A 57,671-nucleotide genomic window follows, 5' to 3' on the forward strand; every position below is an offset into this window, starting at 1 on the left:
AGCGACGTTTAATAATATACCATGCCTATGATTCAGCGTCAACACTTTTTTTGAAAGAATATCCTCGATGATATACTTCCTGCCCTTTGGTCTCTATTTGAGATACTTCAACAAAGCCTTTTTCCGTCAGGTAATCAAGCATGACACCAAGATCTTGGGTGAAGTGCACCAGTTCAGGGTGCTGAAGCAATTCTCCAAACTGCCACATTTCTTTTTCTTTCATCACTTGAAAAAGGTGCGCAGAACCGATTTCAGCTTTTGAATGGATGAGAAAATCATTTGCTAAGAATAATAATTCGAGTCTTTTCTCCAAACTTTCGTGACTCTCGACAAGTTCGGAATATAGCTTATATACCTGCGGCTCAATGTGACGGACCTGGTTCCAGACTGTCGTTTCGGGATAAAACCCCCGGTCAATCACTTCTATGCGGGCCAAGTGGTGAAGAGCATGCACTACCGCATAATATGCATCCAGAAAATGATCAGCTTCAAAAAACGCTTTTCCTTCTACAAATCTTCTGATCAGCTTGCCGTATTCCATTCCGATCTTTAATTTCCGCTCGGCGAAAGGAAAAGTGCTGAGCCGGTCATTGAGTTCAGATATATATTCATTGCGGTCAAACAGCACTTTGCCGTTGATGATCCAATCTATGACTCTTCTATTGGTCCCAAGCAGAATCCATTCCTGAAGCAGAGCATCCGTTACAATATGTAAAGAAGCGGTTTTTTGTTCGAATTCATAATGCTTTATAAAAAGAGGTTCATCAGCCTGTTTGACAATGACAAGCATGACCGCATCAAAGTTATCCGTGATGGATGATGCTTTACTCCTTCTCTCAATCATAAGGACGGCCAGCGTATCGGGATGACTTGCTCTTTCTTGGTAAATTGGACGGAGAAGATTGTCCATTACGATTCCTCCAATGCGATTGTTTCACTAGCTATTGTTTCTACATTTCTATGATAAAACATGAAAGTCCTTTTTTCTAAACACATTGCACTATTATAACAAATTTCCTTTCAGGTTCCATATTTATTCTTCCCTTTTCTTACGAAAACATGAAGAATATGCCATCTGTTTTGTGCTATAGTTAAACGAGAGGGGGATGGACATGGCGAAATACTCAAGCAAAATTAATAAGATCAGAACGTTTGCGTTAAGTTTGGTTTTCGTTGGGTTTATCATTATGTACATCGGGCTGTTCTTTAAGCAGTCTGTTTTGCTTGCCAGCTTGTTTATGATTCTCGGCCTGCTGTCGATCGGGCTCAGCACCGCCGTTTATTTTTGGATCGGCATGCTGTCCACAAAAGCGGTCCGGGTGATGTGCCCCGCTTGCGAGAAAGAAACGAAGATTCTGGGCAGAGTGGATATGTGCATGCATTGCAGAGAGCCGCTTACATTGGATAAAGGATTGGAAGGCAAAGCGTTCGATGAGTCTTATAACAGAAAAAACAGTGTAAAATAAACGAAGCTGACCGTATCAAAGCGGTCAGCTTCGTTTAGTGGTTTTCTTTTTTGGAACATTCTTGGCAGACGCCGTAAATCTCCAAACGGTGGTGGCTTACCTTAAACCCCGTGACGTGAGCCGCAAGCTGTTCCACTTCGTCAAGCCCGGGATAATGGAAGTCTACGATTTTTCCGCAGCTTTCACAAATGGCGTGATAATGGTCAGAGGTGACAAAGTCAAATCTGCTGGACGCATCTCCGTACGTCAGTTCCTTTACAAGCCCCGCTTCCCGGAATACACGCAAATTGTTATACACTGTCGCAACACTCATATTAGGGAATTTCCCTTCCAAGGCTTTATATATATCGTCCGCTGTCGGATGTGCCATAGAATCCACGAGATATTCCAGAATGGCATGACGTTGAGGAGTAATCCGGACTCCCGTATCCTTCAACGTGTCTAAGGCTTCTTTTAATTCATGTGCAGCCATCCGTCATGCACCTCTCTTCTAAAAAAGATTCTTACTTTATAATGTTTATAATTAGTGTACATCTTTTTCCGGTCTCCTGTCAAATGTAATCTGAAGAAAACCCCGTGAGTTCAGCATTTGTCCATTAATTAGACGCAATTTGTTCCAATTCTCGAAGCGCCTCGGCAACGTGATCTTTCACTTTTACCTTTCTCCACTCCTTCACAAGACGGCCTTCTTTATCTAACAAAAAAGTGGATCGCTCGATACCCATATATTCTTTCCCAAAATTCTTTTTCAGCTTCCACACATCAAAAGCTTCCGCCAATTTGTGCTCATCATCAACGAGGAGCTGGAAAGGAAGATCGTGTTTTTGCTTAAATTTTTCATGTTTATCACGGCTGTCAGGGCTTACTCCGATAATAACCGCATCAAGTCCCGCGAAACTTTCGTGCTGATCACGGAAATCACATGCTTCCGTCGTGCATCCGGGTGTCATGTCTTTCGGATAAAAATAGAGAACGACGTACTTCCCTTTAAAATCCGTCAATGCTACTTCTTCCCCGCTGTCATTCACTAATTTCATATCCGGTGCTGTTTGTCCGATTTCAATCGTCATTTCTTATACCTCCGGGTTTTTTATTAAGCGTATCCAATTCACGTTAAGATTACAACCGTTATCCTTCCGCTCTTTTCTGGAAGCATGAACCGTTGTGCTCGCAATGAAGCATGCTACAATAGAACATGATGTAAGGAGATATTAGGAGGGTCATTTTTTGTATACAAAATCAGTTGAACTTCATAAGGAAGCGTTAGAGCATATCGTCGGAGGCGTGAACAGCCCGTCCAGATCCTATAAAGCGGTAGGCGGCGGTTCACCCGTTGCGATGGAAAAAGCGAACGGCGCTTATTTCTGGGATGTAGACGGGAATCAGTATATCGATTATTTAGCGGCTTACGGCCCGATTATTACCGGACATGCCCATCCGCATATTACTGAAGCGATTAAAACAGCGGCTGAAAACGGCGTGCTGTACGGGACGCCGACCAAACATGAGGTCACTTTCGCCAAAATGCTGAAGGAGGCCATTCCTTCACTTGATAAAGTACGATTCGTAAACTCAGGCACTGAAGCGGTAATGACAACGATCCGGGTTGCACGCGCTTATACAGGCCGGACAAAAATCATTAAATTCGCCGGCTGCTATCACGGCCATTCTGATCTCGTACTTGTCGCTGCGGGTTCCGGTCCGTCTACGCTCGGCACTCCTGATTCCGCCGGCGTGCCGAAAAGCATCGCCAATGAGGTGATTACCGTTCCTTTCAATGATATTGAAAGCTACAAAGCCGCGCTGGATAAGTGGGGTTCAGAAATTGCAGCGGTTCTCGTCGAGCCGATCGTCGGCAACTTCGGCATCGTTGAACCTGAAGAAGGATTTTTAGAACAGGTAAATGAATTGACCCATAAAGCGGGCGCGCTCGTCATTTATGATGAAGTGATCACGGCGTTCCGTTTTATGTACGGAGGCGCGCAGGATCTTCTTCAAGTGAAGCCTGATTTAACGGCGCTCGGTAAAATTATCGGGGGCGGCTTGCCGATCGGCGCTTACGGAGGCAAAAAAGAGATCATGGAGCAGGTTGCTCCGCTCGGCCCGGCATATCAAGCCGGCACAATGGCCGGAAACCCGGCATCTATCCTATCAGGCATCGCCTGCCTGGAAGTGCTGAAGGAAGAAGGCGTTTATGAGCGGCTTGATGAGCTCGGCGCCAGACTTGAGCACGGCATTCTCGCCCATGCGGAGACACACGGCATTACCATCACCGTCAACCGTTTAAAAGGCGCGCTCACGGTTTACTTCACTGATGAAAAGATCGTCAATTACGAGCAGGCGGAAAATACGGACGGAGAAGCATTCGCCAAGTTCTTCAAGCTGATGCTTGAGCGCGGCATCAATCTCGCTCCATCGAAGTATGAAGCTTGGTTTATCACAACCGCACATACTGAAGAGGATATCGACGCCACTTTACAAGCCGTTGAAGATGCGTTCAGACATATGAAAAAATAACTGCTGAAACAAGCGGGAGCCCGGGGCTTCCGCTTTTTCTTTTTGTCCGATTTGTGAGATAATGGTTTTTTCAAAAAAAGACCTTGAATAATCGGTATGATCCCTGTATATTACTTTATTGTTTAGCAAATCAGCCGACAGGGAAATGTAAGTGTCAGCCGTTCGTTCGGCACATAATTTATTAGAGAAAGGAATGCACGCACAAACCAATGAAACTTGGTGCCCGCATTTTTAAAACAGGGATTGCGATTACGCTCGCGCTCTACTTAGCATCATGGATCGGACTTCCGTCGCCGATCTTTGCCGGGATTGCAGCCATATTTGCCATACAGCCCTCTATTTACAGGTCTTTTCTTATCATTATTGATCAGGTTCAGGCAAATATCATCGGCGCTGTCATTGCTACGGCATTCGGACTGATTTTCGGACCGAGTCCGATTATGATCGGATTGACCGCAGTGATTGTCATCACGATCATGTTAAAACTGAAAATTGAACACACCATTTCGATTGCGCTCGTGACGGTTATCGCAATTTTAGAAACACCGGGAAACAGCTTCCTGACGTTCGCTCTGATACGAACAAGCACCGTTATTTTAGGCGTGCTGTCTTCTTTTATTGTGAACCTTGTGTTTCTTCCGCCGAAATACGAAACGAAGCTGACTCATCATACGGTTGAATATACCGATGAGATCATGAAATGGATCAGGCTGACGATGCGTCAGTCCACGGAACACTCGATATTGAAAGAGGATATTGAGAAGCTGAAGGAAAAGATGATGAAGCTTGATCATACGTACCTTCTTTATAAAGAGGAGAGAAGCTACTTTAAGAAAACGACGTATGTAAAGTCGCGCAAGCTTGTATTGTTCAGACAGGCGATTATTACGGCGAATCGGGCGCTTGATACGCTGAAAAAGCTGCACCGCTATGAAAACGAAATTTATCATATGCCGGAGGAATTTCAGGAGACGCTGACAGAAGAAATTGATTATCTGCTTCATTGGCATGAAAGGATTCTGATGCGGACGGTCGGCAAGATCAAACCGCATGATGACGATGCTGAAGAAAGCATAAGATATAAACAGCTTTTGACGAAGTCTTTCTTGAAAAATCAGCAGAACTGCGAGGATGAACTGCTTGATTACAATATGCTCAGCATTATGGCTGCGGTTGCGGAATACCGCGAGCAGCTGGAGCATCTCGATACATTAATTACGAGTTTTCAGACATACCACCCGAAAGACAGCGAATTAGAAACAGACGATGATGAGTAACCCGGTGCTCTAGATAACCGGGTTTTTTTGCATTAAAAAAAACGTATGCCGCCCATTCGGACGGCATACGTTTTTGTATCAGTTCAAATTCTGAATCGTAAATAAGTGTCTGTACTGGCCGCCTTGGGCCATTAATTCCTCGTGCGTGCCGGTTTCGACGACAGCGCCGTTTTCCATGACGACAATTTTATCCGCGTGCGTAATCGTGGACAGCCTGTGGGCGACGATAAATGTCGTCCGGTTTTTCGCAAGCTTTTCCATCGCTTCCTGAATGTAGTGTTCACTTTCCAGATCAAGAGCCGATGTCGCTTCATCCAAGATTAACAGCGGCGGATTTTTTAAGAATACACGCGCGATGGAAATCCGCTGTTTCTGCCCGCCTGACAATTTGACGCCCCGTTCGCCGACTTTGGTTTCATAGCCTTCGGGGAAATTCATAATAAATTCATGGGCATTTGCCGCTTTCGCAGCCGCAACCACCTCATCCAGAGACGCTCCCGGTTTACCGATGGCGATATTTTCACGAATCGTCTCACTGAACAGAAACGTATCCTGAAGCACCATTCCGACTTGATTGCGGAGGCTTCTCGCTTCATAATCGCGAATATCTGTGCCGTCAATCAGCAGGCTGCCGCCGGATACATCATAAAAACGCGGTATGAGGCTGACAAGCGTCGATTTACCGCCGCCGCTCATCCCGACGAGCGCGACGGTTTCCCCTTTTGTCACCTTTAAGGAAACGTCCTGCAAAATCGTTTCTTTTCCTTCCTCATAACGGAACGAGACATTTCGGAATTCAACTTCGCCCTTAATGCCGTCAGCTTTTACTGCATTCGGTTTATCAGTCAGTTCATACGGCTCGTCGATAAATTCAAATATGCGGTCCATTGAAGCGATCGACTGGGTCAGCGTCGTCGATGAGTTGATCAATCTTCTGACCGGATTGTACATTCTGTCAATATAGCCGACGAACGCAACCATCGTCCCTACCGTCAGCGGACCGTTTATGACAAAATAACCCGCAAACGCGATAACGAGCAGCGGCGCCAAATCCGTAATGGTATTCACGACTGCAAACGTTTTTGCGTTCCAATTCGTATGACGGATCGCTCTGTCCAGAAAATGTCCGTTTTTTTCATCAAAATTGGCTTGTTCATAATCTTCAATGGCAAAACTTCTGATGACGGGCATCCCCTGAACTCGTTCGTGCAAATGTCCCTGAACTTGGGCGAGTGCCTGAGAACGCTCCCGTGTCAGTTTTCGGAGACGGCCGTAAAAGTATTTCACTGAAATTCCGTATAACGGAAACAAAATGACAGATATCAATGTCAGCTTGACATCGAGTGTAAACATAATGCAGATGACGATCAGCACCGTCATCATATCAAGCCAGATATTCATCAGTCCCGTTATGACAAAGTCTTTTGTCTGTTCGACATCATTTATCACCCGGGAAATGACTTCGCCCGTTCTCGTGTTGGCATAAAACCTCAGGCTCAATTTTTGAATATGATCAAACAATACTCCCCTGATATCATAGAGCACCCGGCTGCCCGTCCATTGCGCGAAGTATTGCCGATAGTACTCTACCGGGGGACGCAGAATTAAAAACAGCACGAACATGATGCCCATTATCGTGAATAGCGATGATGTTTTAGCGCTTGCCGTTCCGCTCCCTTGAATAATGTCATCGACCACGTATTTTAACAGAAGCGGGAGAGCCAGCGGGATGGAGAATTTTATGATGCCGATTAACACTGTGATTAAAATTTGTTTTTTATAAGGTTTTACAAATTGCATATAGCGTCTGATTACGCCCACACTTTATCCCCCTCTCTCTTTAAGGCGTGTGAGCCCATGTGAAAAACCTGTTGACACCCCAACAGGTTTTTTATTGTATTCTTTATTTTGTATAGCGCAGATACCGTTCATACCACATATCAACAAATTCCGGAGCAAACGGTCCTTTCCGCTGATGAATCCAGTGCAGCAGCGTATTCAGATACTCCTTCAGAATGCTGTCGATCTCTTTAGGGTAATTCATTGATTTGCGGTGGTCATCGTATTCATCCTCGTCAAGAATGTTATACGTCATATCCGGAAACACCTTGACATCCAAATCGTAATCAATATATTTGATGGCCTCTCCGTCATAAGCGAACGGCGAGCTGATGTTGCAATAATAGTGTACCCCGTCATCTCTCAGCATTCCGATGACGTTAAACCACTGACGGGCATGAAAGTAGCAGATCGCCGGTTCTCTCGTCACCCACGTCCGTCCGTCGGATTCCGTCACCATTGTCCGGTCGTTGGCTCCGATGATACACAATTCCGTACTTTTTAAAATCGTCGTTTCATTCCAAATTCGATGAAGCAGCCCGTTATGCTTATAGCTGTGAATTTGAATGGTTTCTCCTTCCTTGGGATATCCCATATTTCTCCCCTACTTTCTGTAAAGCCCTGCAGTCAATGCAGCCGCAATTGCTTTCCGACAAGTCTTTTCACTATTATAACGTTACGAATTAAAAAATGAAAATAAAAGAACCACTCCGCTTCCGGAATGGCACATTCATTTCTGCACATAGGAAGACGGCTTTTCCGTGCTGCGATAAGACTGGATGACTTGCTCTGTCTGCCTTTGGAATAACTCCTGTATGCCGGCCAGGTCTTTTCGCTTTGTCGCAATTTCGTCCTGTACATTGTCCAGCTTTGCATCTCTTTCCAGACTGATGAGTTCCGCTTCCACCTGCCGGCAGCGGTCAAGTTCTGACTGCAACTCGAGAAGCTGATCCATGATTTTCATCTGTTCACTTACAAGCTTTTCAAACTCTGACATCGGGTTCCTCCTTAGGCTTTTAGGTTGATACTCCTTACCATTTCGATTTTACGCCGGAAAACCCTTTGACTCATTCTGTAGAGGAATCACAAGTTTTGTCGTTTTGGCAACAGAAAAAAGCACTTCCATCCGAAGATGAAGTGCTTTTTCGTTTCAGTGATTAGCTGTTTTGCTGTTTGTTTTGTTCAGCAGATTGGTTTTGCTTTCTAACCTGCTGCGCATCAGTTTCACTGCCGAATTCAGTGCCGTATTGACCCTGACCGGAAGCTGATTGCTGGTTTTGTCTTTTCACCTGCTGAACGTCTGTTTTGCTGTATTTTGAGTTTGCCATTGTTATCACCTCCACGCACTTTAGAATGCGCAGGAGACGATAAGGCTATTCATCTTTTTTTAAAACTTATACGAGCAGAGAACGTCCGCCGTCAATAATGATGGTCTGGCCGCGGATCATGTCCGCTTTTGAAGAAACTAAAAACTCCACCGTATCGATCATATCTTTAATTTCGACCATTCTGCCGGCCGGCGTATTTTGGCGGGCATCTTCCAGCAGTTCATCTCTGTTAGGGAAATGCTTCAGCGCGTCCGTATCAATCGCTCCGCCTGACACCGCGTTTACGATGATATTTTTCGAAGACAGCTCAACCGCCAGATAACGGGTTAACGATTCTAAAGCGGCTTTTGAGACTCCGACCGTCGTATAGTTTTCAAGATAGCGGATGCTGCCGAGCGAGCTGATGCTGACGATGTGGCCGCCTCCGTTTTTCTCCATCATCTTTGCCGCTTCCTGGGCGCAGAAAAGCAATGCTTTCGCATTGATATTCATCGTCCAGTCCCAGTGTGTTTCTTCGAGTTCCATGACCGGTCTCAGCACGCCTGAAGCCGCATTATTGACGAACACGTCCAGTCTGCCGAATGTTTCGTCAATCTGGCGGAACATGTCTTTGATTTTTGCCGGCTGGCCGACATTGGCTTTAATGACGAGCGTTTTAACGCCGAGTTTTTCAATTTCTTCGGCGGTTTCTAATGCCGCTTTTTTACTGCGGGCGTAATTGATGACGATGTTGTATCCTTTTTCCGCGAGTCTGATGGCGGCTGCTTTCCCGACGCCTCGGCTGCTTCCCGTGATCAGTGCGCATTTATTTTGTTCCATTTTTCCTCAGCTCCTTGCTGTGTATAGTTCTTTTCATTCAACAAACAATAAAAGCAATATGTGTTGAAAGGGGTCTTTTATATGTATGTCGGACGTGATATGGGCGAATTGGCCATGATGCCCAAAAAAGATTGGAGAGATTCAGAGCTCGCCTATTTCCATCATGCCTTCCAGCAAATTATGCCGTATTTAAACGAAGAAGGCCAGTCCAAATACCGGGAACTGATTCAGGAAATCGAAGCCCGCGGCGGACTGAAACGGAATGAAGCGGATTACGGCCACGGCACTCGCGTCAGCTATGACTGACGCTTTTTACAGGCGGCCGCTTTCTTCCGCCATTTTCCATATCTTTTGATGGGAAACGGGAAATGCGTATTCCTCGAGCTCCTCTTTTGTGACCCGTATGAATTCCGTTGTATCCGACACTTGTTTTACTTTACCGAAAAAGACCGAAATATTCCAGACGAGATGGGTGAAAACATGTTCTACGATACCTTCCAGCTCCCCGATTTCAGCGGTTGTTCCCATCTCTTTTTCTAAATAGGCTTCAAGCTGCTCTCTTTCGGTTTTGATTCCTTTCTGGGTTTCGGTATTCGGAAACTCCCACAAGTTGGCGAGCAAGCCTTTTGGCGGCCGTTTATGAATATAGACATCGTCTTGATCGTCTGTCAGCACAACGGCTGCCATTGTTTTTATTCCGGGCTTTTTCTTTTTGCTTTTAACGGGCAGCTCCCGCTCTGTCCCTTCCGCAAATGCCGAGCAGTGCTTTTGTACGGGGCAAAGCAGGCAGGACGGCGATTTCGGGGTGCAGATGATCGCGCCGAGCTCCATTAAACCCTGATTGAATTCAGATGGTTTTTCATGAGAAATGAAAGCGGATACCGCCTGTTCGAAAATGGTTCTGGTTTTAGGTTTTGCGATATCGTCCCATATGGAAAGAATTCTCGACATGACACGCATCACATTGCCGTCTACGGCGGGGATCGGTTTGTTGTATGCGATGCTGAGCACGGCGCCTTTTGTATAAGGGCCGACGCCTTTCAGTCCGCCAAATTCCTTTTCCTCGGCAGGGACGACTCCCCCGTACCGCTCATGCACTTCTTTTACGGCACTTTGCAGATTTCTTACACGGGAGTAATAACCCAGCCCTTCCCAGGCTTTGAGCACTTTTTCCTCATCGGCTTCAGCGAGCGCCGAAACGGTCGGAAATTGCTCAACAAACCGCCGGAAATAAGGGATAACGGTTTCTACGCGCGTCTGCTGCAGCATCACCTCTGACACCCACACCCGATACGGGTCCTGATTTTCTCTCCACGGCAGAATTCTCTGTTCTCTTTCGAACCATGTAATTAAGTCCTCGCGAAATTTGTCTATATCTTTTTGTTTCATTTTTTCTTCAAGTGCGTTCATATCTTCTCCTCAGATGTTTCGGGTTCCGCTTTTCTTGACACCGTATTTTGGTGTAAACTTAGGGCACGTTACGATAATATGTTACATTAAATAGTGATAAAGAAAAAGCGGAAACATATGAGAACGGCGGATAAACGCCATGATTGGGCAAACAGAAAATGGGGAATATCTTATAATGCGAAATATGCGGGCGACTGATTGTTAACGCCTGCTAGGAGGTCAACAATGGATACTGGCACTCACGTTGTCATGGGTATCGCGCTTGGCGGAATCGCAACTCTTGATCCTGCCGTCGGCATGCACACCCCCATGTCTCAGGCAGTTATGATCGCCGCTCTTGCCGGCTCTCAGGCACCTGATATTGATACCATATTGAAGCTGAAAAATAATGCCGTTTATATTCGAAATCATAGAGGGTTCACGCACTCCATTCCCGCCGTTTTATTTTGGTCCGTTCTGATTCCGGGTATTTTGTTTATGTTTTATCCGGAAGCGAACTTTTTGCACCTGTGGCTGTGGACGCTTCTCGCTGTCGTTTTGCATGTGTTTGTTGACATTTTTAACGCGTACGGCACGCAGGCCATCCGCCCGTTTTCGAGAAAATGGATCGCTCTCGGTTTAATCAATACCTTTGATCCGTTTATTTTCGTCAGCCATTTGGCCGCGATTGCCGTGTGGTATATCGGAGGTCATCCGGGCGTGACATTTCTGATGCTTTATATCATCCTCACAGGATATTACGCCGTCCGGTTTTTGATGCAGCTGCGGATAAAGCGAAGGCTGCGCGAAATGATTGAAGAGGAGATTGAAACCATCATTATTTCGCCGACGATGAAATTCAGGCAGTGGCGTATCGCCGTGACGACGGCGCATGCCTTTTATGTCGGCAGAAGCCTTGACGGCCATGTCGTGATATTGGATACATTCAACCGCGTGCCCGTTCCTGAAACCGATGTAATGAAGGCCGCAAAACAGGACGAAAATATTGCAGCCTTTCTTTCATTTTCCCCCGTTTACAGGTGGGAGGTCGATACCTTTAAAGATCATTATGAGGTGCGTTTTATTGATTTACGCTACCGGAGCAAAGGCCACTATCCTTTTGTCGCCATCGTCCACCTCAGTCATGATTTAGAGCTTCTCTCTTCTTACACGGGCTGGATTTTCAGCGAGGAAAAATTGCAGAAAAAATTAAAACTCGGCTCTGTTTAAGAGCCGGGCTTTTTTTGTCTTCTCACATATATAGCCGCAAACACGAGGCTGATCACCGATAGAGCGGCCGCGGGTTTAAAAAACGGCGGGTAATACGTTAATTGAATATCGTTTTTTCCTTTTTGCGCTTTAAATCCGATGAAGGAATAATCCGCTTTTTTAATCTGCTCTTTCCTGCCGTTTATCTTCAGCTCCCAGCCTTTTTCATATGGAATCGGAAGCATGATATACGGCGCGCGGGTTTTGTTATCATACGAGATATGAAGCGTATTTCCGCGCCAGCTGAGATCGGCCCGCAGTTCTTTTTCCGCTTTTCGGTATGCGCTTTTCAGCGTATCGTATTGTTCTTCATAAAGCGCCAGTCTGTCAAGCTGATACGATCCTTTCGGCAGACGGATTTGGATGTTTTTTGTTTTCGGCACTCTGACAGTAAGATCGTTGACACCTGTTTTGTAAATGGATTGATTCGATTTTCTCGTTGTCGTGTAATCGTTCACTTTTAATGTAAAGCCCTGGTCCTTCGCTTTATTCTTCAAATAAAAGCTGACGTAATAATCGCCGCCGTCCATCTTAGCGGCTTGCGGCGTAATGATCAGGCCGCCGCCGTCTTCGTTTACCGTCAGGATGCCGTTATGATAATCGCCATGTTCGGCCGCTACCTCTGCATGGCGGATCATATTTTTCGCCTCAGTCGCTTTTTTCGTGTTGGTTGTGCTTGATTCCATGACGATCCCGTCAAGCATTGCCCGTTCCCTGGCAAGGGCGGGCGCTTTTTTCAGGCCGCCCTCGTTATACACGCGATCGGCTGTCCGTACGAACGGAAGCATATATTGATTTTGATAAACCGCATAATGGGTTGATTCCATGATTTTTTTGAACCCGTACGGCACGCCGGCCTCGTTTGTTTTTTCCGTCATATAATATTTTCCGTAAAGCAGGCTGTATAAATTAGCCCTGTTTCCTAATGTCGCATAGCGGCTGACGCTTTCTCTGCCCATGTCAATCTGGAGGTCGTGCCAGTAAAAGGACAGCAGATTGCGGTTCAGTATACTTGAGTATACGCTGAATCCGTTGAACCCGTATATGATCGGGGTGTTATTGAAAACACCGTTCATCCAATCTAAACGGGCAAACGGATCAGGGTCTTTTTCTTTCAGGCGCTGAATGAGCTCTGATTGCTCTTTGCCTTTATAGTCAGCACCCGTCATAAATGTATGCGATACCGTATAAATCTTCCCGCCTTCTGATAAAGCATATTTTTCATATGTATTAGCCGTAAGCACCGCCGTAAGCAAAATGACGGCATAGACGGCGGGCACCGCGCCTTTCAGTCTTGTCTTTGCTGCAAAGAAAGCGGCTATGCTCAGCACCAGAAGAAGGATGACGGGCAGGTTGGCGTGATCAGAAATATCCAGACTGTACCGCCTCACCTGGCTCCAATAGAGCAGAACGACGAGTACGGCGGACATCAGCATACTCTTCATGCTGATGTCTGAAAGCTTAGAAAGCCCGGCTGAAACCGTTCCGGCAATCGTGAAGCACAGGACGTATTCAAACCTGTTCTGCGGAGCTGAAAAACCGTTAAAGGCACTTGCCGCGAACGGACTGAAGTGAAACAGAATATACAGCAGACTGATTCCCGCAAACAGCCGGAACAAGCGGTTTTTGTATAAAGTAAATGTAAATAGAAAAAGCAAAAAAGCCGCCGGCAGGATGATTATCCGGCTAGAAAATAAAATGTTGTCGGAAAAATCAAGCCATGCAATATGCTCTGAATACGGAGGCCGCAGATTATGAAGGTATCCGTATACGACAGGAATAAAGGAAACTGCGCTTATGCCGAACCCGAGAAGGCCCGACAGAATAAATATCCTGCATTGAGTGAGCCTTTCCGCCTCATTGCCTTCAAGGGGGATCACCCACCTGAATAAGATATAAACGCCGATGAAAATCAGATTAATATACGCAAAATAAAAGTTGTTGATCAATGTCAGCGCACAGGCGAAGATAAACCACGCCGGCTTTTTTTCCCGGATGATTTTTTCCGCGCCCAACACAAGCAACGGCAGCCACACCATACTGTCAGTGAAAAAGTCCCAATATACCTCATGCCGGAAGTAGATAATCGAGACCCCGTACAACACGGCGCCCGCAAAAGCAGGCACCGTCCGTTTGACGAAATAACGGAACACACACGCCGCTGTGAATATGATCAAACTCTGCTTGGCGATGCTGATAAAAACGGAGGCCTGCGCCCAAAACAGCGCATCAGCCTCACCCGTCAGCTGAATAAGCTGCAAAAAGCGGACAGCGGCGGAGATAAACAGGAATAGAAAAGAAGTAGAGAAATAATAGCCGAGCTGACTGTACACGCCCCCGCCCAGTCCGAACGAATAGCTGTAAAACAGCCTGCCGTTCATATATTGATCAAACAGCAGCTTTTTGAAGACCGCCATTTGGGCGATCCCGTCTCCAGACCCCGTCATATAGCGGCCTTGCGACCACTCTTTTAAGAAAAAAATATGAGCGGCTGCCGCAGCCAGCACACAGGCTGCCGGCAAGATCCATTTGTTTTTTTTCATACAACGTCCCCAGACCCTGCGCACAGCGGCGCCTGTTTAATGGTTCCACTTGCGCTTTTTTGTATAATTCGTTTCATTTTGTTCTCCGTACGTTATATTCGCTTCTTTAATTAAATAGTGCGGGCGTTTTTTTGTTTCATAGTAAATCCGGCCGATGTATTCTCCGATGATGCCGAGACTCAAAAGCTGGATGCCCCCTAAAAACAGCACGGCGGAAATAATGGTGAAGTATCCGGGTACGGACACGCCGTGTGTCAGAATATGAACAAAGGTCGTTACAATATAAACCATCGACAAAAGCAATATCAGAATACCGGTGAAAAAGCATACCCTAAGGGGCTTGTTGTTGAAGGAGACGACACCGTCCATTCCGTAGTTGAACAGATTGCTGAATGACCATTTGGACGTGCCGTTCTTCCTTTCGACATTTTCATAAAATACGATTTTCTGGTCAAACCCGATCCAGCAGAACAGCCCTTTCGAGAAACGGTTTCCTTCACTCAGCTTCAAAAGGGCATCAACGGCCTGCCGGCTCAGCAGGCGGAAATCTCCGACCCCGTCACGCAGGTCCACTTCGACGGCTTTGTTGATAAATTTATAATACAGGGAAGAAAGCACGGAACGCACGGGGCTGTCCCCTTTTCGGTTGCGCTGCGCGATGACTTGGTCATACCCTTCTTCATAGCCTTGAATGAAGTCTTTCAGCAGATGGGTCGGATGCTGCAGATCGGCGTCCATCACGATTACCGCTTCGCCCTGCACGTGTTCAAATCCTGCCAAAATGGCCGCTTCTTTCCCGAAGTTGCGGGAAAAAGATATGTATTTGACGCGATGGTTTCTGGCGGCCAGTTCTTTAATCTGCTGAAGGGTGTCATCCGCGCTTCCGTCATTGATGTAGAAAATTTCATAGTCATAATGAATCGTCTGAAACTCTTTTTTTAAAGATTCATGGATGAGCTTGACGTTGTTCCCTTCATTGTAAGACGGAATAATAATTGAGATTAACCTTTGTTTCATGAAGGCACCTTCTTTGTATTATTCTTTTTTTAGGACGGCCTTAAAGGAATTGTCCGCAAAACTTCAGTAAGGCTTTTCCTTTTTTTAATGACGTTTAAACCCTTTTTTTGTTACAGGGAAAGAAAATTTTTTCTGCATATGATTTATATTTTGTCATGTTTTTCGGCAGATATGAGAAAAAAAAGAAAAAGTCTGTACGCGGGACAGACTTTATTGCTGAAGGTATTCATGAATCAAATGGCTGACAATGCGCGGTTTTTCGTGAATGACCCAATGTGAGGCATCATCTATGAAGATTAAGTCGCCGTTTGGAATCATCCGTTTTGTTTCCTTGGCGAGCTTTTTGCTCAGCGCTCGGTCATTGACGCCCCATATTAATCGGTACGGAACGGGCATTTTAAGCGGAACGGCAGGGCCTAAACCGCCGGCTCTGATCGCCCGGTACCAGTTCAGCATCGCCGTGAGCGCTCCTTTTCTGCCCCAAGCTTCTTTGTAGCTGTCGACATCTTCCCGTGAAAAAAGCGCCGGGCGTTCAGATAAGCCGATCGCGTGATCCAATACGCGGTAATCGTCTTCAGACAATCTCCGTTCCGGCTTTTCCGGAAGCTGAAAGAACGCGATATAAGAGCTTTTCTTCCACTGCGGCGGGTAGAACGGTGTGACCTTCCGCATAACCGCCGGGTGCGGGATATTGACCGTGATCAATTTTTCAACGTATTGCGGCCGCGTGGATGCCAAATGCCAGGCCACGGCTCCTCCCCAATCGTGGCCGATGACGACGGCTTTGTCATCTGTAAAATGAGTGATCAGCCCGATAATGTCGTCTCTGAGCGTATCAATGGTATAGTTTTCAATGCCCTCCGGTTTGTCACTGAGATTATAGCCGCGCTGATCAGGCACGACAACATGGTATCCGGCATCCGCCAGCGGTTTGATCTGGCTCTTCCAGCCGTACCAGAATTCCGGAAACCCGTGCAGCAGCACCGCCAAAGGACCGTCTTTCGGACCGGTTGAAGCCGTGTGCAGCGTCACTCCGTTTGTTTCGATCATGTGAAACGTAATGTCATTCATCGATTCTCCTCCCCGTTTGTTTCAATCTTCTTTCTGTTAAGACGATGATCAGTACGCTGATCGCAATCAATAATACGGCCTGAACGATCAGGGCGAACGGCTGAGTCAGCCGGATAAGCAGGCTGCCCGCAAATCCAGCTGCCGCCGATATAAGGCCGAACAAAATCATGAGAAGCGCACTGAATCGATTGCCTTCTTTCCACTGCGACTCATCCGCCATAGAGCGCTTCGTCCGATATCCGTACAGGCTGTTGATCGACTTCGGCGGAAAAAATGTGACTAAAATGCCGGCCGCAGCCATCAGAAGGCCGCCGATCACCATTATCATATCCCTCACTCTCCTTTTCATCTTTTACGAAAGGAAAGGCGGAAGGTTTCAGAAAAAAAGCAGGCTCATTCGCCTGCCTGAATCTTTATTTTTGAGTTAAGTCGGCCGTTTTCACATAACCTGCTTTCCCGCCGTATGTGACGTACGCCCATTTACGGTCAAACCCTCCGTCATGGCTGAACCCCCAGCCGAGCACATTGACGGTTTCACCCGCTTTAACGGACCCTTTTTTGCCGGTTTCCAAAGTCGGCGTATAAAAAGCGGTTTGTTTCGCGGTCACCGCCTTCACCGGCTGCTTCATCAGAAAATGCGTGGAAATATAGGCTTTGTGCCCTTTGTAGTCAATCTCAGCCCAATCTGCTCCTTGAAGCCGTTTAACCTTTACGGAATCCTCTGAACGAAGCGTGCCGATAATCGACCCTTGTTTATTTGGTTCTTTGCGGACGTTAAGTTCTCCTGCTTTCACGATATATGTATCTGCTGCGGTGTCTATTTTTGTCTGGTGAACTGCTGCGGCATTCGCTGCCGGATCGAAAAAAACGGTGCCTGCGGCTAAAAATAAGCAAAGTCCTGCGGCCGGAATAAATGCGGTTAACCCCTTTTTCAAGTTCATTGTGGTTCCTCCCCGCTATTTTATAAGTTATTACACATTTCCACATTCCGCCGGTCGCCAAACATGATTTTCCTATTTCTTTTATAAAAAAAACCGCCGGACGATATCCGGCGGGTGCACTGCTATGTTAATGCAGGAGACCCCTGCTTTGATCCAAATAATGAGAAACGTCTTCCCGAACGCTCTGGAACATATGGAGCTTACTGCCGTATGATTCGATCCATTCCTTGACGACGCGTTCCGTCATTTGCTCTCCTTGATACGGGCGGCCGGCTTTTGCGTAAGTCGCTTCGAAATCTCCCCATAAAAGCTCAACCCAAGTTCGCGCTTGCAAATAGCTGAGCATGTCATTTTTCTCAAGCAGCAAATTCGTCAGTTTGTCGATATATGTATTCATGTCTCTGTCTCCTTTCCTTGGGAAAACCTGCTGCTTTTACGCAGCTTGTCACAGGCATATACTAACTTTACGTCTTCAGTCCAGAAGGCGCAACCTTTTGATATTGGCCGAGGGGGAAAACAAATGGTCCGGAACAAGGCAAAAGGATTTCCTAATCAGAACAATAATAAGTTTGAAGGCGAACCGCGGGCAAAGGATGACTACGCTTCTAAACGGGCGGACGGTTCAATTAATTCGCACCCGCAAGAGCGCATGAGAGCTTCAGGCAGACGATAACACATACCGTAAGAGACCGGGAATGACCCGGTCTTTTTTTTGCGGAAAAAAACATCCTTTTGCGGTCATAACGCTAAATAAATTCCATAATATGTTAAATGTTAAAACGAAAACCGGTAGACAAAAAAGGAGGGGTTTTATAAAATGAAGACAGTTTCACAACGATTGCTGAGCCTTACCGCATTCTTACTGTCAGTTTCATTATTTGCTGTTTCAGCTGAAGCAGCGGGCAGCCCGCAGACATCTGTATCAAACAGCGGTGAGGAGTTTGACGCAAATCAGAATCAGCCTGTACAAACAACACAGACATCCCCCGCTTATGAAGGAACGGGCCTCACCAAAAGACAGCTTGCACAAAACAGCAAAGCTGACATCAAGTCATTAAAGCCTTCCAGTATTATTGGGACAGACGAACGAATCAGAATTTCTCCTACAACATCATTTCCATATCGAGCGACAGCACAGCTGACCGTTACATACAGCGGCAGCACAAGCACCTACGGATGCACCGGTTTTTTTGTCAATGCCGACACGATCGTTACGGCGGGGCATTGCGTGTATGACCAGAAAAACGGCTGGGCATCGAAAATTACGGCAGCTCCGGGCCGCAACGGATCATCGTACCCGTACGGCTCTTATTCAGGCAAGACATTCTACAGTGTCAAAGGGTGGACAGAAAACGGTGACACAAACTACGACTACGGGGCAATCAAAGTAAACGGGTCGCCCGGGAATACTGTCGGCTGGTACGGCTACCGGACGACCAACAGTTCCAGTCCGGCCGGGCTTTCCTCAACCGTGACAGGATATCCGTGCGACAAAGTGTCCGGTTCCATGTGGTCAGACAGCAAGCCGATTCGTTCTGCCGAGACATATAAACTCACTTATACGACAGATACGTTCGGCTGCCAGAGCGGATCGCCCGTTTACCGCAATTACAGCGACACCGGCCAGACCGCCATTGCCATTCATACAAACGGCGGGTCGTCTTACAATCTGGGAACAAGGGTGACAAACAGTGTATTCCACAACATTCAATATTGGTCAAATCAATAAAGCTTTTGTTTTCTTTCTCGCGGCGGCCGTTTTATGCGGATGCGGCAAAGCGGATGATTCCGCCGCCAAAAAAGCATTGCCCGTTACGCTCCATGTTGAGGATGCAGAAGGCTCACCGGCGGCCGGTGTGACGGTCACCGTGATGAAAGCGGCGGAGTCAGATCATCAGCCGAATATAGACCGCGGAGAGATAATAGGCAAGACTGATCACCACGGCGAGATTGCATGGAAAAGCGGCGCGAAAGGAACCTATGCCGTCGTTTTTGAAAAAGACGGAGTACCGGAAACCCGGAATATGTCCTTAGCTGAGAATGATAAACATACGGTGATCAGCATTACATTGAAACACTGAAAAAAGCTTGCAGGCGGAATACCCCCTGCAAGCTTTTTGTTATCCTTTATGCACTTGGTATTCATAGACATCTTTCTTCTCAGACAGATGAGCGAACGTGGAAAGCACAAGGCCGAGAGCCGTCATCAGCGCACCGCCGGCAAACAGCCATGAGTAAGATCCCGTTCCCCCGAGAATCAATCCGCCGACCCAGGCGCCGAGCGCGTTTGCCAGGTTAAAGGCGGAAACGCTCACCGCAGCGGCGATTGTCGTGCCGTTTTCTGAGGAAGAAATAACCTTGGTCTGCAAAAGCGGCGGCGTGCCGAACGCACATGCGCCGAATAAAAATGTCGCTGAAACCGCGGCGGCGGGAAAAACAGCGATATAAGGGAAAATCGCCAAGACGCCGATCAAGCCGATCATCACACCGATCATCGTGCGTGTCAGCAGTTTGAGCGGCACTTTCCCCGCGAAGAAATTCCCCGCCACTCCGCCGAGACCGTAGGCAAATAATGCGCCTGTGATGCCGACTGTGCCGAACCCCGCTGAATCTCTTAAAATCGGCTCAATAAACGTGTAAGCGATAAATACGCCTGAGTAGCCGAGAATGGTGATCGCAAAGGAAAAAATCACTTGCTTATGCTTAAAGACACTCCATTCATTCATCAGCATCGGAATCACTTTCGGTTTCCGGTTCGGTACGACCAGCATCAGTCCGATCAGCCCGATCATGCCTAAAACGGAAATAATGAAAAAGACGGCCCGCCAGTTAAGGGCATCCCCTAAATAAGAGCCGAACGGGACACCGAGCATCAGCGCCACGGTTAATCCGCCGTTCATGGAAGCCGCGGCGGCGGAACGTTTTTCAGGCGGCACCATTTCACTCGCAAACACCATGGCGATCGCAAAAAAAGCTCCGTGGATGGATGCGGATAAAATTCTGGAAATCGCCAGCACGGCGAAGTTTGGCGCAAAGACGCTCATCAGGTTGGCAAGGACGAAGATGCCCATTAACCCTAGCAGCACCGGCTTTCTTGGCAGCTTAACCGCGATAATGGTTACGATCGGGCCCGTCAGGCAGACGCTCGCCGCGTACGCCGTAACAAGCATGCCCGCTGAAGATACATGTATATGAAAGTCATCGGCAATCGACGTCAGAATACCCATGACAGTATATTCCGTATACCCGATGGAAAATGTGCAAATCATTAAAACAAAAATCATTAATTTCACAGATGGCTGTTTCATTTTGATATTCAACGCAAATCGCCTCCTTTTTATTTAAAAAACAACGAATTCCATCTTAAAAGATATCAAAAATGAATTCAATCATTTTTTACTGAAAGGTTGAAACGAATGTGCCCGAAAAGAAAAAGAGGCCGGAACCGGCCTCTTTTGTTATTTTTTTTCTTTTAAAACGGAAATCGGCAGTGCTTCTTCCCCGTCAGACGGGGAAGATCTGTGTCCCCAGGCGAATACGCCGTTGATGTAATCAATGCGGAAAGTGTCATCAGAACCTTCTATCTGATACACCCCGCCGGGCCGAAAGTCTTCCGGGTTCAGCATGTAAGCTTTGGCCATCGTAATTTTCCGTTCAAGCACGGCCAGTTCATTTACAATGCCCATCTGTTCCGCTTTTCGCGCTTTTTCCGTCAGTCCCGCAATTTCTGTCTGTAGTTCATGAGGCGTCATTTGACTGTATCGTTTGTCCATTTCAGTTTACTCCTCTTCCTGCAAGAATTGATCAATATCGTCAATCGAGAATCCTTTTCTGAATAAGTACTGTTTGACCTTCATTCCGCTTTCATAGCTGCCGTCATAGCGGTATTTCCTGATCGCTTTTTCCGCATGAGCCTTCAGAGCTTCCATCTCGGCTTCATCATCATTTTCATACTCCGTCTGCTCCAGAGCGGCATTGATGACGTCGAAAGGGAAACCTTTTCGCTGAAGCTGCATCTGCGCCCGCTGTCTGATCTCTTTTGTGGACAGCTTTTTGTCTTTTTTCAGGATTTTGCCGATATGTTTCAGCGCTTCTTGTATCTGCTCATCAAATGTAAACGCACTGAGCGTCTCCTTGATGGTATCGTCGTCTATTCCTTTCGCTTTCAGCTCGCGGAACAGGACGTCAGGGCCTTTGCCGTTTGTTTTTTTGTGGGTGCTCGCATAAGCTTCGGCAAATTCTTTGTCATTTAAGTAGCGGTAATCGTACAGTTTATGGATGACTTCAGAAATGACCATGTCCGGCGTTTCTTTTTTCTTCAGATGATCCCGGACTTCTTTTTCAGAGCGCATCCGGTAAGATAAAAATTCTACGGCGCGGTTAAAGGCTTTTTTCACATCATCGCCGTACTGGATTTCAAGAATGTCAAGCTCGTCCAGTTCTTTCCCTTTTTTCAGGTCAAAACGCACAAGCACGTCGGCGTCGACGCTGAATGCATATTTCTCATCAAGAAAGATGTTGAAGCGCTCGGTATTTTTCTTTTGGGTCGATATTTTTGTAATAAACGGCATCCCGGTCTCCTTTCCCGCCCCGATGTTCAGGCGTTTTTCTTTTTGGCAAATGAGGTACAGTATATGTATCAACGTGTAAGGAGAGATGGATATGAATATCGCGATGACAGGCGGCACTGGTTTTCTGGGCCGGCATCTGACAGGTGTGTTTACCCGCCGGGGACATCATGTCTATATTTTATCAAGAAAACAGAGAGAAACCGAACAAAAAAATGTGACATATGTTCAATGGCTGGCCGAAAACGCGGCGCCTGAGCGCGAGCTTCCCCCTATTGATGTATGGGTGAACCTCGCCGGCAAATCCATCTTTGACCGCTGGACGGACACAACGAAGGAACAAATCATCTCAAGCAGAATAGAAGCGACGAGAGAAGTCAGACGGATTATGAAGCAGCAGCCGAAAAAACCCCGGGCTTTGATTCAGGCCAGCGCCGTCGGCATTTACGGCACAAGCACAGAAAAAACGTTCACCGAACAGTCCGATACGTCAAATGAAGATTTTCTCAGTCATACGGCTCATATGTGGGAACGTGAAGGCCAGAAAATTGAAGCGCTCGGCATCCGGACGGTATATGCCAGATTCGGGGTGATGCTCGGTGAAAAAGGCGCCCTGCCGCTCATGGTTCTCCCTTATAAGCTGTTAGCCGGAGGCACCGTCGGCTCTGGACGACAATGGCTGTCATGGGTTCATGTCGATGACGCCGCGGAACTTATTGCTTTTGCGGCGGAGCATGATGACTTGTCCGGTCCCATGAATGTGACATCGCCGAACCCCGTGGAAATGAAGCAATTCGGAAAAACGATCGCAGGCGTCCTGCACCGCCCCCATTGGATTCCCGTACCGGAACTTTTTCTGGAGAAGGCCTTGGGAGAAATGAGCCTGCTGATCGTAAAAGGCCAGCGCGCCCTGCCTAAGCAGGCGCTGACATCCGGTTTTCAATTTACGTATGAAGAACTTGATTCCGCTTTAAAGGATCTCTTATCTGCATAAAAACGGAAATAAAAGCCAATCCTATTGGTATTCTGTTTTGAAGGAGGGTCTTCTTTTATGGAAAAGAAGCGCGAAAAACATCAGCAGGGAGCCAATCTGAAAAAAATGCAGGAAGTCCTTTATTCCGGTGAATTCAAAAAAGCGGAAAGAGCAGCCAAACGGAAATAAACTGAATAAAGATCGGGACCGGGCAGATACTATGTTTGTTTGATATCACTTTTTTCAGGGGGCGATTGATATGGGCAGAAATCATACTCACAAAAACCGTGATAAAAACAAACAAAAACTTCCTCAAGTTCCGGATGCTTTGAAACGCGAAACAGACGGCACATATGAGGAATATTCAAGCGAGCTTGCTGATTCCGCTGACCGTGAAGCGCAGGCGCGGATGAAAGCCGCTGACAACAGAGCTAAAAGCAAAACCCGCTAATACGAAATCCCCGCCTCTGTATAGAGACGGGGATTTTTTTACAGTTCGGTAAACAGGCTTTTTGCCGGCGTCCGTTCTTTCGCCTTAGGCTGTTCATCCGGATAGCCCGTTTGAATGATGGCGGCAAAGCGCTCATTGTCAGCAAGGCCGAAGTCTTGGTGCACCTGTTTGTCATACATAATGCGGCCGCTTTTCCAGACCATGCCGATGCCGTTTTCATGTGCGAGAAGCTGAAGGTTTTGAATCATGCCGCTCAGCGCCGCAAAATCATCGTTTCTCGTAAATTCATTTTCATCTTCTTTTAAGACGACCAGCAAAAATCCCGGAACGGCGCTGAGATTTTTTCTCATGTTCCGCTCTTTTTCCTCGTTGAAATCATCTTTTATCTTTTTGAAAAATGAGACGTAGCTGTCCGCAAGCTTTGCTTTTCCCGCTTCGCTTGCTGCGTAGATAAAACGCCATGGCTCCGTCAGTCTGTGGTTCGGTGCGTAAACGGCCGTTTCAAGCATATCTAATATGACTTCAGAAGGTACGGTTTCCGGTTTAAACGACCGGATGGATCTTCTGTTTCTGATTGTATGTGCAAGACTTTCGTTTTGCTGTAATTGTTCGGTTTTCGGCATGCCGATTCACCTTCCTATCCAAATGAAAATGATTATCATTTATAATATAACGGATACGACCGGCATTTGTAAACCGTTACGGAAGCTGAAAATTGATTGTTTCGGCATACACGGCCGTTCCCGTCATCTTGATGTTCATCTCTCCGTTTTCCTCCGCGATCCTGATTTCCACTTTTCCGTCTTTCCCGATTTCCTGGCCTTGTTCAATCGTGAGGCATTCGGCTTCGGAGCCTCCGTATTGCCGCATATAGGCTGCCATGACGCCTGAAGCGGTTCCCGTGACGGGATCTTCGGTCGTTCCGGAGAAAGGGGAAGAAAAATGGCGTCCGTGCAGATCACTTTCCGGATGAACGGTTTCCAGAGAAAACGGATGAACGCTCGCTTTCGGAAGATCGCGCAAAATAGCGGGGAATTGTGCGTTGTCCGGCACCATATTCCGTGATGCTTTAAGTGATCTCAGCGGAACAATCAGTGTCCAGATCCCCGTTGATCCGTAAACAATCGGCAGCCCGCTGTGAAAATCCTCAGCCGTAATCCCGAGCGAGGCCGCAAGCTTTTCTTTGTCACCCGTAAACGGCAGAAATTGCGGGGGAGCCTGTTCGAGTGTGATGTATACCCGGCCGCTTCGTTCAGCGGCTTTTGCGGGAAGAATGCCGGCTTTTGTTTCAATTTGATATGTCTGATCAGCCTGAAGCCTTCCCTTTTCAATTAATGCGTAAAGAGAGGCGACGGTAGCATGTCCGCATAAATTCATTTCGTGGCCGGGTGTAAAATAGCGGATGCGCAGATCGGCTTCTCCGCTTTTACAGAGAAATGAGGTTTCATTGTACCCTGCCATTTCGGCGATCATCTGCATCTCTTCATCTGAATAATCATCTCCGTTAAAGACGATTCCCGCGGGATTTCCCAAATCAGGAATATTGGAAAACGCTTCATATTTAAACACGGTTGCCTGTTTCATTCATCAGCCTTCCTTTCACCTTATGATCATGTTATTCAGTATAACAGAGTGAAATTAGAATTTTTAGTTAATTCTTCGAAAAAAAAGACGCCTTTTAACGGCGTCTTTTTTTTGGTTTTTCCGATCAGGCGGGTGACGAGAATCATCGTGACGGACAGCGATCTGTTTTTGCGGTACGCCAAGTATTTCCCGCGCCACTCCGGTTTGTATTTTTCTTTAAAGGCCCGCAGCCCGCTGAAGCTGTACATATACCGGACGTTGTTGAAGATGACGGCCGCGATTCTTTCCGACCAGAAAGATGTAAAAGCCGTTCCTACGTTTGACAAAGGCGCCATGCCCATATTGAAGGTGGTATAGCCTTTTTCCTGCGCCCAGAGAAACAGACGGATGAAAAGCGCGTCCATAATACCGTTCGGCGCGCTTTTCCGATAACGCATCAAGTCGACGGATATCTCGCCTTCCTGATACATCGGCATCAGGTTGGCAAAAGCGATGATCTCCCCTTCCGCGTCTTTCACGTAAGCAATCGGCGCCTGTTCCAAATAATCCCGGTCGAAGAAACCGAGAGAAAAACCTTTCTCTTTTTTCGGTCCGAGCCATTCGTCCGAAATGTCTTTCAGCTTGGCGATAAACTCGGAGGAAAACGGCGGTTCCCCGACATGAAATGTGTAGCCTTCGCGGTCAAATTTGTTGTTAATCGCCCGCAGCCCCGCTTTTTTCTTACCTGAGAGCGTAAAGGCCTCCATATCCACGAACGCTTCTTCTCCAAGCTTGAAGAAGTTATAGCCGAAGTCATGATACAGCGCCAGATCTTCACGTTCGATCTGATAAAACATGACACTCAGCCCCTGCTTATGCGCTTCATTCAGAAATTCTTCAATCACAAGCGGAAAAGAGTCTCTCTGTCCTGACGGATCACCGAGCACGACAAGCCTTCTGGAAATCTGGCTGAACAATAAAAGCGCTTTGCCGTCGCTTGAGAAATAAAACCGCTTATCCCCGAGAAAGCCGAGATGGCTGAGTGCGTTTCCGCCTTCTTCCGCCAAAAAGGACTTCAGCCGTTCAGGATCGGCCTTTTCTCCGATCGGCTTCGATCTTTTATGATAAAAGAACGTAAACAAAAGGAAAAACAGCGGCACAACAATAATGGCCGTCATCGTGGCATATGTAATGTGCGAATTGTTATGGACGAAATAATCGTGGCGCAGCAGCCGATTCATTTTATCCCAAATAAAGCCGGCAATGAGATTGTAGTTAAACAAGGCGATAATAAACAGAGCGGCCGCAAAAATCATCTGGCCGAGCGTATACGAAGCCTGCTCTCTGATAAACTGCCGCTTTAACAGCACAAGCAATACGATGACGACAGGCAGAATAAAGATCGCGCTGATGTTCAATCCTTTTAAGAAACTGAACACAAAACCGCCGACCAGCGCGGCAACCGCCATTGAATAAGAACGTTTCGTCCGTTTGTATAATTCAATCGGCAAGATTAAAAGAATCAAAGCCGCGCTTAACGATAACGCGTTAAACGCAAGGAGCGCCGGGCGCGGAATATGCGGGATGACCGTCTCCCTGTCAATCGGCAGGGCGACGGACGCCAGCACGACCACTCCCGCCATGAAAACCAAAAGCGACAGCGAACCGTAAAGCACCCTGATTAAGATAGCGCGCTGGAATACGAGAAGCACGTTCGTCGTTTCCACGGCGGGCGCCATCTTCGGATTTGATTCCAGCCGTTTAAGCGTATTTTCCGTTAAATCGCCAGCCGCAAAGAACAGCCCGAACACAAACGGAATAAATGAATACACAATCCGGTAGATGACGATGGATGTCACAACCGCCTCCTGCGGAAAGCCCATATTCTGCATGCCGAGCAGAAACAGAAGGTCAAACGAACCGAATCCTCCCGGCACAAGACTGATGATTCCCCCGATAGCGGCAATGGCAAATACACCGAATACATGGCGGACATCCGCGTGAATTCCCATGACATACAAGGAATAATACATGACGACAGCCGCCGCAAACCATTCAGCAAACGATGCCCCGATGTAAGAAAAAACCGGATGCCTCGGTTTTGCTTCACCGTCTTCTGCGCCAGCTTTTTTATTGTTGATCCCAGCGGCGATTAAGGCTGCCGGCACAATAAGCGCCACTCCGGCGATAACAGCCCACAGCCACGGTTTCTCACCTGTAATCTCTCCAACCGGCAGAACGCGGGCGATGGTCAGGATACTGAAGACGGACAGCCCGAGCAGCGCTGAGGACGTAAGCCAGGCGATGCCTGCGACGAGGCGTTTTACGTCATTCGTATGTTCTTTGTAAAGCATCGTCCGCAGCCCGACACCCGCCAGACCGCCGAATCCAAGGACATTGTTAAAGGAATTGGCGATAAAGGAGACCCTGAATACTTTCCAATTCGGAATGTTGAGGCGAAGCGTCCGTTTCAGCACAAAGTCATAAAAGGACATTGCGCTGACGGCAAGAAGGCCGAGCAGAACGAGAATAAATAAATCGTAACGCTCAATCCCGTTAATAATGTACAGCGTTCGTTTAAAAGAAAGGTCTGTCAATTCCTTTTTGGACTGATAAATGACTAAAAGCAAAACTGCAATAGGAAATAATACTTTTAATATCGATAAGGCATTCTTTTTAGTCAGCAATGTTCTCTCCAATCATCATAAAATAGCTTATTTATTATAATTCCCCCAATAATCTCCAACATATTATACACTACCACCTCACATTCAAACAAAACTCGTCTGCAACTTTCTTTCTCTGATTAAAATCAGTAATATGGTATGCAGGAGTATAAATGAGGAAGTGAGACGATGGATTATAATCTGCATGATACAACAGTATTAAGCGGCGATATTTTTTCTCCTGAGGAACGGGATATTTGGGTGCTGTACATGAAAGTGATGACATCGGCGGGGCTCGGCGATGTGTCGGAGTGGATGAAGCTTGATATGAGCATGCCGCAAATGAAGGTGCTGATGCTTCTGAACAACCACGGGACGCTTAAGGTGAGTGACATAGCGGAGAAAATGGGCGCTTCTCTTTCAAATACGACGGGGCTGCTTGACCGTTTAGAAAAATCATGTTTCATTACACGCGCTCCGTCAGAAGAAGACCGCCGTTCAGTCGTCGTTCAATTAACGGAAAACGCGAAAGATATTTTCCGCAGCCTTTATCAAAAAGGACATGTAAAATTGAAGCGTTCATTGGAAACACTGACCGCTGAAGAAAAACAAACGGTCAATCAAGGTCTTGCCATTTTGGCAAGAGCGCTTGATTCTTCCAAACAGGGATAGAGATGAAAAAGGCCTGCCGGTATCGGCGGCCTTTTTTTGTTTGACATTTAATTCACTTGAAGTGAATAATATATTCGAAGTGAATTAAAAACAGGAGGATTGATCAGTATGCCGAAGCCATTGCAAACAGAAAAAAACCAGAGCCGGGCCATCACTCTCTTTACGATCGGTGTGTTCATGGCGGCGCTGGACAACGGAATTATTTCCGCTGCTCTGACGACGATTAACGGCTCTTTTGATGTTTCTCCTTCATGGGGATCGTGGGGAGTGACCCTTTACACATTGGGACTCAGTGTCAGTGTGCCGATTGTCGGCAAGCTGTCGGACCGATACGGGCGGAAAAAGCTGTTTATGATTGAAGTCGGGCTGTTCGGACTCGGCTCTTTGCTTGTCGCACTCAGTCAGAGCTTCCCCATGTTTTTGGCGGCACGGCTCATTCAGGCGCTTGGCGGCGGCGGAATTTTTATTATCGGGAGTTCGCATGTGCTGGCCGTGCTTCCGAAGGAGAAACAAGGGAAAGCTCTCGGGCTTTTAGGGGCGATGAACGGTATGGCGGCCGTCCTCGGACCGAATATCGGGAGCTTTTTGCTTGATGTAACCGGGTCGTGGCATTGGCTGTTCTTGATTAACCTGCCGATTGCCGCCGCTTTGGTTGTGTGCGGCGGTTTGTTTATCGCTGAAACGAAAGAGCCTGAGGCGAAACGGCTTGACCTCACCGGCACAATGCTGCTGTCTCTTGCGATCTTATCTTGTATGATCGGTATCACGAATCTCGATGGGGCGAAGCTGTCAGAAAGCATAATGGACGTAAAGGTATACGGGTATCTTTTGGGAGCTGCACTTCTCTTTCTGGTGCTGCTTAAGGTCGAAAAGCGGGTTGAAAACCGAGGGGGCGATCCGATTCTCGCCTACTCGCTGCTGCAAAATAAAGTGTTTCAATGGACGCTCGTCATCGGATTTTTATCGGGAGGGCTGCTCGCTGCGGTCATTTTTATTCCTTCTTATGCGGAGCAATATTTGCACGTATCGGCGGAGAAAGCGGGTTATTGGATGACGCCGCTCGCGTTGGCGTCAGGCATCGGAGCGTGGCTCGGCGGGGCGATCACGGATAAAAAAGGTCCGGTCTTTTCCGCGGTTGTATCAGGCGCCATCGCATTTGCAGGCTTCAGCCTGTTTCCGTTATGGGTGACGGATAAATGGGAATTTGTCACAGCGAGTGTCATTGCGGGGATCGGTTTCGGATTTCTGCTCGGGGCTCCGCTGAATGTGCTTGTATCAGAAACGGCGGGCCAAAACAAAGGAACAGCGCTCGGCACGCTGTCACTCGTAAGGCAGGTCGGGCTGACGCTCGCTCCGGCTTTATATGCCGGCTTCATTACAGCGGGCTTTGACCGGATCGGAGATGACATCAAAAACCGTTTAGCGAAAAGCGGCATTCCCGCTGATCAGGCGCAAACGCCGGATATCGGCGGCGGACTTTCTTCGTTGCAGGAGCAAGTGAGCCGAATCCCCGTTCCCGCTGTCAAAAAAGCGGTTTCTGATGCGATTGAAGCGGGCATTGCCAGCGGCTACCACCATCTTTATACGGCAGCCGCCGTCATTTCATTATGCACGATTGTATCTGCGGCTGTTTTGGCGTTTTTCCGAAAGCCGGCACCCTCTAAGACAGATGCCAGCCCATCCTCCGGGAAAGCTCAGTAATATGAGCGATGTGATGTTCAGAGTGCCAGACATATAGTCCGAGCGCTTGTTCCAGCGTAACCGTCTCTTTAGATACAGGATGGAAGTATGTCCGTTTGAATTGGGCTTCCGTCATGGAGCGCAAAAGAGCGGCCCATCTTCTGTGCAGGATCGTTAACAGCTCAAGCGCATCCCCGCAAGCGGCGGTTTTGGAATCATGAAGATCGGCCCAGCCTTTTTCATCATAAGGACGGATTTCCGGTTCATTCTCCGTTAAGCTCAATTTAAACCGGGTATAGCCGTTCATGTGGCTGTCCGCCAGATGGTGAACCACTTGGCGGACAGTCCATCCCCCTTCGCGGTACGGCGTATCAAGCTGACTGTCCGACATCGCTCTGACAGCTTGTTTCAGTTTGGCCGGAGCGTGTTCGAGCGTATTGATCCATTCTTGTTTCTGTCCGGCCGAAATCGATTCAGCCGGCTGATACTCTCCAATCGGATAGCTGAGGATTTGTTTTTCCATTTTTGTCTCTCTCCCGTTGATCGTATTATGAAAGTATGATGGTGATGTCGCAGCCTTCCGCTTTCGCTTCACGAAAGACCTGAAGCACACTCTCGGCGCCATTTTCTGTAAGCTGCTTGCTTTGTTCAAACTGTCTCCATTCTAAAACGAGGGGGTATTCCACCCAGCCGGTCAGACAATCCCATAAAGCGTCAAGGTTTTCACCGTAGTATTCGGGAAGGGCAAGTTCCTTTTTCAATGTCTGGTGCAGGTCGCTCATACTTCTGATTTGCTCCCCGTTAATAACTGCTTTATTCATGCGCGGCTCCTTTCCCATGTTTTTATTCTATCAGTTTACCATTTTCCTCTTCAGAAGTGACCGGAGTCTGCCGCGGTTCCAGCTGGACAATGCCTTGCCCGCCGTCAACGGCCACCCTGTCCCCCGTTTTCAGTTTTGACGTTGCATTTCCGCACCCGACAACGGCAGGAATTCCCAGTTCCCGGGCAACGATCGCCGCGTGGGACAAAGGGGCGCCGACGTCCGTTATGATAGCAGCCGCTCTTGGAAAAAGCGGGGTCCAGCCTACATTGGTTGTCGAAGTCACTAAAATTTCCCCCGCCGCAAAAGAATCCCCGTCTTCCGGAGCATCAAGGACACGGACAATGCCCTCCACTCTCCCGGCCGCTCCCGCGAAACCTTTTAAAGTATGCGCATCATCAGTTTCCGCCGGCATAAAAGCATCGTAATAATCCGCTCTTCTGTCAGGATCTTCAGCCCATTTAAACGGATTGAACCTTCCGTTAATAACGGATGGGAACGGCGGCAGTTTTTTATAGGTTTCATAGTTTTGCTTTCTCGCTTGAATTGACGCAACCGCCGGCTCTTTCCCCGCGAGCAGATCGGTTATTTCATGCAGATACAAGAAGAAAATATCGTCCTTCATGCCGGTCATTTCCGCCGCTCTGAGCGCGAATGCTCTGGCTGTCCGGTACACCCTGACAAATTCGGATCTGGTTGTCTCTCTAATATTCGCGTATTCTGACGCTTTTTCCATTTTGGCTTTGAGCCATTTGACCTTATGAGGAAACTTTTCTTCAAATCTTCGGAAGGCCTGTTCATGCGCCCGCTGCTGTTTCAAAAGCAGTTGTTCGGCATCAATACCCGACTCCTTGTGTTCTTTGATCTGCTTCGTCAGCCAATCCCGGTTTTCTCCCGGATGCGGTATGGAAAGTTCGTATTCATGCGGGCCACGGTGGCCTTGGTTCCTGAGATATTCTTCCTCGCTCATACGGCCTTTCATGACTTGATCAATGCCGATAATCGGCTCCAGGCTGGCCAGTCCGCCTTTTCCCCTCAGATTGGACAGCAGGAGATTCGCATCTTCTATCCCTGCGAGTTTTGTTAATTGAGAGGTTAACGACGAAGAGGATTGCGCAGAATCACGCCCGCCGGATATTAACGCAAACCACGCGTTGCATAAATACGGATAGATCTCATTGTTCCATATCGCTAATAATGCCCGCTCCGTTTCGGCCCGTTTCAGCTTTTCCTCAATATTCCGGCACCACTCCGGCGATTCGTCCAAGTAGGAGGACATGTTTTTTTTCGCGAGCTTCATTTTCGACAGATACGGTTTCAGTTTTTTCGAGATGATCTTCAAAAGTTCATACTTTGAGAACGGATATAAAGGAATCTTCATTTCCGCCGGGATTTCTCCCAATGTATCGCTCATCATTTTTCCTATTTTTCCGCCTTTCGGATTCAGACCGAAAGCGGCGAGAACGGAAAGAGGCTGGCTCATATTGTTATAGGCTCTTCCGCAAATATTGCCGGACCAGACATAATAGCCCGGAATGATGCCCGACTCTTCATCCAGATTCCGGAGGAGCGACCATGTCAGCGGCGTCATCACATCGGGAATCGCTTCTCCTATATTTGTGTTTGTCCATAAAAAATCACCGCTGAAAGAATCATTCCATTCATAGGTTTCCAGATTTCCGGCCTGTAAGGTCGTAATCGGGCGGGATTGAAGAATATACAATGTCCCGCCCGCGGCGGCCCATTCAATATCCTGCGGCCCTCCAAGATCTTTTTCCAGCTTTTTCGCCAGTTTATAGAGCTTTGACGCATATTTGCGAAATTCCCCGGGGCCGTCATATTTTTTCTTGGGCCGTGCCAGTTTAAAAGAATAGGCATCGGCTTCCCCGGAAACGAGCTGCTCCCCGAGACCGTAGACGTAATTGCCTGTCATCTCCCGCCTGCTCCCCGTAATCGGATCTGCGGTAAACAGCACTCCGGATATCTCAGACGGTATCATCAGCTGGATGACGATTGCGATTTCATGCTCATCTTCCATTCCCTGAACGGCGCTGTACGCTTTTACCCTTTCTGACTGTGCCGATCGGCGGACTTCATCAATCGCCCTGGACATGTCTTGATCTGTTTTGACATTCAACACCGTATCGAATTCTCCGGCAAAGGAAGCCTGAGCTGAATCCTCGCTCAGCGCGGATGAGCGTACGGCAAACAACGCAGATGCATGGCGGCTGCGGATGGATTTCACATATTGATCAATAGCCTCTCTCGCCTGATGGCGCAGCTGTCCGTCCTGAAAGGCAGACGGCAAAATCACAAACCCTTCAGGCACAGGATACCCGCTTTGATACATTTTAGAGAGAATGCTTCCTTTTCCTCCCGCAAAGGAATAAAGTTCGTCCGGAAGTTCTCCGAATGTTTTGACACAGTCATTCATAATGTCCCCGCTCCTTTTTAGTCGTTCATCCAAGCTCACAGTTTTTCTCTTTTTCACTTTTTTTGAAAGTATTTCCTATAAGTATACAATATATCGGTCTTCACAAGGGAGAAAATCGATGGCGTTATGTTGTCATAAATGCATCCGTCAAAACGGCCGCAGCGGGGTCTTCAGCCTTACAGTGAAAGCGCTATTAAAATTAGAGATAGGCTGCCCGATACTGCTTGCCTGGCATTCGCTTCCGGCTTGCCGCGGGGGGTTTCGTTTGCAGGTTATGTCAACTTCCGTATCAAAAAGGCGGCCGAAACGCCGCCTTTTTTTCAGACTGTGCGGCCTTGATGCGCCGCCGTATTTCTTTTGGTCTGCTTCGGCTGATACACTTTCCCGACAAACAGGTATCCGTATCTGAAATGGTTGCACACCCAAGATAAGAAAATGGGACCGAGCGTGCAGATCAAAAATAAAAGAAGGATGGCAGCCGGCAAAGGCATTGATCGCAAATAGCCTTCCAGAAGATATCCGCTGATTAAAAAGTAGGAGTGCAGCAGATAGATTGAAAACGAATAGTTGCTGATCATCATCACAATCGCGGGCACTTTTTTGAGCTTTGAAAACAGATGAAAACACAGAAAGATCATACTGACCGCGTAAATCATAATATCCGGACGCTTAGAGGAAATGGAGCCGCCGCTGATATATGAAACGGCCACAATCAATATTGCCGATACGGCCGCACTGAAGTAAACCGCATAACGGTACTGATTGATGAGCGATAAAAAACGCGGATATTCCTTTCCGCAATAAAATGCCAGACAGAAATAAAACACCCAGCCCGGGAACGGAACCCAAAAGAACGGAAAAATAGAATCAAGCCCCGATGATGCCGGCGGATGAAAGATGGAAAAGTAAGCCAGATAGACGGCGTTGATGATAAACGAAACAGACAGCACCCACATGGGAGATGTGTTGTTCAGCCAGCGGTGCAGCAGCATATGGAGAATGTAAAATTGAAAGATCACAAGAATGAAGTAGCCGATGAAGTTTCCTAAAAACACATTCTCTAAAAATTTACCGATCACTGAAACGAAGCCGGCTCCTTCTTCCGCCACGCTTTTCATTAAAATGGCATCCACCGCGGCAATAAACAGAAACGGCACGAAAATGACTTTGCCCCTTTTCTTTAAAAAACCCGCGGGAACGCCTCCCGGGTATGACCTGGCAAGCAGAAATTCCGAAATAAAGATAAACGCCGGCGTGCTGAACATCAACAGGGTCCGAAAAGCATCAACCGTATGGGCGGCACTGGCTAAGGACTCTTCCTGAATCATCAGCACCATTGAAACTACGTGAAGCAGAACCACACTTAAACAGGACAGGCAGCGAATCACAAAAATTTCTTTTATCTGCATGCGGCCGCTCCTTTTTCACAAGCGCGCCGGACTTTAGCGTATGCTTGGCGCAGCCATTTTTCCCGTAGCTCGGGTGTGCTCGTTTTGACGACAGAAAAAAGGTTCCGCTCGGCTTTTTGAATGCCGCAAAATTGCAGAATGCCTTTTTTCAGCGTAATCCAGTCCGAGTTTTTCCGGAACCACTTTAAGTACCAGCCCGGGGAATCCGCCGTATAAAAGACCTGTGCCGTCTCTGCCCGGAGCAGTCCTTTTACGCGGCCTTTTTCATATGTGTAGGCTTCTCCGGCGACAAGCACTCTGTCAAAAAAGCCTTTCATAATCGCCGGAACGCCTCCCCACCACAGCGGGTAGATGAAAATGAGATGATCCGCTTCTTTCATCAGTTTCCGGTATTTCTTCGTTTCAGCGTCCCGGTTCATGTCAGAGCGCTTTTTTTCGCCGCCGTACTTCAGCACGGGATCAAATTGGTCGGCGTATAAGTCAATGACCGTATAGCTTTGGCCGCTGTCCTTTAAAGCCATGACGACGTATTTTACGAGAGCCGCATTGAAACTGTTCTCATCCGGGTTTGCATACACAATCACCGTCTTCATATGTCCCTCCCATTATTTCTTAATTTTTACAATGATTATATCATGTTGTCATATGAATGAGGCAAAGACATGAGAAAGGCTTTTTCCAGTTCTGCTGCCGTTTCGATAACCCCTTTCTGCATATTTTCGCTGATTTTGCCGCCGCAGATTCAATGACAAGCATCCGGCACTTCTGCGTTTTTGAGCGGCCGTATGGTATACTAGCTGTCAAATGAATGGCTTGGAGGACAACATGAGAATTTTAAAGTACGCGATTTTAGGGCTTTTGCGAAAAGGCGAATTGAGCGGATATGATATATCGAGCTATTTTAAGGAAGAGCTCGGCCAGTTTTGGAGCGCAAAGCACAGCCAGATTTATCCGGAATTAAAAAAACTGACGGCTGAGGGATTTATTACGTTTCGCACTGCGATTCAAGGAACAAAGCTTGAGAAAAAAATGTACACGCTGACTGACAAAGGAGAGCTGGAGCTTGCTGCCTGGCTGACGAAAAAAGACCCGATTCCGGAAACGGTGAAGGATGAATTTATGCTGAAGGCTTATTTCATCTCAGCGTTGACACAGGAAGAAGCGGATGAGCTATTCACCGACCAGCTCGTAAAGCGGAAGGAGAAATTGTCCGATCTGGAAAACAGTTATCAAGAACTGATGACATCGTCCGCGGAGGCGGATTCTTTTTCTTCTCCTGATTTCGGCCATTATCTCGTGCTGACAAAAGCGCTTGAGCGGGAACGGAATTATATTTCCTGGCTTGAAGATATTTTGGCTCTCATCAAAAAAGCATAAACAAAACGGGGCGGCTCTGTATCTGCAAGCCGCCTGTTTACGTTCTGAGAACCGCATTGATAAACGAATCAGCCATTAAAATAAGAAAAAGCAGACTGAAATACACAATCGAATAAAAAAACATCCCCTTCGACCATTGCGTGTCATCCGCCGCCTGAAAGCCTTTGACGCTCCGGTACAGCCAGATGGCCCCGAGCAGGAGAGCGGACGCGGTATAAAACGGGCTGACGTCTATATAAAGAGGAACGAGCAGCGAAACCGCAGTCAGAACGGCAATATAGCGCAGCATTTTTATTTTTGTGGCGCGGTTGCCTTTTAAAATCGGCAAAAGCGGAATGCCGGCGGCACGATACTCTTCCTTTCGCCTGATTCCGATCGCCCAGAAATGCGGCGGCTGCCACAAAAACATAATCGCGAATAACAAAATCGCGGGCATATCAATGTACCCGGCCAGCGCGCAATAACCGATTAAAGGCGGAGCCGCCCCGGGAAAGCTGCCGACAAATGTGCTCCAGACGGATTGTCTTTTAAACCAAAGCGTATACACGACGGCATACAGCAAAAAGGCAAGCAGGCCAAGAACGGCGGTCAGTACATTAAGTGAAGCAAGCATGATGAATCCGCAGGCGCCGAGACATGTGCCGTACAGGATCATGACCGGCGGCGGTATTTTTCCCGTGACGCTTGCGCGGGTGCGGGTTCGTGCCATCTTTGCGTCCATGCCGCGGTCAAAGAAGTTATTAAAAACAGTGCTTGATGCCATGACCAACGCCGTTCCGATCATGGCAACCGCCATGGCGGCAAATATACCGGGCCCTCCGCCCGTCCTTTCTGACTGAATCCATGCGATCCAAAATCCGCCCAATGCGGCGAGTGAATTTGAGATGATAATCCCCGGTTTGGCAAGAATGATAAAGTCCTTGACCGTCATCCGGTTTCCGTTATGCTTCATCGGCTGTTCCGTCTGTGCTGCATTTGAGTTCATTTGTTCAGGTTCTCCTTTTTCGGCTTATCATATCAGGAAGAATCAGGAAGCACAATTTATTTTGGACATTTTTCACACAATTGTAAATTGTATATGAAAAGCCGCATCTTGTGACCGGATGCGGCTTTTGCCTTTTTCTATTCAAATTCTGCCCATACAGCTTTTTCAATCCGGCGGATGCCCTGAGCTCGGGCCGGCGATGGCGGCTCCACGCGTCATTTTTGCGCCTCACTGAGATGTTCGCTCTCTTCAGTCACTCAAAAGCCGTGTGTATATTGCAAATCGACGTTCTTCTTTCCCGAGCCTTTTCAAGAAAACTTCAGAAAAATAAAAAACCTTGCCGGTTAGACGGCAAGGTTTGTTTCTTACAGTGTAAATGCGATATCCGCCCCTGATACAGGGTCTTTGACGAATACGCCCTCTTCTTTTTCTTCGATCTCAAAGCCGGCATCGGTCAGCGCTTTTGTCACACGTGACAGCTCTTTTTGATGCGGCAGCGCGATGGTGTAATAATCCAGCCCGCTTGCATTTCCCGGTTTCGGCGGCGCATGTTTTCCGGCCCATATATTCAGACCGATGTGATGGTGATACCCTCCCGCTGAAACAAACAGAGCGGACATGCCCGCGTAATTGCCGACAATATCAAAACCGAGAATATCGGTGTAAAACGCTTTGGCTTCCTGTAAGTCCGTCACATGAAGATGGATGTGGCCGATAACAGTTCCTTCTGGGAGACGGCTTTTCCGTTCAGCTCCGGCTTCTTCCAAAAGCCCGTCCACATCGACGGGCGCCGTTTGCATGACATAATTGCCCTCTGCATCCCGGCGCCACGTGCTGCGGGGACGATCGGCGTATATTTCAATACCGTTGCCGTCCGGATCAGACAGGTAAAGAGCCTCACTGACCGCGTGATCCCCCTGACCGAGCGCGATGCCGTTTTCAATCAGCCTGGCCAATGCGATGCCTAGTTCTTTCCGGTCAGGCAGAAGTATCGCGAAATGGTAAAGGCCGGTGACAGACCGCTCCGGCAGAACGACGGCGCTTGGATTTTCTTCAAGCACCAGCAGGACGCGTTTTCCGTCTGCTGACAGTCTTGCAGAACGATCTGTCTGCGAGATGACTTGAAGGCCGATGACATTCCGGTAAAAGCCGAGCGAGCGTTCCATATTTTTAATGGTCAATTTGACATAACCGATTGCCGTATCTTGATGAATGCCGATCATTTGAACGCCTTCTTTCTTATGCTGAAAAAGTTTCTCCCTTTTTTGATTTGAAAAGGAGCTGATCCAATGAAAGCAGACGGCTTCCTGAAAGCGCTAAATGAATTGACGCAACCAGTAAGATGAAATCAAATTCCGATCCGCCCATAAATGGTGAGGAAAGCTTCGCCGTGAAGATGGCGCCGACTAATGTGACGGCAAACAGAACGCCGATAATGCGCGTTGCCAAACCGAAAAAGATCAGAACCCCGCCGACAAGCTCAATCGTCGCGATGACATAGACCATAAAGGCCGGAAGCCCGATGCTCTGGAAAAATTGCGCAGTTCCTTCCAACCCTTGAAACTTGGATAAACCGTGAACAAAAAAGATAATACCTGTTACAACCCTTAAAAGCAGTGTTCCTGTTTCGAATGATTTATTCATAAAATCCTCCTTGAAAATTATTATCACTTACTTTATGTAAGCTAGTATATATACATAACTTATTTACGTCAAGTAATTTTGTTACATTTAACGAAAATAACTTAAAAGTACTATTTGCCTTCGCTAAAAAAAGACCTCCGCACTCTGTCGGAGGTCTTTTTCCCTATCTATGATTCCCGGAACTGGCTTTCATATAATTCCCGGTAAAACCCGTTCTGGCTTAGAAGTTCGGCATGGGTTCCTTTTTCAGCCATTTCGCCGTCTTTCAGCACAAGAATCTGATCGGCTTTTTGAATTGTGTTCAGCCTGTGAGCGATGATGACGCTTGTTCTGCCCGTCATTAAACGGCCGAGCGCTTCTTGTATTTTCACTTCGGTCACTGTGTCAATGTTGCTCGTCGCTTCATCCAAAATGAGCAGCACCGGGTCCGCCAGCACAGCTCTCGCGATGGAAATGAGCTGTTTTTGTCCTTGGCTGATGCCCGCGCCGTTTTGGGTAAGAACGGTATCGTAGCCTTTCGGGAGCCGTTCGATGAATCCGTGGGCATTGGCGGCTTTTGCGGCTGCCTCCACCTCTTGATCAGATGCATCCAGACGGCCGTAACGAATATTTTCCCTGATGGTGCCCTGAAAGAGAAAGGAATCCTGCAGGACAAACCCCATGTTTTTTCTCAGACTGGATCTCGTCAGTTTTTTGATGTCCGTTCCGTCAATGAGGATTTTTCCGTTATTCGGCTCGTAAAAACGGGCGATCAGGCTCGTAACGGTTGTTTTACCCGCTCCGGTCGGTCCGACGAAGGCGATTGACTGTCCTTTCGGAACGCTGAAGGACAGGTGTTTTAAGATCGGGCTGTCTTCCTGATAGCCGAAGGAGACATCTCGGAATTCAATCTCTCCCGTTTTGATCGGCTGGTACAGCGCATGCTCTTCATCTTCCCGCTCCTCTTTTTCATCAAGCACGTCAAACACCCGTTCAGCCCCGGCGATGGCCGATAACATCGTATTGAACTGATTGGCTAAATCATTTAAAGGGCGCGTGAACTGCCGCGAGTATTCGGCGAATACGACGATGGAACCGATCGAGATCCATCCCTTCAGCGCAAACAGCCCGCCGACCGCCGCTATAATCGTAAAGCTTAAATTGTTTAAAGAGTTCATGACTTTCGGAATGAATCCCGAAATTGTCTGCGCCCAAAACCCCGATGATTGTAACGCCGCGTTTTTTTCTAAAAATTGTTCCATGACGCGGTCTTCCCTCGAATAGGCTTTAATGACCTTCGCCCCTGATATCGACTCTTCAATAAAACCGTTCAGCTCGCCGAGGTTTTTCTGCTGCTGCTTAAACAGCAATCCCGTCCGGTTGGTGATCCATTTAATGCTCAAAAGCATGATCGGAATAATCAAAAGCGTGATCAATGTTAAAAGCGGACTCATGTACAGCATGACGGAGATTGTGCCGACGAATGTAATGACGCTCGACAGCACTTGAATGACGGATGTATTTAAAGTGGAGCTGACATTTTCGATATCATTGGTGACCCGGCTCATTAAGTCCCCGAGCCGCTGTTTATCAAAAAACGGAATCGGCAGCTCATGCAGATGGGTAAACAGCTCGCTCCGCATTTTAAACACGGTGCTTTGCGAGATATTGATCATCCAATAGTTTTGAAACCATAAGGACAATGATTGCACGAGGTAAATCCCAAACAGGATGAACAGCACCCCCGCCAATCCGTCTGTCGTCTGTCCGACGATAAAATGATCAATCGCTTTCCCGATGACGAACGGTCCGAGCAGGCCGAATATGGCGCTTATGACTACCATGATGATCACAAGGGTTAAAAGCCCTTTTTTCTCGGCTACATAAGACCAGATTCTGCGCAGCGTGCCTTTTGTATCTTTTGCTTTCGCGCGTTTTCTGCCGCCTTCATTTGATTTGAGCGGTATTTTCGGATATCGGAAAGGTTTACGAATGTCTTTTTGCATTGTCAGCTCCCTCCTTTCCGAATTGTGATTCATAAATCTGCCGGTACAGATGAGACTGTGCCATCAGCTCTTTGTGCGTGCCTTTGGCCAGCAGTTCGCCGTCTTCAAGCAATAAGATGGTGTCAGCCTTCATCGCAGTCGTTATTTTCTGCGTAATAATCAGTGTCGTGCATTCATAGGATCTGATCGCTTGTAAAAGCTTCGCTTCCGTTTGAAGATCAAGCGCGCTCGTACTGTCATCTAACAGCAGGAGGGACGGCTTTCTGATAAAAGCGCGCGCGATGGAAATCCGCTGCTTCTGCCCGCCTGACAAATTGACGCCCCGCTGTCCCAGCACCGTGTCGTATCCGTTTGACAGCTTCATAATCGTGTCATGGATTTGCGCGTCTTGGGCCGCTTCCATTACTTCATCTAGTGAAGCATCCTCCCGCCCCCAGGCGATATTTTCACGGATGGTGCCCGAAAACAGAAGCACTTCCTGCGGAACATAGCCGATTTCCCTGCGCAGCCCGCAAGCGGAGAATTCACCGATCGGTTTGCCGTCTATGAAAATACTGCCCGAATCAGCCGTGTACAGGCGCGGAATCAGCTGAAAAAGCGTTGATTTTCCTGAACCTGTCGCGCCCATAATGGCAACCGTTTCTTTCGGGCTGGCAGAAAAGGACACGTGATGCAGCGCGTCTTTTTCCATGCCCGGATAGCGGAAGGACACTTCGCGAAACTCAATCCCGCCTGCAAGCGCCCGTGCCGGGTCCTGCCCCGTTCCCTCGCCGCCTTCTGTTTCCAGCACCTCGCCGATTCTTTCTCCGGAAGCCTTCGCCCGGGAAAATACCATGATGAGAAAAGGAAGGACGGACAGCGCGCCTGTAATCCGCGTCGCATAGTTAATGACGGAAACGACATCGCCGACCTGCGCTCCGCCCTGAGCAATGCTTTTGGCGCCGAACCATAAGATAAACAAAATGCAAATGTTCATCAGCAGCATTAAAATCGGCATCGCCGCTTCCACGAGACGAAAAGCGGAGACCGTTTTTTCCATCAGCTTCGTATTCGATTTCAAAAAACGTTTCACTTCGTGGTTTGCACGGAGGAGCGCTTTAATCAGTTTGATCGCCGTCAGGTTTTCCTGCATGATCGTGTTGACCTGATCAAGCCGCTTTTGCACAGACCGAAACAGCGCGCCGCCTCTTTTCAGCACCCACAGCAAAAACAAAAGCAAAATCGGCACCGTGATCAGCAGAAAAAACCCGAGTTTCGCATTGACGGTCAGCGAGAGAATAATGCCCCCCGCGATCATTAACGGCGCACGAAGCATAAACCGGAGACTCATGAAAAGCATATTTTGGACCTGTGTCACATCGTTTGTCAGCCGGGTGATAAACGATGTGGATGAGAATTGCGCAAACGTCGAATAGGAGAAGGATTGAATCTTTTGAAAAAGCCCTTTTCGCGTATCATACGCATAGCTCTGGCTGATGTGGGCGGAGTAGAACGAATTTAAAATGCCCGATGCGAATGAAACAGCGGTCAGTCCGATCATCACGCCGCCCCACAGCCAAACCGTACCGAGATCCTGCTTTAAAATTCCTTCGTCAATGATTTTCCCGATCAGCAGGGGCTGTATCAGCTCTACCGCAAGCTCGATGAGCATGAAAAACAGAGCGATTCCCGCCAAAAGAGAATACGGTTTTACATATGATAAAGCCTTTGACATGTGTAAGCCTCCAAATCCTTTGTTCAATATTATTATTTTATGCCTTTCCGGCAAATGAATAAAGAAATTTGGTATGCCGTTTTTTCAATAATCTGCGAAAAAGATAAAACCTTCCCGGGGAGGGAAGGTTTTGACCTTATTGATCCAATTGCTGTTCAATGCGCTCCCGCATTTGCGGAACGCCTAATCCGACAATGACCTGAAGCGCCCTGCCTTTTCTGACGACCCCGTGGGCTCCCAGCTCTCTGAAATCGGCGTCACTTTTGACCTTTGATTCATCAGCGACAGTGACGCGGAGACGGGTGGCGCAATTGGTGACCTCCGTAATATTGTCCTTTCCGCCCAGCGCTTCAATATACAAAGCGGCTGTATCCCGCTGTGTTTCGTCTGCCGCCGCTGTTTCTTTTGAAGCCCGCTTCCGTTCTCTGAACTCCTTTTTCGAATAGAGCTTTGTTTCCTGCCCTTCCTCTTTTTCTCTGCCCGGTGTGGCGATGTTGAATTTGAGAATGAGGAAACGGAAGACGAAAAAGTAAACAGCGGTAAAACACAACCCGATGATGATCTGGTATACATACGTCAAGCCGTGGCTTGACGCCAGCGGGATCCAGTTCAAGGTCGCAGCTTCGATCAAACCGCCCCCCATATTTCCGACGACGCCGGCCATATACATGACGGTTGCCATGGAAGCGGCAAGCAAAGCATGAACCGCAAATAAAAACGGAGAGATAAAAAGGAATGTAAATTCAATCGGCTCTGTAATTCCCGCGACAATGGACGTCAAGGTGACCGGGATCAATAGGCCGGCGACGATTTTTTTCTTTTCCTTTGAAGCCGTGGCGTAAAAAGCGAGCGCGATTCCCGGAATGCCGAAGATTTTCGAGTTGCCGTGAAGCGCGAAGCCCCCCTGCGGGAACAATTCTTTCAGCGGTTTGACGCTTTGAGAGTATTCCCCGAGATGCTGCGCCCAATAGGTGACGATACCGCCTTCAGCCACAGCCGGACCGTAAATAAACGGCGAGTAAATAAAATGATGCAGGCCGGTCGGAATTAAAATCCGCTCCAGGAACGTGTAAATCCACACGCCGATCGCCCCGGAAGAAACGAGAAAACTTTGCAGCGAGCCGATTCCGGACTGAACCATCGGCCACACGTATGCCACCGCAAGTGAAATCGGTATCATAATGAAGAAAGAAATGATAACGATGTAGGAAGATCCTTGAAAAATCCCCAGGAAATCCGGCAGTTTTTTATCAAAATAACGATTGTGCAAATACACGACAATAGATGAAATAAAGATGGCGCCGATAATATTCGTATCAAGCGTTTTGATGCCGGCGATCATCGTCAGCCCGCTCGTTCCGCCGGCTTCCTGATTCATATCGACGTGAAAAGCCCCGCCCCAAACCGTCAGAATCGCATTGATAAAGTAATTGAATGTCAGATAAACTGTAAGCGCTTCCAAACAGGCCCGCGCCTGCGCTTTTTTCGCTAAGGCGACAGGTATGCCGATCGCAAACAGGAGCGGCATTTGATTAAAGACGGTCCAGCCGCCCTGTTCAATGACGTACCAGCATTGATACCAAAGCCCGTCAGGATCAGCCAGCGGCCCCATCAGCGTTTTATTTTTAAACAGCGTACTCAGACCGACAATAATACCGGAAAATGCAAATAATAAAACAGGCACAAACATCGCGCTGCCGAAGCGCTGGACTTTTTGCATCATTTCACGTGACCTCCCGCTATTTATCAAAATTTTCGAGCTCTTTATAATCAACATATGCGCGGAATAACGCTTCGCCCACCAGAAAAAACGGGGCAAATGCGACGATTTCCGTTTTATCGCTTAACGTCACCGGCTTGCTGGTCGCATAAAGATTATACGGCGTCGTTTGCGCCAGTACGTTGTTTTTCAGATTGGTGATTGAAATAAACGGAACTCCCTTTGCGGACAGGGTCCTTACCTGCGGAATTAATTCGGGTGTTTCGCCTGATAAAGAAATAATGATGAATACGTCATCAACCTTAAAATCATCACACATGATATCAAACTCTGTGATGTCCTGAATTAAAATCAGATACTTCCGCCGGGATACAAACATCCGCTGCAGCTCACGGGCGCACACCCTCTGAGCCGTCCCCGATCCGTAAACGAAAATCCGTTTTGCTTCATCTATCAGCCGGCACATCTCCGTCATATCTTTTGACTTCACGTATTTTACATTGGCTTCAATATCATCCAGCAGCTTTTCAAACGTCATATTCTCGCCCTCTTCAGGCTGATCCTCCCATTTCAGAAAAACCCGGAATTCACTGTAGCCGCTGAAGCCCAGTTTTTGGGCGAGCCGCAGGATGGAAGACCGAGAGACATTGCAGGCTTTCGCCATGTCATTGATACCGAGATGGTAGCACGTATGTTTATGATTCAATATATATTTTAAAATATAAAAATCGTTGTCATTTAATTTCGCGTAATGCTGATTAACCAGTTCTTCAAGACTCATCCCAAAAATCCCCCCGTTTTCTTTCTATTATATAGAATAACAGATAAAGAAAACGGGGAAGATTGTCATCAGGAAATAGGAGACGGACTTACATCAAGCTCAGGCCAGTAGTCCTTGTTAGCCTCCATCAGATCTTCAAGAATCAGTCTTGCCACACGGGCGTTCGGCACTGTTTTTGACAGGATCAGCGCCTGCCACAGCTTTTGAAATGACCGCTCTTCCCACGCTTCAGCCGTCAGTTTTTCAACAGACACCTGCTGTTCCATCAGGCCTTTTTGAAATTGCGGTATGTTCCCGACTAAGAGCGGTTCCGGTCCGTTTGAGCCTACGAGACAAGGAATCTCAACCATGGCTGACGGATCAAAGTTTGCGATCGCGCCGTTATTTTCAACGATTAACAGCATCCTCTCCCCTGTGTTGTAAGCGATGGCCCGGGCAAGGTCGACGATATAGGAAGCATGATCATCAATTTTAATTTCACTGTTCTCCGACGATTGTTCGCGCGTAATCATATCGCATTGGCTGAAAATGAAAGCTTCCCGCCCTTCCATGACTTCGTTGGCTCTCGTATGGTTCGGGTTTGATTTTTTCACCATATCATCCGGGAATAAGTAATATTGCAGATATGTGTTCGGAAGCGTATCCGGATCAGCCGCCTGTACGTCGCGCGCTTTTTTGAATGTGTCATTCCAGCTTGCTTCAGTCTGTTCGGCCTCCGTCTTCGGAACGTAGCCGTATTCACGGACATGCTCTTTCAGCTTCGGCATTAAATCATTGCCATGCCGGTCTGTGATGGACGTCCACCAGCCAAAGTGGTTCAAGCCGTAGTAACGGACGTTCATTTCTTTCCGTGAAGATAATCCGAGGATGTTCGCCATGCGATCCTCAATTCCGACCGGCATGTCGCAGATGTTCAATATTTTTGAATTCGGTCTGAGGCGCCGTGTAGCTTCGGCCACAATCGCCGCCGGATTGGAGTAATTCAGCATCCATGCGTCGGGCGAGTACGTTTCCATATAATCAAGAATCTCCAGAACACCGCCGATAGAGCGCATGCCGTATGCGATTCCGCCCGGCCCGCATGTTTCCTGGCCGACCACGCCGTACTTCAGCGGGATTTGTTCATCAAGCGCGCGCATCGCATATTTTCCGACGCGGATATGCGCCATGACGAAGTCAACATCCGTAAAAGCCGTCTCTGGGTCATCAGTCGCCAGAAATTCAATGTTCGGCGCTTTTTCTTTTATAAATACCTCACACGCACCCGCAATCCGCTCCTGCCTTTCTTTATCATTGTCATAAAGTTTCAGCTTTCTGATCGGAAACTCTTCCAGGTGATTCAAAAGCATTAATACAATTCCGGGGGTAAATGTGCTGCCGCCGCCTGCAATAACGATTGAGAATGATTTGTCTGTCATGTGAAGCCCTCCTCTGATAACGTTTACATTTTATTTATATCATGAGAAGGTCCGATCTGTACCGGGTTTGGAGGAGTTAGATCATTTAATCATTTTTAGTTATTTTTCTCAAAAAGCGGGAAAGTTCCCACAGGTACGAAAAAGGCCTGCTGTCATCAGCAGACCCATTCTCAAAAATGCTCTTGTAAATCAGAAAGCAGCACTTCCTGCTCAAATTGCGGATTTCCGATCGGAAAAATTCTGGCTGTTTCCTTGTCTTCGTTGACATGCTGAATATAAATCGGAACTCCTTCGTACGTCACATACGCCATGGCGGCGGATTCCGAAATGTCTTTCGCACGCTGTGTATTCACGTCTCAAACCTCCTTTAGGCCTCACACATAACGTGTCCGGCAGCCAAGAGAAGTATGCTTGTTTCTTACAATTGTCCGGTGGTGAGTTTGAATTTTTTGAGGCGTTTGTAAAACGTGCTCCGCGGGATTCCGGCCATTTTGGCGGCCAGCGTGACATTCCCCTTCGCTGATTCAAGGGCGTTTACGATGATGTTTTTCTGAATGTGCTCCCGGATGGAGACAGGGGACGCTTCTTCCTGTTCATAAGACTCGGCCGCCTCTTTAAGACCTGACGCTTCAAGCAGGGCTGCGATGGGGCGTTCTGACAGCCGTCCGTCCGGGAACATGACGGAAAGACGTTCAAATACATTAAACAATTCCCTGATATTCCCCGGCCATTTCCGGCTCTTTAATAGGTCTAAAAAGTCATCAGGAAGCTCCCCCCGCCAGCCGCGATTTCGCTGAAATTCAAGGAAGAGGCCGGGAATGTCTTCGGTGCGTTCTCTTAATGGAGGGAGGTGGATCGGACAGACGTGAAGCCGGTAAAATAAATCTTCTCTCAGCTTTTTGCATTCGACAAGCTGTCTCAGATCAGTGTGGGTGGCAGTGATGATTCTGATGTCAACGGGAATCTCTTTTGTCCCGCCGACCGGGGTGACTTTCCGTTCCTGCAGCACCCGTAACAGAGCGACCTGCATGGAGTGTGATATTTCTCCGATTTCATCGAGGAAAAGCGTGCCTTTATCGGCTTTTTGCAAAGCGCCGTTATGTCCTTTCCGTTTGGCCCCGGTGAAGGCGCCTTCCGAGTAGCCGAACAGTTCGCTTTCAATCAGCTTTTCGGGGACCGCTCCGCAATTGACGGCGATAAACGGGCCGTTTTTCCTGGAACTGTTGTTATGAATCGCCCGGGCGGCAACCTCCTTTCCCGTCCCGGTTTCTCCCGTAAGACAAACGGTTGCGTCCGTTCGGGCGACAAGCTCCAGCTGCTGAAGCATATGTCGGGATGACGGGCTTTTGCCTGCCGCACCATGGAATATAAAAGACGGCTTTTCTTCTCGTTTGGATAAATAAACGCATGTGTAGCCGTTCTCCTCCCGCTTCGCCTGCTTGATGTGAAAGCCCTGTTCCTCAAGCTCGCGCAGCGTATGTCCGGTAAAATGCTGAACGGGACGGCTTGCGGCGATAACCCGGCTCATTTCATTGCAAAGCACGATCGGATCGTGAGACCGGGTAAGCCCGGCGAACTTGCTGATCATGTCAAGTTCTGTCATTTTGATCTTTAGGGCAAGCTCCCGTTCCGCCGTATAAGCGATGGAGGAGGCAATTCCGAGCATAAACGGCTGAGCGCGGGCGGCGGGGCAGGAAATATCAATGACACCCGCCAGCCGCCCGTCTTCATAACGGATCGGCGCGGCGGAACAGCTCCATTGATGAGAAGCGAGCGAATAATGTTCAGAGCCGTGTATCATGACCGGCTCTTTTGTATAAAGAGCCGTCCCGATCGCATTCGTGCCGACGGCCGTTTCCGTCCAGCGGGCGCCTTTTAAGAAATTGATGCGGTTCGCTTCATGAATGGTGCGCGGGTGGCCGTCAACTGAATGGACAACGCCGTCTGAATCAATCAGGAGAACCATCATTTCCATTTCCCGCATCGCCGTTTTCATTCTTTCTGCATACGGCGTTGAGGCCGCTAAAAATAACGCATGCTTTTCGGCCTGCCTTTCTAAATGATCTGCCGGCATTACATTCGGCCCCTTTTCGAGATAAGGGTTGACGTCGGCTTTTTTGCAGCGGTGCCATGAGGCGGCCACCCGCTTCTGAATACGGGATTCATCAAGCACGCCTTCTTTCACAAAGCGCTTCCAGGTTTTAAAATCATTCCGAATGACATTCATTGTATTCGCTCCCCCCTGTTCAGACCATCTTTTCATATATTGTAGGGGAAAAATAAAGCGCTTTCAACGAAAAATACCCCTTCTCATCTGAGAAAGGGTATTCCGGTTATACGGAATGCACCGCAAGTCCGGTGACATTCAGCAGGGCTTCCTGAAGCGTTTCTGACAGAGTCGGATGCGCCGCGATAAAGTGCTCCGACATATCCGCCGTCATTTCACCGTTCATCATCATGACCGCCTGACCGATCAATTCCGTCACGTCCGGCCCGATCATTGACACGCCGACGATTTCTCCGAATTCCGGTTCGGCAATGATTTTCATTTTGCCGCCATGCTGATGTTTAATTAACGCTTTTCCGTTAGCAGAAAATGAGCATTCTCCGATTTTCACATCTCCGTATGTCTCTCTCGCCTGTGTTTCCGTCAGCCCGACAGCGGCCATTTCCGGCGATGTATAAATACAGCGAGGCACCGCCCGCATATTGACTTTGCTTTCCTTTCCCGAGGCATGCGCGGCGGCTGTGATTCCTTCATGAATGGCGGCATGCGCCAGCTGCATTCCTCCGGCCGCATCGCCGCACGCATATATATGAGGCACATTGGTCTGCATATGGTCATTGACTTCAATACCGCGCGGAGAATACCGGATGCCGGCTTGCTCCAGATTCAGGCCTTGCAAACGCGGCTTTCTGCCGATTGCAACCAAAACGTGATCAGCCTGAGCCTCAATTTCTTTGCCGTCTTTTGTCCACACGGCGGTTTTCCTTTCTTTGTCAATCCGCTGAAGGGCGGCTTTCGTCTGAATATCAGCCCCGCTGTCTCTTAAAGAGTCTTCGAAAACGGCAGCGATTTCTCCGTCTTCTGCCGGGAGCAGCCGGTCAGCCGATTCAATCACCGTCACTTTCGTTTTAAACCGGCTGAATAAAGAGGCAAATTCACAGCCGATCACACCTCCCCCGACAATAAGCAGAGAAGAAGGGATTTTCTGTAAAGAAAGCGCGTCTTTGCTGTCGATCACCCAATCGCCGTCAAATGGGGCAAACGGCAGCTCCGCCGGTTCAGATCCGGATGCAATCAATATCCGATCCGCTTCCAGAATGTCTTTTGCGCCTCCTTCTCCTTCAACAAGCAATGTCTGCTCTGTGAGAAATGAAGCTGTCCCGCTGATGACTTTAATCTGATTTGTTTTCATTAAGTATTGAATTCCCTGCACGAGCTGGCTGACGATTTGCCGTTTGCGCCCCTGCATGCGGGCCCAATTGAGTGTAATGTTTTGCGGCAGTTCGATGCCGAATGTATCTGCATGCCTGATTTTATCGAGCACATTCGCGCTTTCCAAAAGCGACTTTGTCGGGATGCACCCCTCATTGAGACAAGTGCCTCCGAGCGGCCCTTTGTCAATCAGAACGACTTCTTCTCCCCTCCGCGCGGCAGTCACGGCAGCTGCATATCCGGCAGGCCCGCCGCCGATAATGGCTAGTGTCAATCTCTTCACCCTCTCTATAAAATCAATCCGGCCGGCTCTTCAAGCAGCGCTTTGACCGTTTTCAGGAAGTCCGCAGCCGGTGCGCCGTCACATACTCTGTGATCAAAGGTAAGGCTCAGCGGCAGCATGGTGCTTTTGACAAGTTCATCTCCTTTAAACGCAGGCGTTTCATAGCTTGCGCCTACTCCGAGAATACCGGCTTCAGGCGGATTAAGAATCGGGGTGAAATGCTCAATTCCATAACCCCCGAGATTTGTAATAGAAAATGTCGATCCGTGCAGGTCATCTCCGGAAGCATTGCCTTCCCGCGCCCGGCGTGCCGATGTGCTGATGTGATCCGCAAGCTCAAGGAATGAAAGCTTTTCCGCATCCCGAATCACCGGCACGACGAGACCGTTTTCAAGAGAAACCGCCATCCCGAGGTGGACATATGGATAGGTGATGATCCGCTCCTCTTGATAAGAGCTGTTCAGCTCAGGATGCTGTTTCAGCGCAAGCACCGCGGCCCGGGATACGAAATGTGTGACCGTCAGTTTAACACCGCTCCGCTTTTTCGCGCTGTCGGCGAGCTGCTCCTGCCATTTTACAAGCTCCGTAATGTCCGCTTTCATCGTCAGCGTCAGCTGGGCGCTGTTTTGCAGGCTTTTGTGCATTCGGTCTGCAATCACTTTTCTCATCGCTGAAGCCGGTTTTCCCTCCGGCTGTGCCGTCTGAACCGAAGACTGCGGTTCAGCTTCCGTCTTCATGGCCTTGATGACGTCAGCTTTTACGATTCTGCCTCCGGGCCCCGTCCCGTTCAGCGTTTCAACTTTCAACCCGGCTTTCTCCGCCATTTTTCGGGCAACGGGAGATATTTTCACGCGGTGTTTACGCTTTTGCCCGGCTTTGGGAGCGGGAATATGTTCAGGTTCAGATTGCGGTTTCCCTGCATTTTCAGGAGCCGGCGCCTCCTTCTCCCGCACTTCTTCGCCGTTTTCCCCGATATAACAGATGGGCGTTCCCGGCGGGACTCCTTCTCCCTCTTTGACTTTAATATGGAGAAGCGTGCCGCTTTCAGGCGCTTCTATTTCCATTTCTATTTTTTCCGAGTTGATGCTGGCGATGCTTTCTCCCTTTTCAACCGGGTCGCCGACTTTTTTATTCCAGACGGATACTTCACCTTTCTTCATCGCCATTCCCAGCTTCGGCATTACTACTTTTACAGCCATTCTATATCCCTCCTTTAATTCATTGCCGGCTCGCCAAGCAATTCAAGCGTGACGCTGACAATTTGGTCTGGTGTCGGCAAATATTGATCTTCAAGCACCGGCGAAAACGGCACTGGTGTATGCGGCGCTGTAATCCGCTTAATCGGCGCATCAAGCAAATCAAAGCCCTTATCGGCGACAATCGCAGCAATATCCGTGGCGATGCTGCAGCGCGGATTGGCTTCGTCAATGATGATCAGCCGGTTTGTTTTTTCTAACGATGTGAAAATCGCTTCCTCATCTAAAGGAGACAGACTCCGGGGATCAAGCACCTCGGCGTCGATGCCTTTCTCAGAAAGCTGCGCAGCCGCTTCAAGCGCAGTATTGACCTGCTTGCCGACCGCAAACAGTGTGATGTCGCTGCCTTCGCGTTTGATATCCGCTTTTCCGAGCGGAATTGTATAATAATCTTCCGGCACCTCGCCCTTCATGTTGTAGGACGTTTTATCTTCAAAAAAGAATACCGGATCATTGTCTTCTATTGCCGAAAGCAGCAAACCTTTGGCGTCATATGGATTGGACGGCACAACCGTCTTCAGACCCGGGATGCTGGTGAACAGGCCATACAGCGCCTGCGAATGCTGAGCGGCTGCCCGGAATCCGGCTCCGTATGTGGTGCGGACGGTGATCGGCACTTGCGCTTTACCGCCGAACATATAGCGGAATTTCGCCCCTTGGTTGATCACTTGGTCAAAGCACGTTCCGATAAAATCGTTAAACATCAGTTCCGCAATCGGTCTCAGCCCCGTGGATGCCGCAGCCATGGCCGCACCCATGTAGCCCGCCTCAGAAATTGGTGTGTCCAGCACCCTGCTTCTGCCGAATTCCTGTACGAGCCCCTTTGTGACCCCCAGTACACCGCCCCATGCTTCATCATCTTGCAAGTGATCGACCGCCGCTCCCCCGGCGACATCTTCACCGATCAAAAGCACATTTTCGTCTTTTCTCATCGCAAGCTTCATTGCTTCATTGAGCGCGTCCGACATGCTTATGACTCTCGCCATCTCACATTCCCCCTTTTTCATATGACACGTAGACGTCTGTCAACAGCTCAGACTCTTTCGGATATGGACTCTTTTCGCTGAACGAGACGGCTTTTTCAATCGATTCGCTGACACGCTGTTCGATGTCTGACAGTTTATTTGCATCTGTTTCTTTTAGAAGATAGTTTTTAAAGCCTTGAATGGCATCCTTTTCTTCAAGATGCTCAGTCTTTTCATCCTTTGTTTTATAAGTTTGGGCATCCCCTTCGAAATGGCCGTAGTTTCTGTAAGTCATACATTCAATCAAAGATGGGCCTCCGCCGTTTCTTGCTCTTTCTATCGCTTCCCCGGCTGCCTGATAAACTGCTAAAATATCTTTTCCGTCCACCGTGACCCCCGGCATGTTGTAGGCAGCCGCCCGATCGGCGATTGAATTACAGGCTGATGCGTACTCAAATGTCGTGGCTTCGCCGTAGCCGTTGTTTTCGGCGATGAACACGACAGGAAGGTTCCATACTGCCGCTAAGTTCAGCCCTTCATGGAAGGTCCCTTGGTTATTGGCTCCGTCCCCAAAAAAGCAAACGCTTACATTTTTAGTTTGTTTATATTTAGCCGTGAGCGCTGATCCGCATGCGAGCGTGAATCCGCCCCCGACGATTCCATTTGCGCCTAACATGCCTTTATCAAGATCCGCAATGTGCATAGAACCGCCTTTGCCTTTACACAGTCCGGTCGCTTTTCCGAATATTTCCGCCATCATGCCGTCCAGATCACAGCCTTTGGCGATACAATGGCCATGTCCCCTGTGTGTGCTTGTAATGCTGTCGCCATCATCTAAATGAGCGCACACCCCCGCAGCTACCGCTTCTTCACCGGCATACAAATGGACGAATCCGGGAAGCACTCCTTGCGCGAACAGTTCATGCACTTTGTCTTCAAAGCCCCTGATTTCCAGCATCTTTTGGTACATCCACAGCGCTTTTTCCTCAGTTAATGACAAGCCTTCTCGTTTTAACAATTCCATTTTGTGCGCCTCCTTCTATTTAGGGTTCACACTTATAAATGCAAGAAGCATGCCAGCCTTTGAAGCCCGTAAAATGAATGTTTTTATTTTTACAATGGAGACAGTTTGAGACAGGTGTCTCATTTTGTCTCGATCTGTTCCCTTTGTCTCGTTTTAAGGCATACAAAAAAGACCGGGCATCACCCTGTCTTTGACAATGATCGACGTATTTATTTCCTCGGAAATCTTTTAACTGCTTCATGCTTCTGCATACAGTCTATCGTGGCGTTTGAGTGGTTACACTCTTTTATCCACGTGCTTCAGTTCATGCTTTTCTTCAACAGCCCGATTCAGCGCTTGAAGCATGTAGCCAATGCCTTTATACGATGACAAAGGCCAGGTGATATGCTGATGCTCTCCGATGACGGCGTTTAGGACGCTTCGGTATTTTTTCCCGCCAAGCATGACAAGCTCTTCGATGTCGGAAAAGCCTTTTTCATGAAATTGAAGGCGCAGCTCGTCCGCTGCCATGATCTCCGGATGACCGGTTCCAAAAGTGACATCGTAATTTCCGGGAACCATATCATCCGGACGAAGGAATCCGTGCTTTGCCGACAAAATTACCCACTCATCGAAAAATGCTTTCGCATATCGCTCGCACGCCTGATGAAACGGGCTGAGATAAGCGTCTTCCGCCCTTACCGGACCTGTATCTGAATGGACATCCCAAATTTTTTTCTTGCCGCAGGGGATGATGCACAGTCGTTTCATTTTTCTCTCCCCTTTATGATGTATGTCCTATCAATGTACCATGATTCGTTTATTTCTGCATGACGAAACTGGCCATGGGTCTGTCTGGGTAAAAACTGCACACAAAAAGACCCGGAATTCAAACCGAAATCCGGGCCGGATGAAGAGGTATTTATGTCACTCTTGCTCCATCCCATCAAGATACTTTCTCTCAAAGTCATCGAGCAATGCACGCACTTCATCTGTTGACTTTGTATTCATGCATTGATTTCTTAATTCACTTGCTCCACGGAATCCGCGGAGATATATCTTGAAAAAGCGAGGGAGCGGTTTATATGCTCGAGCTTCTGCTTTTGAATATTCATCATGAAGATCCAGGTGCAATCTCAAAAGATCAAGCAATTCCTTACTGCTATGCTCTCTCGGCTCCTTTTCAAAGGCGAATGGATTAGTAAAAATGCCTCGTCCAATCATAATCCCGTCAACACCGTATTGTTCAGCGAGTTTCAAGCCGGTTTCACGGTCAGGAATATCCCCATTGATCGTCAATAGGGTATCCGGCGCTATCTCATCACGAAGTTTCTTGATTTCCGGGATGAGCTCCCAATGCGCATCTACTTTACTCATTTCCGCTCTTGTACGCAGATGAATGGAAAGATTCGCAATGTCTTGTTTCAGTATGTGTGTCAGCCAGCCGCGCCATTCGTCTATATCCGTGTAGCCAAGTCTGGTCTTCACACTTACCGGCAGACCTCCTGCTTTCGCCGCCTGTATTAATTCGGCTGCAACTTCAGGACGGCAAATCAGGCCGCTTCCCTTTCCATTCCCCGCCACATTAGGTACAGGACAGCCCATATTGATATCCAGGCCCTTAAACCCTAATTCCGCCATCCCAATACTCATTTGGCGAAAGTTTTCAGGCTTATCTCCCCATATGTGGGCAACCATCGGCTGTTCATCCTCCGTGAAAGTCAAACGGCCGCGCACACTATCCTTCCCATCCGGGTGACAATAGCTTTCTGAGTTTGTAAACTCTGTGAAAAACACATCAGGTCTGCCTGCTTCACTCACAACATGGCGAAAAACGACATCCGTCACATCTTCCATTGGTGCCAGTACAAAAAATGGCCGTGGTAATTCACGCCAGAAATTATCTGTCATAACAAATCCAAATCCTTTCATGATGGGATACAGCCAAACCTTGATCCCAAAATTAAAAACTGACCATGCTTCTTTTACACTTATAGCATGTGTCAGCACTTCTTATCAAACGATAGTAAATTTTGAACATTTCACTTTTTACACGTAAAAAAGTGAAAAAGCAAACTGAAGCAGAACGCCTTAATTGAGTTAACGTAATAGACTATCGCTATAGTTAACCCCATATCGTTCATTTCTGATCAACTCAGCCAACTCCTTAACCTTTAAAAGGGTTTGAGAGAGAAAAAAGTGTGATGATTATCTACACCTATTTTTTATTTATATTGTGGTTTATTAATAGTAGCGCTGACCTTCATTTTTCTTAGCGGCCTTACTTTTGCTCTTTTTGAACAAAAAGGATTCCAACCTAAATAGAATATCATATGAGTTCTCCCTATTACCAATGCAAAATAATTGTCCTGTTATCGAAGAGAAAATATTTAACGCTGCACCATATCCGTATCTCAATATCATTTGCGAAAAAATAATTTGATTAAACAAATGGGGCTGGGGGTGGTATATCTGGGTACTCAAGAGAATGTAAATAGAAAAAGCCTTAACTTACCGCTTGTGAATCACATGGAGTAAAGAGGATGGGATGGGATGGGAAGAGAAAATAAACTCGAACTTAACAGAATTCAAGTACTTCAATCTGGATCTTTTGGGATTTGCTCATGGTTTAGAAATAACCAACGCAACAAGTGGCTTCTGTCTCTATACAGTATATGTACTAAGGGTCGATTGGCTTTCAAACCCCATATGTTAATATCTTTATACAATCACCTATATATGTTTGTATAAGGTTACGATTCAGTAATCCTGATCCAAAACCAATAAAATAGACTGCTGACTAAGTGCCGCAGTCTTCATTCATAAGATTAATAAGAAAGTGTTCATTTTCTTTCATCATTAAATAAGGCATCAGAAGTTATTGCTTTCATTTCGAATATCCTTTGTTATACCTGTGATGATTTGTATAACAGTGAAAACCCCCAAGAAAACAGTGACAATATTAAACCATGGATTATCATAGAATGAAAGATATGTTTGAAAGAAATCCAGCTCAACTATGTTTGCTGGGAATCCATTCATTTCTCTATAATTAGGACCCCATCCGGTTAATTCTGCAAAATTAAAATAAAGCTGTGAAACTAAAAATGCCAAAACCGTGAGAAACCAACTTTTTTTATACAACGGCCGTTTTTTGTTTACTTTATCCATTTCATTATCCATTTCCTTTTCTGCAATACTTTTTAGCCAAGTGACAATCTAACATCATTATAGTATGAAGCATGATTGTCGCGATAATTACTTATTAAGGATATAACCATCGCAGGTATTACTGTAATAGTTGTTATCACTTGTGTTTCCGCCTCGGGTTTATTCCTTCTTTGGGAATAAGGAAAATAATCGGGGTCCTTTTTTCCTGTTTAGGCTTTCATATCATGTATAACGACCAAACATGCTTTTTTAGTGTGTTTGATCTTTTATCCACAGTTGTTGCTAATAGTAGATGTGCCAACTGCCGTTGTGATTAGTGTAAGTAAGCAACCTTGCCTTTTACAGCTTCTGCTTCAGAACCTTCGTTCAGTGGTTGAGGTTCCAATATCTCTCATTCGGTTTCACCTTCTTTTTATCATTTATTACAACTATCGCCAATAGTAGATGTGCCGATGAGTGTCGGGGACTTTATTCTTTAAGAAAGAAGTTTACAAAATATTAACTAAAATTACAAGTATTCACGGAACTTGAACGACTTGTTATTGCTTCTGGTTCACAACAAGATCTTCATATTTTGTCTGTAATGCCGTTTCCAAACGAAAAAAAGAAAGTGTTAATAGAAAGCAGCCTACTTGGCTGTTTTTCACTTGCTTTTCCATACGTTTTTTTCAACTCTTTTTATCAGTTAAATAAAGACAAAAGACAGATAGGACAAGGGCAAAGGCTGCGCATAAAAAAACCCGGAAATCGGAATTGTTTAATTTACCGAAATCCAGGTCTGATTACGAATTGTTTATTTTAGTTAGACGATTTTAATACAAGCTTCGCCACGGCTTCCACATGAGCCGTCTGCGGAAACATATCAACAGGCTGAATATATTCGACGCGATAGTCCTTCGACAGCGTCTGCAAGTCTTTCGCCAGTGTGGAAGGATTGCAGGATACGTAGACGAAGCGTTTCGGTTTTACTTTTTTGATGGTATCTAAAAATGTTCTGTCACAGCCCGTTCTCGGCGGGTCGACGATGACCACGTCAGGGCGGAAGCCTTCTTTCGTCCATTTCGGGAGCCAGTGTTCGGCTGTTCCTGTGACATATGCCGCGTTTTTGATGCCGTGTTTCTTGGCGTTTTTCTTCGCATCGTCAATTGATTCTTTAATGACGTCCATGCCGCGGATCTCTTTTGCGCCGCTTGAAACCCACATGCCGATCGTACCGA

The 57,671-nt window shown here is 47.6% G+C and carries 57 protein-coding genes and 1 pseudogene (1 of these 58 running past the window's edge); 14 read left to right on the forward strand and 44 right to left on the reverse strand.

Going from position 1 to position 57,671, the window contains the following annotated elements:
* Positions 1-25: 25 nt before the first annotated feature.
* Positions 26-910 carry a nucleotidyltransferase-like protein gene (locus tag D5S11_RS14995; RefSeq protein WP_007408569.1) on the reverse strand — a complete coding sequence of 295 codons (885 nt, stop codon included), beginning with the start codon at positions 908-910 and terminating at the stop codon, positions 26-28.
* A gap of 202 nt (positions 911-1,112) precedes the next feature.
* Between D5S11_RS14995 and D5S11_RS15000 the strand changes: the two genes are divergently transcribed.
* Positions 1,113-1,466 (forward strand): YgzB family protein, encoded by a 354-nt coding sequence (locus D5S11_RS15000; RefSeq protein ID WP_007408568.1) that lies wholly within the window; start codon positions 1,113-1,115, stop codon positions 1,464-1,466.
* A gap of 34 nt (positions 1,467-1,500) precedes the next feature.
* Here the strand turns inward: D5S11_RS15000 and perR are convergent, their stop codons facing one another.
* Complete coding sequence (gene perR / locus D5S11_RS15005) at positions 1,501-1,938, reverse strand: peroxide-responsive transcriptional repressor PerR (RefSeq protein ID WP_003155465.1); 438 nt, start codon at positions 1,936-1,938, stop codon at positions 1,501-1,503.
* A gap of 124 nt (positions 1,939-2,062) precedes the next feature.
* Entirely contained in the window at positions 2,063-2,536 is a 474-nt protein-coding gene (gene bcp / locus D5S11_RS15010; protein WP_003155466.1) for a thioredoxin-dependent thiol peroxidase, read from the reverse strand.
* Between the two features lie 157 nt (positions 2,537-2,693).
* Between bcp and D5S11_RS15015 the strand changes: the two genes are divergently transcribed.
* Both D5S11_RS15015 and D5S11_RS15020 read left to right on the forward strand, forming a co-directional pair.
* Entirely contained in the window at positions 2,694-3,983 is a 1,290-nt protein-coding gene (locus D5S11_RS15015) for a glutamate-1-semialdehyde 2,1-aminomutase (protein ID WP_053104685.1), read from the forward strand.
* Between the two features lie 209 nt (positions 3,984-4,192).
* Positions 4,193-5,260, forward strand: a complete 1,068-nt coding sequence (locus D5S11_RS15020; RefSeq protein WP_007408566.1) for an aromatic acid exporter family protein — start codon at positions 4,193-4,195, stop codon at positions 5,258-5,260.
* Positions 5,261-5,338: 78 nt separating this feature from the next.
* Here the strand turns inward: D5S11_RS15020 and D5S11_RS15025 are convergent, their stop codons facing one another.
* The 5 genes and pseudogenes from D5S11_RS15025 to fabL form a co-directional block, all read right to left on the reverse strand.
* On the reverse strand, positions 5,339-7,081 hold the full coding sequence (locus D5S11_RS15025; protein WP_007408565.1) for an ABC transporter ATP-binding protein: 1,743 nt from the start codon (positions 7,079-7,081) through the stop codon (positions 5,339-5,341).
* An 82-nt stretch (positions 7,082-7,163) separates the two neighbouring features.
* Entirely contained in the window at positions 7,164-7,694 is a 531-nt protein-coding gene (ntdP, locus tag D5S11_RS15030; RefSeq protein WP_003155475.1) for a nucleoside tri-diphosphate phosphatase, read from the reverse strand.
* Between the two features lie 135 nt (positions 7,695-7,829).
* Positions 7,830-8,096, reverse strand: a complete 267-nt coding sequence (locus D5S11_RS15035) for a YgaB family protein (RefSeq protein WP_003155476.1) — start codon at positions 8,094-8,096, stop codon at positions 7,830-7,832.
* Between the two features lie 160 nt (positions 8,097-8,256).
* Positions 8,257-8,409 (reverse strand): annotated as a pseudogene (locus D5S11_RS15040) (gamma-type small acid-soluble spore protein); the annotation flags it as partial.
* Between the two features lie 84 nt (positions 8,410-8,493).
* Complete coding sequence (fabL, locus tag D5S11_RS15045) at positions 8,494-9,246, reverse strand: enoyl-[acyl-carrier-protein] reductase FabL (protein ID WP_032870733.1); 753 nt, start codon at positions 9,244-9,246, stop codon at positions 8,494-8,496.
* An 81-nt stretch (positions 9,247-9,327) separates the two neighbouring features.
* Between fabL and D5S11_RS15050 the strand changes: the two genes are divergently transcribed.
* The gene (locus D5S11_RS15050) at positions 9,328-9,552 is read left to right on the forward strand and encodes a hypothetical protein (RefSeq protein ID WP_007408563.1); all 225 of its coding nucleotides are present in this window, start codon (positions 9,328-9,330) and stop codon (positions 9,550-9,552) included.
* Between the two features lie 6 nt (positions 9,553-9,558).
* On the opposite strand, the gene mutY is transcribed toward D5S11_RS15050, so the two are convergent.
* The gene (gene mutY / locus D5S11_RS15055; RefSeq protein ID WP_032870730.1) at positions 9,559-10,656 is read right to left on the reverse strand and encodes an A/G-specific adenine glycosylase; all 1,098 of its coding nucleotides are present in this window, start codon (positions 10,654-10,656) and stop codon (positions 9,559-9,561) included.
* A gap of 225 nt (positions 10,657-10,881) precedes the next feature.
* Between mutY and D5S11_RS15060 the strand changes: the two genes are divergently transcribed.
* Entirely contained in the window at positions 10,882-11,865 is a 984-nt protein-coding gene (locus tag D5S11_RS15060; protein ID WP_012117123.1) for a metal-dependent hydrolase, read from the forward strand.
* Here D5S11_RS15060 and D5S11_RS15065 read toward each other — a convergent pair.
* The 6 genes from D5S11_RS15065 to D5S11_RS15090 form a co-directional block, all read right to left on the reverse strand.
* The gene (locus D5S11_RS15065; protein WP_108725086.1) at positions 11,862-14,447 is read right to left on the reverse strand and encodes a YfhO family protein; all 2,586 of its coding nucleotides are present in this window, start codon (positions 14,445-14,447) and stop codon (positions 11,862-11,864) included. The two genes, D5S11_RS15060 and D5S11_RS15065, sit on opposite strands and share 4 nt — an antisense overlap.
* Before the next feature lie 36 nt (positions 14,448-14,483).
* On the reverse strand, positions 14,484-15,464 hold the full coding sequence (locus tag D5S11_RS15070) for a glycosyltransferase family 2 protein (protein WP_003155484.1): 981 nt from the start codon (positions 15,462-15,464) through the stop codon (positions 14,484-14,486).
* Positions 15,465-15,674: 210 nt separating this feature from the next.
* Positions 15,675-16,535 carry an alpha/beta fold hydrolase gene (locus D5S11_RS15075; protein ID WP_032870726.1) on the reverse strand — a complete coding sequence of 287 codons (861 nt, stop codon included), beginning with the start codon at positions 16,533-16,535 and terminating at the stop codon, positions 15,675-15,677.
* Positions 16,528-16,863 carry an SdpI family protein gene (locus tag D5S11_RS15080; RefSeq protein ID WP_007408558.1) on the reverse strand — a complete coding sequence of 112 codons (336 nt, stop codon included), beginning with the start codon at positions 16,861-16,863 and terminating at the stop codon, positions 16,528-16,530. The genes D5S11_RS15075 and D5S11_RS15080 overlap by 8 nt, the downstream gene beginning before the upstream one ends.
* Before the next feature lie 85 nt (positions 16,864-16,948).
* Positions 16,949-17,476 (reverse strand): SH3 domain-containing protein, encoded by a 528-nt coding sequence (locus D5S11_RS15085; protein WP_108725087.1) that lies wholly within the window; start codon positions 17,474-17,476, stop codon positions 16,949-16,951.
* Positions 17,477-17,603: 127 nt separating this feature from the next.
* Positions 17,604-17,873: a YfhJ family protein gene (locus D5S11_RS15090; protein WP_003155492.1), complete on the reverse strand. Its 270-nt coding sequence runs from the start codon at positions 17,871-17,873 to the stop codon at positions 17,604-17,606.
* Positions 17,874-17,996: 123 nt separating this feature from the next.
* On the opposite strand from D5S11_RS15090, the gene D5S11_RS15095 reads away from it, so the two are divergent.
* From D5S11_RS15095 to D5S11_RS15105, 3 genes are all read left to right on the forward strand, one after another.
* On the forward strand, positions 17,997-18,149 hold the full coding sequence (locus D5S11_RS15095; RefSeq protein WP_003155495.1) for a small, acid-soluble spore protein K: 153 nt from the start codon (positions 17,997-17,999) through the stop codon (positions 18,147-18,149).
* A 144-nt stretch (positions 18,150-18,293) separates the two neighbouring features.
* Positions 18,294-19,205, forward strand: a complete 912-nt coding sequence (locus D5S11_RS15100; RefSeq protein ID WP_108725088.1) for a trypsin-like serine peptidase — start codon at positions 18,294-18,296, stop codon at positions 19,203-19,205.
* Positions 19,168-19,557, forward strand: a complete 390-nt coding sequence (locus tag D5S11_RS15105) for a DUF2606 family protein (RefSeq protein WP_032867737.1) — start codon at positions 19,168-19,170, stop codon at positions 19,555-19,557. The genes D5S11_RS15100 and D5S11_RS15105 overlap by 38 nt, the downstream gene beginning before the upstream one ends.
* A gap of 39 nt (positions 19,558-19,596) precedes the next feature.
* Here D5S11_RS15105 and D5S11_RS15110 read toward each other — a convergent pair whose 3' ends face one another.
* The 3 genes from D5S11_RS15110 to recX form a co-directional block, all read right to left on the reverse strand.
* Positions 19,597-20,790: an MFS transporter gene (locus D5S11_RS15110; RefSeq protein WP_108725304.1), complete on the reverse strand. Its 1,194-nt coding sequence runs from the start codon at positions 20,788-20,790 to the stop codon at positions 19,597-19,599.
* Positions 20,791-20,934: 144 nt separating this feature from the next.
* The gene (locus D5S11_RS15115; RefSeq protein WP_007408553.1) at positions 20,935-21,249 is read right to left on the reverse strand and encodes a YfhH family protein; all 315 of its coding nucleotides are present in this window, start codon (positions 21,247-21,249) and stop codon (positions 20,935-20,937) included.
* A 6-nt stretch (positions 21,250-21,255) separates the two neighbouring features.
* Positions 21,256-22,047, reverse strand: coding sequence for a recombination regulator RecX (gene recX, locus D5S11_RS15120; protein WP_012117114.1), 792 nt, complete (start codon positions 22,045-22,047; stop codon positions 21,256-21,258).
* Between the two features lie 91 nt (positions 22,048-22,138).
* Here recX and D5S11_RS15125 point away from each other — a divergent pair, with 91 nt between their 5' ends.
* From D5S11_RS15125 to D5S11_RS15135, 3 genes are all read left to right on the forward strand, one after another.
* Positions 22,139-23,038 (forward strand): TIGR01777 family oxidoreductase, encoded by a 900-nt coding sequence (locus tag D5S11_RS15125; protein WP_108725089.1) that lies wholly within the window; start codon positions 22,139-22,141, stop codon positions 23,036-23,038.
* A 57-nt stretch (positions 23,039-23,095) separates the two neighbouring features.
* Positions 23,096-23,206 (forward strand): YfhE family protein, encoded by a 111-nt coding sequence (locus D5S11_RS15130; RefSeq protein ID WP_003155504.1) that lies wholly within the window; start codon positions 23,096-23,098, stop codon positions 23,204-23,206.
* Between the two features lie 70 nt (positions 23,207-23,276).
* Positions 23,277-23,468, forward strand: a complete 192-nt coding sequence (locus D5S11_RS15135) for a YfhD family protein (protein WP_003155508.1) — start codon at positions 23,277-23,279, stop codon at positions 23,466-23,468.
* A 38-nt stretch (positions 23,469-23,506) separates the two neighbouring features.
* On the opposite strand, the gene D5S11_RS15140 is transcribed toward D5S11_RS15135, so the two are convergent.
* From D5S11_RS15140 to mprF, 3 genes are all read right to left on the reverse strand, one after another.
* Positions 23,507-24,091, reverse strand: coding sequence for a nitroreductase family protein (locus D5S11_RS15140; RefSeq protein WP_007408549.1), 585 nt, complete (start codon positions 24,089-24,091; stop codon positions 23,507-23,509).
* Between the two features lie 76 nt (positions 24,092-24,167).
* Positions 24,168-25,052: a PhzF family phenazine biosynthesis isomerase gene (locus tag D5S11_RS15145; RefSeq protein WP_108725090.1), complete on the reverse strand. Its 885-nt coding sequence runs from the start codon at positions 25,050-25,052 to the stop codon at positions 24,168-24,170.
* A 35-nt stretch (positions 25,053-25,087) separates the two neighbouring features.
* Positions 25,088-27,718: a bifunctional lysylphosphatidylglycerol flippase/synthetase MprF gene (gene mprF, locus D5S11_RS15150; protein WP_128424634.1), complete on the reverse strand. Its 2,631-nt coding sequence runs from the start codon at positions 27,716-27,718 to the stop codon at positions 25,088-25,090.
* A 168-nt stretch (positions 27,719-27,886) separates the two neighbouring features.
* Here mprF and D5S11_RS15155 point away from each other — a divergent pair, with 168 nt between their 5' ends.
* On the forward strand, positions 27,887-28,369 hold the full coding sequence (locus D5S11_RS15155) for a MarR family transcriptional regulator (RefSeq protein WP_012117110.1): 483 nt from the start codon (positions 27,887-27,889) through the stop codon (positions 28,367-28,369).
* A 108-nt stretch (positions 28,370-28,477) separates the two neighbouring features.
* Positions 28,478-30,070 carry an MFS transporter gene (locus D5S11_RS15160; RefSeq protein WP_020955522.1) on the forward strand — a complete coding sequence of 531 codons (1,593 nt, stop codon included), beginning with the start codon at positions 28,478-28,480 and terminating at the stop codon, positions 30,068-30,070.
* On the opposite strand, the gene bstA is transcribed toward D5S11_RS15160, so the two are convergent.
* The 5 genes from bstA to D5S11_RS15185 all read right to left on the reverse strand — a co-directional run bounded on the left by bstA (position 30,030) and on the right by D5S11_RS15185 (position 35,306).
* Positions 30,030-30,572: a bacillithiol transferase BstA gene (gene bstA / locus D5S11_RS15165; protein WP_047935463.1), complete on the reverse strand. Its 543-nt coding sequence runs from the start codon at positions 30,570-30,572 to the stop codon at positions 30,030-30,032. The genes D5S11_RS15160 and bstA overlap by 41 nt on opposite strands.
* 25 nt (positions 30,573-30,597) lie before the next feature.
* On the reverse strand, positions 30,598-30,870 hold the full coding sequence (locus D5S11_RS15170; RefSeq protein WP_007408543.1) for a ribonuclease inhibitor Barstar: 273 nt from the start codon (positions 30,868-30,870) through the stop codon (positions 30,598-30,600).
* Between the two features lie 22 nt (positions 30,871-30,892).
* Positions 30,893-33,304, reverse strand: a complete 2,412-nt coding sequence (locus tag D5S11_RS15175) for a PEP/pyruvate-binding domain-containing protein (protein ID WP_053104680.1) — start codon at positions 33,302-33,304, stop codon at positions 30,893-30,895.
* A gap of 320 nt (positions 33,305-33,624) precedes the next feature.
* Entirely contained in the window at positions 33,625-34,713 is a 1,089-nt protein-coding gene (locus D5S11_RS15180; RefSeq protein ID WP_020955519.1) for an acyltransferase family protein, read from the reverse strand.
* Positions 34,704-35,306 carry an NAD(P)H-dependent oxidoreductase gene (locus D5S11_RS15185; protein WP_015417051.1) on the reverse strand — a complete coding sequence of 201 codons (603 nt, stop codon included), beginning with the start codon at positions 35,304-35,306 and terminating at the stop codon, positions 34,704-34,706. The genes D5S11_RS15180 and D5S11_RS15185 overlap by 10 nt, the downstream gene beginning before the upstream one ends.
* Before the next feature lie 232 nt (positions 35,307-35,538).
* On the opposite strand from D5S11_RS15185, the gene D5S11_RS15190 reads away from it, so the two are divergent.
* Positions 35,539-36,090: a PadR family transcriptional regulator gene (locus D5S11_RS15190; RefSeq protein WP_012117104.1), complete on the forward strand. Its 552-nt coding sequence runs from the start codon at positions 35,539-35,541 to the stop codon at positions 36,088-36,090.
* A gap of 37 nt (positions 36,091-36,127) precedes the next feature.
* Here the strand turns inward: D5S11_RS15190 and cyoE are convergent, their stop codons facing one another.
* The 18 genes from cyoE to rlmD all read right to left on the reverse strand — a co-directional run.
* Positions 36,128-37,075 carry a heme o synthase gene (cyoE, locus tag D5S11_RS15195; protein ID WP_032867752.1) on the reverse strand — a complete coding sequence of 316 codons (948 nt, stop codon included), beginning with the start codon at positions 37,073-37,075 and terminating at the stop codon, positions 36,128-36,130.
* A gap of 365 nt (positions 37,076-37,440) precedes the next feature.
* Positions 37,441-38,298 carry a catechol 2,3-dioxygenase gene (catE, locus tag D5S11_RS15205; RefSeq protein WP_108725091.1) on the reverse strand — a complete coding sequence of 286 codons (858 nt, stop codon included), beginning with the start codon at positions 38,296-38,298 and terminating at the stop codon, positions 37,441-37,443.
* A 16-nt stretch (positions 38,299-38,314) separates the two neighbouring features.
* Positions 38,315-38,719 (reverse strand): DoxX family oxidoreductase CatD, encoded by a 405-nt coding sequence (locus D5S11_RS15210; protein ID WP_032870707.1) that lies wholly within the window; start codon positions 38,717-38,719, stop codon positions 38,315-38,317.
* Positions 38,720-38,886: 167 nt separating this feature from the next.
* Positions 38,887-40,704: an ABC transporter ATP-binding protein gene (locus D5S11_RS15215; RefSeq protein ID WP_032867756.1), complete on the reverse strand. Its 1,818-nt coding sequence runs from the start codon at positions 40,702-40,704 to the stop codon at positions 38,887-38,889.
* Positions 40,685-42,418, reverse strand: a complete 1,734-nt coding sequence (locus D5S11_RS15220; protein WP_007408532.1) for an ABC transporter ATP-binding protein — start codon at positions 42,416-42,418, stop codon at positions 40,685-40,687. Before D5S11_RS15220 ends, D5S11_RS15215 begins: the two co-directional genes overlap by 20 nt.
* Positions 42,419-42,554: 136 nt before the next feature.
* On the reverse strand, positions 42,555-44,141 hold the full coding sequence (locus D5S11_RS15225) for an alpha-glucoside-specific PTS transporter subunit IIBC (protein ID WP_108725092.1): 1,587 nt from the start codon (positions 44,139-44,141) through the stop codon (positions 42,555-42,557).
* Positions 44,142-44,157: 16 nt separating this feature from the next.
* The gene (locus D5S11_RS15230; protein WP_007408530.1) at positions 44,158-44,919 is read right to left on the reverse strand and encodes a MurR/RpiR family transcriptional regulator; all 762 of its coding nucleotides are present in this window, start codon (positions 44,917-44,919) and stop codon (positions 44,158-44,160) included.
* A gap of 68 nt (positions 44,920-44,987) precedes the next feature.
* Entirely contained in the window at positions 44,988-46,337 is a 1,350-nt protein-coding gene (gene glvA, locus D5S11_RS15235) for a maltose-6'-phosphate glucosidase (RefSeq protein WP_020955514.1), read from the reverse strand.
* 170 nt (positions 46,338-46,507) lie between these two features.
* Complete coding sequence (locus D5S11_RS15240; protein ID WP_003155535.1) at positions 46,508-46,690, reverse strand: H-type small acid-soluble spore protein; 183 nt, start codon at positions 46,688-46,690, stop codon at positions 46,508-46,510.
* A gap of 65 nt (positions 46,691-46,755) precedes the next feature.
* Complete coding sequence (locus D5S11_RS15245) at positions 46,756-48,564, reverse strand: sigma-54-dependent Fis family transcriptional regulator (RefSeq protein WP_020955513.1); 1,809 nt, start codon at positions 48,562-48,564, stop codon at positions 46,756-46,758.
* A 106-nt stretch (positions 48,565-48,670) separates the two neighbouring features.
* A complete protein-coding gene (gene lpdA, locus D5S11_RS15250; protein WP_020955512.1) occupies positions 48,671-50,050 on the reverse strand; it encodes a dihydrolipoyl dehydrogenase in 1,380 nt (459 codons plus the stop codon).
* A 14-nt stretch (positions 50,051-50,064) separates the two neighbouring features.
* Positions 50,065-51,258, reverse strand: a complete 1,194-nt coding sequence (locus tag D5S11_RS15255) for a dihydrolipoamide acetyltransferase family protein (RefSeq protein WP_032867771.1) — start codon at positions 51,256-51,258, stop codon at positions 50,065-50,067.
* Positions 51,259-51,272: 14 nt separating this feature from the next.
* Positions 51,273-52,301, reverse strand: a complete 1,029-nt coding sequence (gene acoB / locus D5S11_RS15260; protein WP_032867773.1) for an acetoin:2,6-dichlorophenolindophenol oxidoreductase subunit beta — start codon at positions 52,299-52,301, stop codon at positions 51,273-51,275.
* Between the two features lies 1 nt (position 52,302).
* A complete protein-coding gene (gene acoA / locus D5S11_RS15265) occupies positions 52,303-53,304 on the reverse strand; it encodes an acetoin:2,6-dichlorophenolindophenol oxidoreductase subunit alpha (protein WP_007408524.1) in 1,002 nt (333 codons plus the stop codon).
* Between the two features lie 276 nt (positions 53,305-53,580).
* Positions 53,581-54,054, reverse strand: coding sequence for a DUF6884 domain-containing protein (locus tag D5S11_RS15270; protein WP_108725093.1), 474 nt, complete (start codon positions 54,052-54,054; stop codon positions 53,581-53,583).
* A gap of 156 nt (positions 54,055-54,210) precedes the next feature.
* Positions 54,211-55,194 carry a tRNA dihydrouridine synthase gene (locus D5S11_RS15280; RefSeq protein WP_007408522.1) on the reverse strand — a complete coding sequence of 328 codons (984 nt, stop codon included), beginning with the start codon at positions 55,192-55,194 and terminating at the stop codon, positions 54,211-54,213.
* A 960-nt stretch (positions 55,195-56,154) separates the two neighbouring features.
* Complete coding sequence (locus tag D5S11_RS15285) at positions 56,155-56,454, reverse strand: YfzA family protein (protein ID WP_015417041.1); 300 nt, start codon at positions 56,452-56,454, stop codon at positions 56,155-56,157.
* Between the two features lie 798 nt (positions 56,455-57,252).
* Positions 57,253-57,671 carry the end of a 23S rRNA (uracil(1939)-C(5))-methyltransferase RlmD gene (gene rlmD, locus D5S11_RS15290; RefSeq protein WP_007408520.1) on the reverse strand. The gene runs 982 nt beyond the window's last position, so 419 of the gene's 1,401 nt are visible here — the last part of the coding sequence; its start codon lies beyond the right edge, outside the window — the gene reads right to left on this strand; it ends in the stop codon at positions 57,253-57,255.

It is taken from the genome of Bacillus sp. L75 (assembly GCF_003676355.1).
Lineage (GTDB): Bacteria > Bacillota > Bacilli > Bacillales > Bacillaceae > Bacillus > Bacillus velezensis.

Coding starts and splice junctions, on each gene's coding strand:
- D5S11_RS15080 (WP_007408558.1), bottom strand. CDS start 16,863: ATGATAATGGTGATCGGCGGCCTTCTGATGGCTGCGGCCGGCATTTTA.
- fabL (WP_032870733.1), bottom strand. CDS start 9,246: ATGGAACAAAATAAATGCGCACTGATCACGGGAAGCAGCCGAGGCGTC.
- D5S11_RS15085 (WP_108725087.1), bottom strand. CDS start 17,476: ATGAACTTGAAAAAGGGGTTAACCGCATTTATTCCGGCCGCAGGACTT.
- D5S11_RS15280 (WP_007408522.1), bottom strand. CDS start 55,194: ATGACAGATAATTTCTGGCGTGAATTACCACGGCCATTTTTTGTACTG.
- D5S11_RS15035 (WP_003155476.1), bottom strand. CDS start 8,096: ATGTCAGAGTTTGAAAAGCTTGTAAGTGAACAGATGAAAATCATGGAT.
- D5S11_RS15225 (WP_108725092.1), bottom strand. CDS start 44,141: ATGATGCAAAAAGTCCAGCGCTTCGGCAGCGCGATGTTTGTGCCTGTT.
- D5S11_RS15095 (WP_003155495.1), top strand. CDS start 17,997: ATGGTCCGGAACAAGGCAAAAGGATTTCCTAATCAGAACAATAATAAG.
- D5S11_RS15060 (WP_012117123.1), top strand. CDS start 10,882: ATGGATACTGGCACTCACGTTGTCATGGGTATCGCGCTTGGCGGAATC.
- D5S11_RS15090 (WP_003155492.1), bottom strand. CDS start 17,873: ATGAATACATATATCGACAAACTGACGAATTTGCTGCTTGAGAAAAAT.
- D5S11_RS15245 (WP_020955513.1), bottom strand. CDS start 48,564: ATGAATGTCATTCGGAATGATTTTAAAACCTGGAAGCGCTTTGTGAAA.
- D5S11_RS15185 (WP_015417051.1), bottom strand. CDS start 35,306: ATGAAGACGGTGATTGTGTATGCAAACCCGGATGAGAACAGTTTCAAT.
- D5S11_RS15210 (WP_032870707.1), bottom strand. CDS start 38,719: ATGAATAAATCATTCGAAACAGGAACACTGCTTTTAAGGGTTGTAACA.
- D5S11_RS15180 (WP_020955519.1), bottom strand. CDS start 34,713: ATGCAGATAAAAGAAATTTTTGTGATTCGCTGCCTGTCCTGTTTAAGT.
- mutY (WP_032870730.1), bottom strand. CDS start 10,656: ATGAACGCACTTGAAGAAAAAATGAAACAAAAAGATATAGACAAATTT.
- D5S11_RS15075 (WP_032870726.1), bottom strand. CDS start 16,535: ATGAATGACATTACGTTTCACATGATCGAAACAAACGGAGTGACGCTG.
- D5S11_RS15070 (WP_003155484.1), bottom strand. CDS start 15,464: ATGAAACAAAGGTTAATCTCAATTATTATTCCGTCTTACAATGAAGGG.
- D5S11_RS15220 (WP_007408532.1), bottom strand. CDS start 42,418: ATGTCAAAGGCTTTATCATATGTAAAACCGTATTCTCTTTTGGCGGGA.
- D5S11_RS15175 (WP_053104680.1), bottom strand. CDS start 33,304: ATGAATGACTGTGTCAAAACATTCGGAGAACTTCCGGACGAACTTTAT.
- D5S11_RS15140 (WP_007408549.1), bottom strand. CDS start 24,091: ATGCCGAAAACCGAACAATTACAGCAAAACGAAAGTCTTGCACATACA.
- glvA (WP_020955514.1), bottom strand. CDS start 46,337: ATGACAGACAAATCATTCTCAATCGTTATTGCAGGCGGCGGCAGCACA.
- D5S11_RS15285 (WP_015417041.1), bottom strand. CDS start 56,454: ATGGATAAAGTAAACAAAAAACGGCCGTTGTATAAAAAAAGTTGGTTT.
- D5S11_RS15215 (WP_032867756.1), bottom strand. CDS start 40,704: ATGCAAAAAGACATTCGTAAACCTTTCCGATATCCGAAAATACCGCTC.
- D5S11_RS15115 (WP_007408553.1), bottom strand. CDS start 21,249: ATGGACAAACGATACAGTCAAATGACGCCTCATGAACTACAGACAGAA.
- acoA (WP_007408524.1), bottom strand. CDS start 53,304: ATGGAATTGTTAAAACGAGAAGGCTTGTCATTAACTGAGGAAAAAGCG.
- catE (WP_108725091.1), bottom strand. CDS start 38,298: ATGATCGGCATTCATCAAGATACGGCAATCGGTTATGTCAAATTGACC.
- D5S11_RS15020 (WP_007408566.1), top strand. CDS start 4,193: ATGAAACTTGGTGCCCGCATTTTTAAAACAGGGATTGCGATTACGCTC.
- D5S11_RS15125 (WP_108725089.1), top strand. CDS start 22,139: ATGAATATCGCGATGACAGGCGGCACTGGTTTTCTGGGCCGGCATCTG.
- ntdP (WP_003155475.1), bottom strand. CDS start 7,694: ATGGGATATCCCAAGGAAGGAGAAACCATTCAAATTCACAGCTATAAG.
- D5S11_RS15130 (WP_003155504.1), top strand. CDS start 23,096: ATGGAAAAGAAGCGCGAAAAACATCAGCAGGGAGCCAATCTGAAAAAA.
- bcp (WP_003155466.1), bottom strand. CDS start 2,536: ATGACGATTGAAATCGGACAAACAGCACCGGATATGAAATTAGTGAAT.
- D5S11_RS15155 (WP_012117110.1), top strand. CDS start 27,887: ATGGATTATAATCTGCATGATACAACAGTATTAAGCGGCGATATTTTT.
- recX (WP_012117114.1), bottom strand. CDS start 22,047: ATGCCGTTTATTACAAAAATATCGACCCAAAAGAAAAATACCGAGCGC.
- D5S11_RS15000 (WP_007408568.1), top strand. CDS start 1,113: ATGGCGAAATACTCAAGCAAAATTAATAAGATCAGAACGTTTGCGTTA.
- D5S11_RS15230 (WP_007408530.1), bottom strand. CDS start 44,919: ATGAGTCTTGAAGAACTGGTTAATCAGCATTACGCGAAATTAAATGAC.
- D5S11_RS15135 (WP_003155508.1), top strand. CDS start 23,277: ATGGGCAGAAATCATACTCACAAAAACCGTGATAAAAACAAACAAAAA.
- D5S11_RS15145 (WP_108725090.1), bottom strand. CDS start 25,052: ATGAAACAGGCAACCGTGTTTAAATATGAAGCGTTTTCCAATATTCCT.
- bstA (WP_047935463.1), bottom strand. CDS start 30,572: ATGGAAAAACAAATCCTCAGCTATCCGATTGGAGAGTATCAGCCGGCT.
- D5S11_RS15160 (WP_020955522.1), top strand. CDS start 28,478: ATGCCGAAGCCATTGCAAACAGAAAAAAACCAGAGCCGGGCCATCACT.
- D5S11_RS15065 (WP_108725086.1), bottom strand. CDS start 14,447: ATGAAAAAAAACAAATGGATCTTGCCGGCAGCCTGTGTGCTGGCTGCG.
- D5S11_RS15050 (WP_007408563.1), top strand. CDS start 9,328: ATGTATGTCGGACGTGATATGGGCGAATTGGCCATGATGCCCAAAAAA.
- acoB (WP_032867773.1), bottom strand. CDS start 52,301: ATGGCGAGAGTCATAAGCATGTCGGACGCGCTCAATGAAGCAATGAAG.
- D5S11_RS15190 (WP_012117104.1), top strand. CDS start 35,539: ATGAGAATTTTAAAGTACGCGATTTTAGGGCTTTTGCGAAAAGGCGAA.
- D5S11_RS15270 (WP_108725093.1), bottom strand. CDS start 54,054: ATGAAACGACTGTGCATCATCCCCTGCGGCAAGAAAAAAATTTGGGAT.
- D5S11_RS15255 (WP_032867771.1), bottom strand. CDS start 51,258: ATGGCTGTAAAAGTAGTAATGCCGAAGCTGGGAATGGCGATGAAGAAA.
- D5S11_RS15170 (WP_007408543.1), bottom strand. CDS start 30,870: ATGAATAAAGCAGTTATTAACGGGGAGCAAATCAGAAGTATGAGCGAC.
- cyoE (WP_032867752.1), bottom strand. CDS start 37,075: ATGAACTCAAATGCAGCACAGACGGAACAGCCGATGAAGCATAACGGA.
- D5S11_RS15100 (WP_108725088.1), top strand. CDS start 18,294: ATGAAGACAGTTTCACAACGATTGCTGAGCCTTACCGCATTCTTACTG.
- D5S11_RS14995 (WP_007408569.1), bottom strand. CDS start 910: ATGGACAATCTTCTCCGTCCAATTTACCAAGAAAGAGCAAGTCATCCC.
- perR (WP_003155465.1), bottom strand. CDS start 1,938: ATGGCTGCACATGAATTAAAAGAAGCCTTAGACACGTTGAAGGATACG.